The organism is Frigoribacterium endophyticum (assembly GCF_011759585.1).
In the GTDB taxonomy this organism is placed as follows: Bacteria; Actinomycetota; Actinomycetes; order Actinomycetales; family Microbacteriaceae; genus Frigoribacterium; species Frigoribacterium endophyticum.
Window position 1 is genome coordinate 1,544,157 of sequence record NZ_JAAOYV010000001.1, and the last position, 44,611, is coordinate 1,588,767.

The 44,611-nt window shown below is 69.3% G+C and carries 35 protein-coding genes, 1 tRNA gene and 2 pseudogenes (1 of these 38 running past the window's edge); 9 read left to right on the forward strand and 29 right to left on the reverse strand.

The genetic code is table 11. The features are described 5' to 3' along the window. From FHR77_RS07125 to FHR77_RS07140, 4 genes are all read right to left on the reverse strand, one after another. A protein-coding gene (locus tag FHR77_RS07125; protein WP_167259354.1) for an ABC transporter permease crosses the window boundary here: on the reverse strand, nucleotides 1-59 show its 5' end (the start). Its footprint begins 1,018 nt before the window's first position; only the first 59 of its 1,077 coding nucleotides appear in the window; its start codon is at nucleotides 57-59; the stop codon falls past the left edge of the window. Then, nucleotides 56-1,597: an ABC transporter substrate-binding protein gene (locus FHR77_RS07130; protein ID WP_341777258.1), complete on the reverse strand. Its 1,542-nt coding sequence runs from the start codon at nucleotides 1,595-1,597 to the stop codon at nucleotides 56-58. The genes FHR77_RS07125 and FHR77_RS07130 overlap by 4 nt, the downstream gene beginning before the upstream one ends. Nucleotides 1,598-2,057: 460 nt before the next feature. Then, the gene (locus tag FHR77_RS07135; protein WP_167259356.1) at nucleotides 2,058-2,405 is read right to left on the reverse strand and encodes a DUF4234 domain-containing protein; all 348 of its coding nucleotides are present in this window, start codon (nucleotides 2,403-2,405) and stop codon (nucleotides 2,058-2,060) included. Between the two features lie 113 nt (nucleotides 2,406-2,518). Further along, nucleotides 2,519-3,112: a G5 domain-containing protein gene (locus tag FHR77_RS07140; RefSeq protein WP_208380422.1), complete on the reverse strand. Its 594-nt coding sequence runs from the start codon at nucleotides 3,110-3,112 to the stop codon at nucleotides 2,519-2,521. A 377-nt stretch (nucleotides 3,113-3,489) separates the two neighbouring features. Between FHR77_RS07140 and FHR77_RS07145 the strand changes: the two genes are divergently transcribed. Continuing rightward, nucleotides 3,490-5,604 carry a nuclease-related domain-containing DEAD/DEAH box helicase gene (locus tag FHR77_RS07145; protein WP_167259357.1) on the forward strand — a complete coding sequence of 705 codons (2,115 nt, stop codon included), beginning with the start codon at nucleotides 3,490-3,492 and terminating at the stop codon, nucleotides 5,602-5,604. A gap of 24 nt (nucleotides 5,605-5,628) precedes the next feature. On the opposite strand, the gene FHR77_RS07150 is transcribed toward FHR77_RS07145, so the two are convergent. The 5 genes from FHR77_RS07150 to FHR77_RS07170 all read right to left on the reverse strand — a co-directional run bounded on the left by FHR77_RS07150 (nucleotide 5,629) and on the right by FHR77_RS07170 (nucleotide 12,246). Beyond that, nucleotides 5,629-7,404 (reverse strand): DUF2075 domain-containing protein, encoded by a 1,776-nt coding sequence (locus FHR77_RS07150; protein WP_167259358.1) that lies wholly within the window; start codon nucleotides 7,402-7,404, stop codon nucleotides 5,629-5,631. After that, a complete protein-coding gene (locus FHR77_RS07155; protein ID WP_341777259.1) occupies nucleotides 7,394-7,708 on the reverse strand; it encodes a nucleotide pyrophosphohydrolase in 315 nt (104 codons plus the stop codon). Before FHR77_RS07155 ends, FHR77_RS07150 begins: the two co-directional genes overlap by 11 nt. Nucleotides 7,709-8,360: 652 nt before the next feature. Continuing rightward, nucleotides 8,361-10,439, reverse strand: a complete 2,079-nt coding sequence (locus tag FHR77_RS07160) for an RNA-directed DNA polymerase (protein ID WP_341777260.1) — start codon at nucleotides 10,437-10,439, stop codon at nucleotides 8,361-8,363. Between the two features lie 11 nt (nucleotides 10,440-10,450). After that, on the reverse strand, nucleotides 10,451-11,707 hold the full coding sequence (locus FHR77_RS16745; RefSeq protein ID WP_167259361.1) for an RNA-directed DNA polymerase: 1,257 nt from the start codon (nucleotides 11,705-11,707) through the stop codon (nucleotides 10,451-10,453). 462 nt (nucleotides 11,708-12,169) lie between these two features. Next, nucleotides 12,170-12,246, reverse strand: a tRNA-Pro gene (locus FHR77_RS07170). 151 nt (nucleotides 12,247-12,397) lie between these two features. Here FHR77_RS07170 and FHR77_RS07175 point away from each other — a divergent pair. The 8 genes and pseudogenes from FHR77_RS07175 to FHR77_RS07215 all read left to right on the forward strand — a co-directional run bounded on the left by FHR77_RS07175 (nucleotide 12,398) and on the right by FHR77_RS07215 (nucleotide 23,026). Further along, entirely contained in the window at nucleotides 12,398-13,273 is an 876-nt protein-coding gene (locus FHR77_RS07175; RefSeq protein WP_167259362.1) for a hypothetical protein, read from the forward strand. Nucleotides 13,274-13,396: 123 nt separating this feature from the next. Further along, on the forward strand, nucleotides 13,397-14,215 hold the full coding sequence (locus tag FHR77_RS07180) for an ABC transporter ATP-binding protein (RefSeq protein ID WP_167259363.1): 819 nt from the start codon (nucleotides 13,397-13,399) through the stop codon (nucleotides 14,213-14,215). Nucleotides 14,216-14,295: 80 nt separating this feature from the next. After that, the gene (locus tag FHR77_RS07185; protein WP_167259364.1) at nucleotides 14,296-15,363 is read left to right on the forward strand and encodes an aliphatic sulfonate ABC transporter substrate-binding protein; all 1,068 of its coding nucleotides are present in this window, start codon (nucleotides 14,296-14,298) and stop codon (nucleotides 15,361-15,363) included. After that, nucleotides 15,360-16,274 carry an ABC transporter permease gene (locus tag FHR77_RS07190; protein WP_341777261.1) on the forward strand — a complete coding sequence of 305 codons (915 nt, stop codon included), beginning with the start codon at nucleotides 15,360-15,362 and terminating at the stop codon, nucleotides 16,272-16,274. The genes FHR77_RS07185 and FHR77_RS07190 overlap by 4 nt, the downstream gene beginning before the upstream one ends. 112 nt (nucleotides 16,275-16,386) lie before the next feature. Continuing rightward, nucleotides 16,387-17,878: pseudogene (locus FHR77_RS07200) on the forward strand (DUF3375 domain-containing protein). Next, nucleotides 17,875-18,525: a DUF4194 domain-containing protein gene (locus FHR77_RS07205; protein WP_243861378.1), complete on the forward strand. Its 651-nt coding sequence runs from the start codon at nucleotides 17,875-17,877 to the stop codon at nucleotides 18,523-18,525. Before FHR77_RS07200 ends, FHR77_RS07205 begins: the two are co-directional and overlap by 4 nt. Continuing rightward, complete coding sequence (locus FHR77_RS07210) at nucleotides 18,522-21,881, forward strand: ATP-binding protein (protein WP_167259367.1); 3,360 nt, start codon at nucleotides 18,522-18,524, stop codon at nucleotides 21,879-21,881. The genes FHR77_RS07205 and FHR77_RS07210 overlap by 4 nt, the downstream gene beginning before the upstream one ends. Nucleotides 21,882-21,895: 14 nt before the next feature. Then, a complete protein-coding gene (locus FHR77_RS07215; RefSeq protein ID WP_243861603.1) occupies nucleotides 21,896-23,026 on the forward strand; it encodes a Wadjet anti-phage system protein JetD domain-containing protein in 1,131 nt (376 codons plus the stop codon). A 264-nt stretch (nucleotides 23,027-23,290) separates the two neighbouring features. On the opposite strand, the gene FHR77_RS07220 is transcribed toward FHR77_RS07215, so the two are convergent. From FHR77_RS07220 to FHR77_RS15990, 20 genes and pseudogenes are all read right to left on the reverse strand, one after another. Beyond that, a complete protein-coding gene (locus FHR77_RS07220) occupies nucleotides 23,291-23,815 on the reverse strand; it encodes a hypothetical protein (RefSeq protein WP_424955680.1) in 525 nt (174 codons plus the stop codon). Nucleotides 23,816-23,922: 107 nt separating this feature from the next. Continuing rightward, nucleotides 23,923-24,381 carry a hypothetical protein gene (locus FHR77_RS07225; RefSeq protein ID WP_167259369.1) on the reverse strand — a complete coding sequence of 153 codons (459 nt, stop codon included), beginning with the start codon at nucleotides 24,379-24,381 and terminating at the stop codon, nucleotides 23,923-23,925. Between the two features lie 71 nt (nucleotides 24,382-24,452). Then, nucleotides 24,453-26,261, reverse strand: coding sequence for a hypothetical protein (locus FHR77_RS07230; protein WP_167259370.1), 1,809 nt, complete (start codon nucleotides 26,259-26,261; stop codon nucleotides 24,453-24,455). Then, nucleotides 26,258-26,644: a hypothetical protein gene (locus FHR77_RS07235; protein ID WP_167259371.1), complete on the reverse strand. Its 387-nt coding sequence runs from the start codon at nucleotides 26,642-26,644 to the stop codon at nucleotides 26,258-26,260. Before FHR77_RS07235 ends, FHR77_RS07230 begins: the two co-directional genes overlap by 4 nt. Before the next feature lie 106 nt (nucleotides 26,645-26,750). Then, nucleotides 26,751-28,259 carry a ribosome biogenesis GTPase Der gene (gene der / locus FHR77_RS07240; RefSeq protein WP_056055401.1) on the reverse strand — a complete coding sequence of 503 codons (1,509 nt, stop codon included), beginning with the start codon at nucleotides 28,257-28,259 and terminating at the stop codon, nucleotides 26,751-26,753. An 8-nt stretch (nucleotides 28,260-28,267) separates the two neighbouring features. Then, on the reverse strand, nucleotides 28,268-28,945 hold the full coding sequence (cmk, locus tag FHR77_RS07245; RefSeq protein WP_167259514.1) for a (d)CMP kinase: 678 nt from the start codon (nucleotides 28,943-28,945) through the stop codon (nucleotides 28,268-28,270). 152 nt (nucleotides 28,946-29,097) lie between these two features. After that, complete coding sequence (locus FHR77_RS07250) at nucleotides 29,098-30,210, reverse strand: prephenate dehydrogenase (RefSeq protein WP_167259515.1); 1,113 nt, start codon at nucleotides 30,208-30,210, stop codon at nucleotides 29,098-29,100. A 1,397-nt stretch (nucleotides 30,211-31,607) separates the two neighbouring features. Next, a pseudogene (locus tag FHR77_RS15985) lies at nucleotides 31,608-32,399 on the reverse strand (pseudouridine synthase); the annotation flags it as partial. Continuing rightward, a complete protein-coding gene (scpB, locus tag FHR77_RS07260) occupies nucleotides 32,389-32,979 on the reverse strand; it encodes an SMC-Scp complex subunit ScpB (protein ID WP_167259372.1) in 591 nt (196 codons plus the stop codon). The gene scpB and the pseudogene FHR77_RS15985, both read right to left, overlap by 11 nt. After that, a complete protein-coding gene (locus FHR77_RS07265; RefSeq protein WP_056056006.1) occupies nucleotides 32,969-33,763 on the reverse strand; it encodes a segregation and condensation protein A in 795 nt (264 codons plus the stop codon). The genes scpB and FHR77_RS07265 overlap by 11 nt, the downstream gene beginning before the upstream one ends. 85 nt (nucleotides 33,764-33,848) lie before the next feature. After that, entirely contained in the window at nucleotides 33,849-34,748 is a 900-nt protein-coding gene (locus FHR77_RS07270) for a ParA family protein (RefSeq protein WP_056056009.1), read from the reverse strand. 67 nt (nucleotides 34,749-34,815) lie between these two features. Next, nucleotides 34,816-35,751 carry a tyrosine recombinase gene (locus FHR77_RS07275; protein WP_167259373.1) on the reverse strand — a complete coding sequence of 312 codons (936 nt, stop codon included), beginning with the start codon at nucleotides 35,749-35,751 and terminating at the stop codon, nucleotides 34,816-34,818. A 22-nt stretch (nucleotides 35,752-35,773) separates the two neighbouring features. After that, nucleotides 35,774-36,343 (reverse strand): NUDIX domain-containing protein, encoded by a 570-nt coding sequence (locus FHR77_RS07280; RefSeq protein ID WP_167259374.1) that lies wholly within the window; start codon nucleotides 36,341-36,343, stop codon nucleotides 35,774-35,776. Continuing rightward, nucleotides 36,343-38,100 (reverse strand): CTP synthase, encoded by a 1,758-nt coding sequence (locus FHR77_RS07285; protein WP_167259516.1) that lies wholly within the window; start codon nucleotides 38,098-38,100, stop codon nucleotides 36,343-36,345. Before FHR77_RS07285 ends, FHR77_RS07280 begins: the two co-directional genes overlap by 1 nt. Before the next feature lie 89 nt (nucleotides 38,101-38,189). Then, complete coding sequence (recN, locus tag FHR77_RS07290) at nucleotides 38,190-39,896, reverse strand: DNA repair protein RecN (RefSeq protein WP_167259375.1); 1,707 nt, start codon at nucleotides 39,894-39,896, stop codon at nucleotides 38,190-38,192. Beyond that, on the reverse strand, nucleotides 39,893-40,855 hold the full coding sequence (locus tag FHR77_RS07295; protein WP_056055417.1) for an NAD kinase: 963 nt from the start codon (nucleotides 40,853-40,855) through the stop codon (nucleotides 39,893-39,895). The genes recN and FHR77_RS07295 overlap by 4 nt, the downstream gene beginning before the upstream one ends. Continuing rightward, nucleotides 40,819-41,631, reverse strand: coding sequence for a TlyA family rRNA (cytidine-2'-O)-methyltransferase (locus FHR77_RS07300; protein WP_167259517.1), 813 nt, complete (start codon nucleotides 41,629-41,631; stop codon nucleotides 40,819-40,821). The genes FHR77_RS07295 and FHR77_RS07300 overlap by 37 nt, the downstream gene beginning before the upstream one ends. A 74-nt stretch (nucleotides 41,632-41,705) precedes the next feature. Further along, nucleotides 41,706-41,915 (reverse strand): hypothetical protein, encoded by a 210-nt coding sequence (locus FHR77_RS07305; protein ID WP_167257823.1) that lies wholly within the window; start codon nucleotides 41,913-41,915, stop codon nucleotides 41,706-41,708. 13 nt (nucleotides 41,916-41,928) lie between these two features. After that, nucleotides 41,929-42,933, reverse strand: a complete 1,005-nt coding sequence (locus tag FHR77_RS07310; protein ID WP_341777263.1) for an HAD-IIA family hydrolase — start codon at nucleotides 42,931-42,933, stop codon at nucleotides 41,929-41,931. Next, the gene (locus FHR77_RS15990; protein ID WP_341777264.1) at nucleotides 42,926-43,840 is read right to left on the reverse strand and encodes a hypothetical protein; all 915 of its coding nucleotides are present in this window, start codon (nucleotides 43,838-43,840) and stop codon (nucleotides 42,926-42,928) included. The genes FHR77_RS07310 and FHR77_RS15990 overlap by 8 nt, the downstream gene beginning before the upstream one ends. Between the last annotated feature and the right edge of the window lie 771 nt (nucleotides 43,841-44,611).

Below are 44,611 nucleotides of genomic sequence, written 5' to 3' on the forward strand. Positions count from 1 at the left end.
CTCTCAGCGGGCGTGGCACCGGTGCCGGTCTTGTCGGTGCGGGTGTCGGAGGTGCTCATGCGCGGAGTCCGATCTGCAGGTAGTCGAACTCGAAGCCGAACTCGCGGTAGTTGACGACGTCGCGGCCGAGGCCGACGAGGCGGTCGCCGAACATGGGGGTCATGTCGGCGGAGTCGTCGACGATGACGCGCTGGGCGTCCTGGTAGAGCATGCGTCGACGGTCGTCGTTCATCTCGGCGCGGGCGGAGTCGAGCAGCCCGTCGAAGGTGGGGTTCGACCAGGCGCTCTCGTTGTACGACGAGCCGGTGCGGAAGATCTGGTTGAGCAGCTGGTCGATGGGGCGTCCGGTGAACCAGTAGCTGACCATGAGCGGCTCTTGCATCCAGATCTGCGTGTAGTACGAGTCGGAGGAGGCGTTGCGCACGACGAGGTCGATGCCTGCCTGCTTGACCTGGTCGCGGTAGGCGACGGCCATCGGGGTGAAGACCGACTCGTAGCTGGAGGTGTAGATCTCGGTGCGGAGCCCCTCGCGGCCGGCCTGCTTGAGCAGCGCCCTGGCCTTGTCGGGGTCGTAGGCGCGCTGGTCGTCGAGCCAGACCGCCTGGGTGGGAGGCACGGGGTTGTCCCAGCCGGGGCTGCCGGTCCCCTGCAGGGCCGTGTCGACGATGGCCTGGGGGTCGTAGGCGAGCTTCATGGCCTGGCGCACGAGGGGGTCGCTGAACTCGGCGGAGGTGTGGAGCATCGGGATCGTGTACCACTGCGCGTTCGCGGAGCGGGCGACGGTGGCGGTGCTGGAGGCGCTGACGACCTGGGCGGTGGCGAAGTCGAGGTTGGTCTGCGAGATGAGGTCGATCTGGCCGGCGAGGAGGGCGTTGACGCGGGCGGTGGTGTCCTGGATCGAGTAGAAGTCGATGCCGTCGAGCACGGGCCGTCCGGCGAAGTGGTCGTCGAAGGCTTCGACGCTGCCGGTGCCGGCGGGCTCGAAGCTGGAGAGGCGGAACGGGCCGGTGCCGATGCCGGTGGTGCCGATCTCGGCGGCGCTGCCCTCGGGGATGACGTAGCACTGGTACGCGGTCAGCAGCGAGGGGAACTCGGCGTTGGCGGTGAGCAGCTCGAAGCGCAGGGTGAGCGGGTCGGGGGCGCTCATGCTGCCCGGGCCGATCATGGCGGCGAGCACCTCGCCCTGGGGCGAGGCGGTCGCGGGGTCGAGGATGTGCTCGATCGAGTAGATGGCGTCGGCGGCGGTGAAGCGGCGGCCGTCGTGGAAGGTGACGCCCTGGCGCAGGCGGAAGGTCCAGGTGACGCCGTCGGGGGTGGCGGACCACTCCTCGGCGAGGTCGGGGACGGTGACGCCCTGCTCGTCGAGCTTGACGAGGCGGTTGTAGAGGGCGCCGAGGTACTCGTAGGCCGAGAGGGAGCTGGCGGAGTCGAGGGTCTCGGCGGCGCTCGCGGCCGGGCGTGCGATGCGGAGGCGTCCGCCGCTCTTCGCGATGCCCGTGGCGGCGGCCTCGGGGATGGTCGGGGTGCTGCGGGCCGGGGTGCACCCGGCGAGGGTGAGCAGGCCGAGCCCGGCGAGGCCGGCGGCGCCGGCGATCACGGAGCGCCGGCTGGGGCCGCGGGCGTCTCTGCTCTCGGGGTGGTGTTCGGGGACGATCGGTGTCATTCGGGATGGCCTTCCGTTTATCGTTCGGGTGAACGATAGGGGAAGGTCGAGCCGGCGGCGAGGCCGCAAGGTCGCAGGAGGCGCGGGTCGGCTGCGCACTCTGCACCCCGCGATCCCCGCAGGCACGGGCCTCCCGCGGGCCCCGACCCCTCCCCCTCCCGCCCCCGAAGCTTCACGCAGTCGTTACATGCGGGCTCGACACTGCCCGAACGGCCAGGAGATCCCCGACGCCGAGCGGCACCCAGCCAAGAACGACTGGCCGCTCTGTGGCAACTGCGCCCGCATGTAAAGGGAGGGGCGGGAGGTGATCTCGCTCACCTCCCGCCCCTCCATCGCGGTTCTGTCGCTCATGTCATGAGGACGATTCGCCACGCATGCTCGCTAGCTCGCTCGACTACACCGTCACGGGTGCGGAGGCGGCAGCTGACACCCCACGACTGGCACCGTTCATCCGGGCCTGCACGACGGTCTGGCCGATGCTGCCCAGCAGGAGGAGGAGCGCGTAGTTCCCGCCAGTCCCGAGTCCAGTAGCGACCTGGATTCCCTTGGCCAAGGACCACAGGTACCAGAACAGGCCCAGGGGGCACAGAATCCACCAGGTCGTCATGACCTTCGCGCCGCTCGCGTTCACCTCGCCACGAGTCTTGGCGTACCAGACGATGGAGTAGATACCGAAGGTGATGAGAGGAAGGAAGAAGACGGCAGCCGCGGAGCGACGCTGGAGATGAACATTGTTCGACATGCGCGAAAGGTACCGTCAATTCCTACTCTCCCTGGACCCCCTTTTCGGGGATCGGCAAGGCAACGGACGAGCAGTTGAGAGTCTGCGAGCACGGACCAGAACTCAATGTCGCCTCATCGGTCGCACGCGACGCCGTCTCCATCTCGGTCCAGGTCGTAGACGTCGCTGCCGACGATCGTCACCGGGCCCTGGACGTAGGCCGGTCCGTTTCCACTGCCGCCCGCGCAGTCGACGTCGGAGGCCACGGGCACACACGCTCCGGAGTAGTTGGCGTCGCAACCTGATGCGGCAGGCGCAGGGGCGGCGACGGGTGCCGGGGCGACGTAGGGAACACGTGTACCGACGCTCGTGACCTGCTGCACCGGCGCGACGACGGCGGACTGACCAACGAGGCTTCGTGACGTCTCCACGCCGTCCGTGTACGTCACGTCGTACGTGAGGACCATCGACCCGTTCTGGCCCGTGACGGTGACAGCATCCTGACCGATGTCGCGAGTCGCGTCGTCGACCGAGACGGCGTCGAACGGCACGACCTCGGTGACGTCCTCCTGCTCGATCGTGACGACGGGAGTCGGGGAGGGTGACGCCTGGACGACCGAGCCGGCCCGGGCGCTCTCAGCCTGTGCCGCATCGCCGCATCCCGTGAGCCCCAAGGCCAGCAAGAGCCCCACTGTCACAGCAGCACCCTGGACCGCGAGCTTCTCCATAGTGGTAGTCGTGCGGCGATGCGTCATGTAGGCCCCTGACCTGAGGGACGCCACCATGACGCCCCGAGCGATCCTCACTGACGTAGAGCGGAGGAGAGAACCCCCATTACGGGTCCGGTCACGAAGACCGTCACGTCTTCGTTCGACGGGCGCGGTGCAGCAAACACGAAGAGGGAACGGCATCCCGGCTCAGCCCTAAGTCTCGGCATCAAGCCCGAATTCGATGACCACCGAGAGCCTGTCCAGACGGCGCTGCGTCGAACACTGGTTCCCCCCTCAACTGGGTCCGTACGATCGACCAAGCCCTCGGCGCTCGCATGTGAGCATGGTTCCGAGGCGGACCCCGACCAGGTTCACCTCGAACATGGGGGAACGACATGGCCGCAGCAGGAGCATCCGCGCGAGAAGAAGCGCATCGTCAACAGGCTTTGGCCGAAGCGCACGAGCAAGCGGCGGCCGAAGCACGCGACGCCGCCGCCCGCTACGGCCTCGCCGGCATCACCGAGAGCCGCGTCGCCAGCGTCCTCGCCCCGCTCGCCGCCGTCGGCTACACGCTCCTCCCCGACCGCGCCTGGCCGGGGAGCCGTCGCAGCGGCGCCCAGGTCGATCTCATCGTCGTCGGCCCGTCCGGCGTGCACATCGTCGACACGAAGGCGTGGAAGGAGGTCTCGATCCGCGGCGGCCGCATCTTCCGAGGCCAGGCCGATGTGTCCGACGACCTCGCGAACATGGCCGACCTCGCCCACAACACCGAGGCGCTCCTCGCCGAGGTGGGCCTGGCCGCGACCGAGGTGCACGCCCTCGCCGTGCTGGCGGGCCACCGAGGCATCAGGGAGACGGTCGGTCCCGTGACCGTGATCGGCGAGCACGACGCCCTCCGTCACGTCACCTCGCCCGGCGCCCGCCTCACCTCGTTGCAGGTCGACACGGTGCTCCGTCGCGTCCTCGACCACTTCCCGGTGTTGCGGACGTCCTCCGCCATCGACGTCACCGTGCCCGAGCCGGTCCTCATTCGACCGACCGATCCCGTCGACAAGGCCGAGCTCATCACCGCCGAGGAGGTCAACGCAGCCCTCCTCGACGGGGTCCTCGAGGCTCCCATCGAGACGTGGATGTCGTTCCTCGACCCGGCACAGGCCAAGCTCGCCCGCCGCAGCTTCAACGGCCCAGCGCGCATCCGCGGGTCCGCCGGCACCGGCAAGACCGTCGTCGGCCTCCACCGCGCCGCCTACCTGGCCCGCGGAGGGCAAGGCAAGGTGCTCTTCACGACTTTCGTCAAGACGCTCCCCGTCGTGCTCGAGAACCTCTTCGCCAGGATGGCTCCCGAGGTCGCGCATCAGGTCGAGTTCACGAGCATCCACAAGTTGGCGCTCGGCATCCTCAGAGAACGCGGCACGTCTGTCCGCATCGACCCGAAGGCGGCTGATGCTGCGTTCGCCGAAGCGTGGGCAGGGAGAAGCGAAGGAGGCGCTCTCGGCTCCTCGAGGATGTCCTCCGACTACTGGCGAGACGAGATCACCTACGTCATCAAGGGCCGTGGCATCCGCACGTTCGAGCAGTACGCGGACCTGGCGCGCGTGGGACGCAGGCACCGCCTGACGGTCGATCAGCGCAGGAGCGTCTGGTCCCTCTACGAGCGCTACGACGCGGGACTCCGTCGACGGAAGGCGATCGACTTCGCTGACGTCATCCTGATGGCGCTCTCCAGCGTCAGAACCACGCCGATCACGGGGTACGGCGCTGTCCTCGTTGATGAGGCGCAGGACCTCACCTGCGCCATGGTCGCCTTCCTCCACAGCCTGGTCGGAAACCGGCCCGATGGTCTTACCCTCATCGGCGATGGCCAGCAGACCATCTACCCCGGGGGCTACACGCTCTCCGAGGTCGGGATCTCCCTGAGCGGTCGAGGAGTCGTCCTCGACGTGAACCACCGGAACACAGCGGAGATCCTCGCCTTCGCGAACGCCGCAGTGCTCGGTGACGAGTACGCGGACATCGAGGGAACGGGCCAGACCATCGACGGTGTCGAGACCGTCGCACGTACGGGCCCAGCGCCTGTTCTCTCCAGGCACGAGACCTGGGCCGAGCACGACGCTGCAGTCGTCGAGCGAGTCCGCGATGTGATGCACCTCGTCGGCGTGAGGCGCGGCGACATCGGCGTCCTGACCGCCACGACCTGGGACGCCACCACCATGAAGGCGTCACTGGTCGCCGCCGGCATCCCCGCCATCGATCTCCTCGACTACGACGGTCAGCACACGGACGCCGTCAAGGTCGGAACAGTGAAGCGAGCCAAGGGCCTCGAGTTCAAGCAGGTCCTGGTGGCGCGAGTCAAGCCGGAGCTGCTGGAGCACGACGCGCCTGCACCCTCCTCGGAGACGGAGCGAGAACGCCGCGAGCTCGACCGGCGGGAGCTGTACGTCGCGATGACCCGGGCCCGCGACGGCCTCTGGGTCGGTACGCGCACATCAGACGTGTTCCCGAGACCGTGAGAGCAAGCGGCCTCAGTGCCTCGCTCAGGTCGAGAAGTAACGCCTCACGTAGGCACGCATCCCTGCATCGACGGCATAGATGTACGTTCCCCTGATCCCCCGCGTGAGCAGCACTCCATAGATGTTGCTGATGAACTCACGCAGCTCACCGTCTGTGTAGGACCGCCCGAGTTGCTTGTTGTTCTCTGCACCCTTGGTGTCGAAATACGAAGCCCGCTCGATGAAGAGTTCGTCGCGGTCGATGTCGTACCGGAGGTCTCCGCCGATGACGACGCCGGCATAGTTCAGGTCGTAGCCCTGGACGGTGTGGATCGACCCGACCTCCTCCAGCGCTCCGCGCGAGGCGATCCAGTCCTTGGACGTGCCGTTCCACTTCAGGGCGACGCCGTCGAGCTCGATGTCGGCTGCCTCGGGGGCCTTCCTCGAAGCCCACCGCCAGGCGTAGCCCGCAACGAGTCGGGCCAGGCCGTGCTCAGCATCACGTGCTCGGATCTCCTCGTGCATCGTCGCCAGGTCGTCGAAGACCCGGAGGTCATAACCCTCGAAGCTCCTGGGCACGACGTCGCCCGCGGCGTGCCCCACACGAGGAATCCTGAGAACGTCCCGCACGTATCCCACGTAGTCAGCGCCGGCCTGGACGCGCATCTGCGTCGATAGCCGATAGTGCCGCCCACGGGCGTGCGCGTCGTCGAGAAGCTCGACGACGGACTCCTTCGACAGATCGGCCGGCCGCACGCTCTGGGCCTCGTCGACGAACAAGATCTGGTGACGGCTCTTGGCTCGGATCCAGTCGAGCTGCGTCTTCGAGAGGTCGTCCGCGCCGTAGAGGCGTTCGTTGATCAGCGGGAACTTCGCATTGAGCACGCCCGTCGACTGGTTCGCCCGCTGATTCAGACGATGGGCTTCATCGACCAGGAGCAGGTCCCAGTCACCGTCGGACTGACCGACCTCGAACGGCGTCAACACCATGGCTGGGTCGAGCCCAGGCGTCTTGCGGAACACTCGCTTGATCGACTCGCGGAGTGACTGCTGGGGCACGACCATGCCGACGCGCAGATCCGCCAACAGAGCCGGGTACTCACCCAAGAAGAAGTCGGCGAAGAGCGAGTCCCCGTCGAAGTCGTCCGAAGGAGGCGTAGAGCCGATGTCGACGAGCAGCTTGAGCAGGTAGATGGCGACGACGGTCTTGCCCGTGCCCGGGTGCCCCTGGATGACGATCGTGTCGCCCCGCGCTTCGCGGAGGTCGACGAAGAGGCCTTCGAGGATGTCCTCGAGAGCTGCGGCTTGGTCTTGCGTCAGAGCCTTGAACGGTGACAACTTGAAGAGATCGCTGTTCTCGATCTCTGGGATCGGCCGCGTGAAGACTCCCTCGGATCTGAGCTGCTGCACGACGGCCGTGAACACGCCTCGGTACCGCTCACGGTCGTAGTAGTTGGCCGAGGTGATGCCGTCGTTGCGGTTCAGCACGCTGTAGGCGCCATCGGCTGAGAACAACTGGATGAGCCTCGACTCCAGGTCCAGGCACGCAGACTTGTTGAAGGTCTCATCGACGACTACTCGGACTGTGTCGAGCTGGCGCTTGTCCGGGCTCGCGAGATGCTGCCTCATCCGACCCGCGCCGTTACGGGTCTCGCCCACGTAGATGTCTCTCAGCCGTTCGTGCGGGTGCCGGCTGGTCCGGTGGGGCCTGGACTGATCGAGGACGTAGACGACAGGCCAGTCCACGTTGCGCGCATCGGTCAGGGCCCAGAGGTCGATGGCCTCTCGGTCGAAGGGAACTCGGACGATCTCAGAGGGCATCGTATTTCGTGCTCCGACCCCGGGCTTTGTCCACAGGATATTTCTCCCGGGTGACGGCGAGTTTCTGCAGAACGATCTGCTCCGGGTCCACGCCGAGCTTGTCAGCGAGGAGCAAGCAATAAGTCAAAACGTCAGCGAGCTCGTCCTGCACACGGCCAGGATCGAACTCAACTCCCCACTGAAAGCACTGCAGCAGCTCGCCGGCCTCGATTGCGACGCTCTTTGCCAAATTCTCCTCGGAATGGAACTGCTCCCACTCCCGGTCGGCAGTTATTGCCTTGATAGCCTTCGTCGCTGAGCTCACGAGCATGCGCATAAAAGTATCAGTGGTAGTCGACCATGCACACTCCCAAGCCGAGTTGGCCGCGAAAGCCGGCATGTCCAGCTCGACCCAAATCGCGACGGTAGCCGGAAGCACCCTAGATCACTAGATGTCTTGCAAGGACAAGCCGAGTTCCTCCGCTGAAGTACCGCTACCCCCTTCAATACGAGGCCGAGACCCCAAGGCCACCACAGCAACTCACACAGGAACCGGCCTCGAAATGGCCAGATCTGCCGAATCTCCGAACAGTCACACAGCGACAAGTGGTCGGACCGGAATGCCCTTAGGCGAGAACCCTAAAGTTTCTCTTACAGAAATACGTGCAGATCACACTATTTCGATCCCGCCGGGCTCAAGGTGCAGACGGCCTCGCGCCCTGCAGAGCTGGAAGCTCGTTCGGCGATGCACCCTTTGATCACAGTCGACGCACCATGGGCTAATGAATCGCTCCGCGAGCTTAATGCAGTGAGCGCCTGGTGCCTTGAAACGAGGTGTACGGCCCAATTTAAAGGCATACCAGACGCCCGAGACTGACTGCGTCAGTCCCTATCTCATTGTGTGAGGCGCCGCAAGAAACACGGCAGCCGGACAACCGCCCGGCTCGATCGCAGCCAGGGCCACGATCGGCCTGGAGTTAGTATATGAATTGGGCTTGCTTCTCGTAAAGCAGTTTATCGAAGTGGGCGTCACTCCATTCGAAAACACGAGGAAGAGAGTCGACGTTGTCGGCTGGCGTTTCTGAGACTTCCTCAAGGCATCGCCTTAGAAACCGAGTTGAAGCCTTGGCGCCACCGTCGCGCGGATATAGGGCACGCTGCAGTAACTGCAACAACCAAGGTCTTTTTAGAATTTTCATCTTCTCATCCACGCTCAACCACACGCACGTCGTAATCGCCAGAACGATTAATTCCTGCGAAGCATGGCTCTGAATCTTTCCTGGTATAAAGCCTGAGCTCAGTAACTCGTCCGTTAACTGACTGAGGGAACTGATAAGCGTGGTTCGAATCCAGCTTGGCGTCTCGGGGTTGGCAAAAAAATACTTGGCGACGGCCAGCAGGAGAAAGACCAAACTCTGATTTGTTTTGGCGCGGGGAGCTGCAAGACCTGTACGCCGCAGAAGCGCGGCAACTAACTTCGACGAAGGCTCGAAACGGATACTACATGCTGCAGCCAAAGACAGAAAATGGCACATTTCTACGTCCGAGTTAGCTACGTCGACTAGGCGCTGGAGAGCCTTGTGTATCGCAAAGTTGACATTCTCCTCGACTCGAAACTGGGCAGCTGCCTGTTCATGCTCCGACAGGGTCAACAGAGTTGGGCTTAGGAAGTAGAACCGGAGAACACGAACGACCTTCATGGCGGATGCCACCGACGGATTTGACAAGTACTGGAACAACATGTCGTGCGCGAAGCCCCAGGCATAGCCCAAGGTTTCCTCGGCTTCTTCACGATTTACGCATTTCGGGAGCCTTTTTTCAAGGAAGCGCACCAGCATCTTTTCAACCTGCGTGAGAGACATCCCAACATTGGCTTCGTCGCTGTCTCCACCTACAATCAATGCTTTGGTCTGAATGCTAATCTCGCGTTCACTAATGACGGGAATAGCCCCTTCAACCGACAACGCGGTTCGAAGAAACGACTTTAAATTGGCCTTTTTCACCGAAATCGAGGTGGTAAACGGCGTCGTGTAGGTGCGGGTCTTATTCCGGTTCAGGGAAAACTTATGCTCCATAAGCACTGCCTCGACGATACCCGTGATTGTGTCTAGGGTTCGAGATTCGTCGGTAAATATAAAGTAGTCATCTACATAACGAAGAATTTCATACTCGGACGAGTCTATGCCCGCCGCAGCGACCCGGGCTCGCATTTCTAAACCAAGATGTTGGAACACAACTTCAGCAAATACGCGTGAGACTTCTGGACCAATGCAAATTCCATGCGTCTCGCCCCAGTTCGCGACTTGCATAATGGAGTCCATGGAATTTCCTAAGTCTTTCGACGGTCCGTTACCTAGGTTTTCCTTGCTAAAGAAGTCGGTTCCTGTGCTCCACGAGGCGGAGTGAGTGTATATACTTCGGAAGCAGTTGGCTACATCTAGTCTCGTGAGGTACGTCCACCTTGCCTCGAGAGCATGCCATTCATGAGAATCGTAGAACTGGCCGGCGAAAGCGTACTTGTCATATACGAAGTAGGAGTTGAACGTGCTCATACTTCGAGAAGCAAGTTCCACAGATGCGTGAGGGGACGTAGGAGCCCCCCTCAGCGCGTTGGCGGCATGCTTACCCAAAAGGTTTGCGCGGACTGGATGACGAAGGGACGTCGAATCCTTTGTAACGTAATGAAGAATAACATCTTTGTAGGCATAATACAAAAAAGCGACGTTCAACTGAGACCTACTAGACATTAGCTCCAGGTCGCGAGTCTTCGTACGGTCGCGGCGCACGCGAAATGTGGCGGGTGCGCGCCAGGCACTCGCGTAACTAGGAAGGTCTGCCTGGAGAGCGCTTCCGTGGCGAATATGCACGGGAAGGTCCACGTTTCCTATAATCGTTAATATAAGCAAATCGAGTCGGCCGGATACGCGAATTCGGAGTCGTTGAGGGTTCAAGGCAACCACGCGCGCTTCGAGCCAATCATAAAGCCAATGATCTGCCATCTCTAGGGGCAATTCGTACGGAGCACACTCCGTAATCAAGGCACGGAGAGAAGCCATCCTGCCAAAATTTAGTCCCACAATGTACTCCGTGCCCAGTCATGTATCTCGTCGTCCAGATGAGCGCCTGCTTTCGCGCGCATAATATTGTGCTCTGTGGCCCTTTGGACACCCATAGCAGCAATAACCTCAGCACGATGAATGCTATTGCCACAACACGCGCATGTAATGGGTATCCCTTGTTTTAGGCCTGCTATTTTGCCCCCCCACCGTGCACCTAGCTCCGCCCTGTAGGCCGCCATTAGCCGTTCAAAATTGGTGCGTTTCGGAAGGGGGCCCATGACAAATCGGGCACTGTATGCCAGTCCAGTCACGATGCGCACCCCATGTCCCGCATCGGCCGTAGCATGGGGATGGAAGAGATAAGAGTCCAACGCTATGTACCGATCAACGGCATTTACATTGGTCCAACACGCTATATTATCGGCATATTCTTTGAGGCGTCGCAGACCCTCCTCGTACCTTGCAACCTTGCTATCGGATATGTCGATGGCCAAGAGCCGAGAACTACCACTCGCGAATATGAATTTATAACCCAGGAACTCGAGGGCCGTGGAGGCTGCCTGAGGATGCAACAGCGAAGTAGACTTAGTGAGATTTCGTCTGAGATTTTCACGCCGAAGTAGAGTGTCAATGTGCTTGTTCAGAGATTCTATTCTCTCGGGCTCACACACAACAATCATGTCGTCTGCGTATCGCACAAACAGGGCCACATCAGGATGGTGACGCACCGCGAAGTCAAATCTCTCAAGGTATATTTCGGCCAGGGAAGCGGAAGATGGCACCCCGTCTGGCAATCCCCGTGTTAGCCCGGTTAGACGCTCATACGCCTCAAGAACTTGCTTGGTGTGTTCCTTTACGAATCGAGGGACGCCTGCATGACCAGTCACTTTCTTTCGCAAAACATCGTGGTCAATAGACTCGTAGAATTTTTCTATATCTAGCCGAATCAGGCCTTGTCTGACGGATTGTGCACGAGACGACATCAACAGCGAATTACGCACCACTCGCAAGGCCTGGTCTCTGCCGCCTGTATTTATTCGAAATGCACGCTTGAGGTGTAGCGCGACGAACCGATCGAAGAGCATAAGGGATGGCCGCGATTTATTAAACGTGATGACGTTACGGCCTTTCACAAGACCCCTACGCAATCGTATTGATTTGGGAGGATGCAAGACACGCAATTCCAATTGATCGCGCATCGACTCGAAGAGATCGGTTTCGTAGCGCTTCTTGACGTCGAGCAAGGCCGCGAGCTCGGAGCGCATAGCGAGTTCGTCCGCCCCGGAAGTCGGTTGCTCTAGCGCCCGGAACAGGGCCAATATTCGGAGGTTGTGCCTGGCCGTAAGCGTGGCATGACTGGGAATGATGTTCTTGCGACGCTGGGACCTGTATTCGATGGAACGAACATCGGCAATAGTGGGCAATGCATCTCTCAAATGCTGCAGCCTTCCCGGCAAGCGTGTCTATGGTCTCGAGATTCTCGCACACTAACCACACCGCAATAAGAGACATGCAATTAAGCTCGATGTTGGCCGGAGCTGACGACTCGCATCTAGGGTGTAATGGAAGTGGAAAGCAGAGCAGAGCGTCAGTTCTCGTTCGCTGCCCGCTCTATCTCAAAGAAGGTGGTGCGAGAAGTATCACTTAACCACTGCCCCCCTCGGACAGACTTAGGTGCACGCGATCTCGCGACGAGACCTTCTTCGCCGGCCATCTTTCCGGATATTTGGTCGGGCTGACAGGATTTGAACCTGCGACCCCTTGACCCCCAGTCAAGTGCGCTACCAAGCTGCGCCACAGCCCGAGAATTCGTTTCCGAAGAAGCGATTTCTTGGTGTTGCCCCGACCGAGGCAACCCGACAAGCATAGCGGATCGCGAGGGGTGCTGAGTACACCCCCACACTGACCCACGAGCGGGGACGTGAGTGATGCGCGAGATCCCGGATACAGGAGTCATGATCTTCTTCGTGGGGATCGCCGAGTGGACTCAGGGCGAGCATCAGCGACGCCTGACCCTGTGGAGCCAGCTTTCCGAGACCGGCACCGCCACCGGCCTCGAACCGTCCACGGTCCGTGCCCTCGGCCTCTACGCCGGCCAAGCGGGCATCTTCTTCGACGGCAGCGGCGACTGGACCACTGGCGGGCCAGGCCGCGTCGCTCTGACCCTGAAACACACCGGCCGCACGTACGCCGATGATCTCAGCGACGAACAGCTCGACTACCACTACCCGAGCACTGAACGGCCTGCCTCCTTCGACCGCAACGAGATCGATTCCGTCAAGCGCACCCAGTCGCTCGGCTTGCCCCTCTTCGTCGTGACACCGAACGCTCTTCGTGGGCGTCTCAAGGATGTTCGCCTCGGCTATGTCCACGGTTTTATCGACGACGAGGCCGTCTTCTTCGTCACCTTCGTCGAAGGGGTCCTGCCCCTTGCCCCAGCCCACGAGCTGCCCGACTCGAAACACGACGTCGACCTCTTCGGAGGACTCCCCGCGCAGACCCTTCGCCTCGTTCAGCAACGCACCCAGCAACGACGCTTCAAGATCGATGTGCTCAACCGCTACGGCACGACTTGCGCCCTCTGCGACATCGCCGTTCCTCGACTCATCCAGGGCGCGCACCTCATCCCCAAGAGCATCGGCGGCGCCGACGAAGCCGTGAACGGGCTCCCCTCTGCCTCAATCACCACATCGCCTTCGACGCCTTCCTCCTGCGGATCGAGCCAGACGGCAACCGGATCACCTACGCGCCGGACGTGTCGAAGCAAGCCCTTCAGGTCACCCGGGACGACCTCTCGCATCTCCCCGCTTCTCCCTCCCCCGCGGCCCTGAGGAAGTTCTACCGAACGGATGCGGCCCAGGCAGCCTTCGCAGAGTGGTCCTGATCAGGGACACATGTTGCGGCGGGTTACGCCGCCCTTAGGCACACACCCACCCCGCACCTACCGTCGTGACATGCCCACCTCGACGACCCGCGCCTCCTCGGCCCTGCCGATCCGTCTGCGCGGCGTCGGGCGGCGCTTCGGCGAGCGCCCCGTGCTCGACGCCCTCGACCTCGACGTGACCGCCGGCGAGATCATCGCCGTCGTCGGCCCGTCGGGCTGCGGCAAGTCGACGCTGCTGCGCCAGATCGGCGGGCTCGACCAGCCCGACGTCGGCACCGTGCACATCGCCGACGACGCCGCGCGAACGGCAGACCAGCGGTGCGCGGTCGCGTTCCAGGAGCCGCGCCTCCTGCCCTGGCGCACCCTCCGCGGCAACGTCGCCCTCGGCCTGCCCCGTCGACGGCCCGACGGGTCGTCGTTGAGCAAGGCAGCGAAGGAGGCGCGCCTCACCGAGCTCCTCGACCTCGTCCAGCTCGGAGCAGCGGGCGACCTCCGCCCCCGCGAGGTCAGCGGCGGCATGGCCCAGCGCGCCAGCCTCGCCCGGGCCCTCGCCCGCGAGCCCGCGGTGCTGCTGCTCGACGAGCCGTTCGGCGCCCTCGACGCCCTCACCCGCCTCCGCATGCAGGACCTGCTTCTCGACGTCCACGCCTCCCTGCCGACCACGGTCGTCCTCGTCACCCACGACGTCGACGAAGCGCTCTACCTCGCCGACCGCGTCGTGCTGCTCGCCGACCTCGCCGCGAGCGCCGGAGGCGCGACCAGCGTCCAGCGCATCGTGGCCGTCCCCGGCGCCCGCCCGCGCGACCGCGACGCCCCCGAGCTCGCCGCCCTCCGGCAGGAGCTGCTCGAGGGCCTCGGCGTCCACCGCGCCCACGCCCGGACCGCCTGACCGGCCACCCGCCCCGGCCTGCCGCCCACGACCACATCACCCCCACCACCAGCCCCGCCCCCGACAGCACGGAGACGACCATGACCCGCCACCGCACCTCCCCCTCGCGCCGCACCCGCGCCTCCTTCGCGGCCCTCGGCATGACGGCCGTCGCGGCGCTGGCCCTCACGGGCTGCGTCGCCGGTGAGGACTCCGACGGCGACGCCGCGGCCGCGGCCGGCGGCGACGCCAGCGCGAGCACCGCCGAGTGGAGCGCCGACACCCTCGACGTCGACTTCGCCACCTACAACCCGCTGAGCCTCATCGTGAAGGACCAGGGGTTCATCGAGGACGCCCTCGGCGACGACGTCACCGTCACCTGGACCCAGTCGGCCGGCTCCAACAAGGCCAACGAGCTGCTGCGCGCCGGGGCCGTCGACGTCGGCTCGACCGCCGGCTCGGCCGCGCTGCTCGCCCGCTCGAACGGCTCCCCCATCAAGACGATCGACATCTACTCGCAGCCCGAGTGGTCGGCGCTCGTCGTGCCCGGCGACAGCGCGATCACCGACGTCGCCGACCTCAAGGGCAAGACCGTCGCCGCGACGAAGGGCACCGACCCCTACTTCTTCCTGCTGCAGGCGCTCGAGGCGAACGGCCTCAGCCCGCAGGACGTCACGGTGCAGAACCTCCAGCACGCCGACGGCCGCGCCGCCCTCGAGAACGGCAGCGTCGACGCCTGGGCCGGGCTCGACCCGATCATGGCCGCCAGCGAGGCGGAGTCGGGCACCAAGCTGCTCTACCGCAACGTCGACTTCAACACCTACGGGTTCCTCAACGCGACCGAGTCGTTCCTCGACGAGTCGCCCGACCTCGCCCAGGTCGTCGTCGACGCCTACGAGGAGGCCCGCGCCTGGGCCGAGGAGAACCCGGAGCAGACCGCCGAGATCCTCGCCGGGGTCGCCAGCATCGACCCCGCCGTCGCGACGAGCGTGCTCCAGCGCACCCACTTCGACGTCGACCCGGTGCCCGGCGACGACCAGCGCGCCGTGCTCGAGAAGGTCGCGCCGATCCTCGTCGAGTCGGGCGACGTCGCCTCCGAGGGAGCCGTCGACGACGCCCTCGACTCCCTCTTCGACGACACCTACGCGAAGGCCGCGACGGCGTCGTGACCGACCAGTCGCTCCCGGTCGACGGCCGCCGGGCCGAGTCGCACGCCGTCGTCGAGGCCGCGGCCGCGGACGCGCGCGCCGGCGCTGCTGCCGGGTCCGGTGCCGGGGCCCGGTCGGGCTCGCAGGAGTCGCGGGCCGGCACCCCCGCACCGTCCCGCCCCCGGCGCCGCGGCCTGGCACTGCTCGGGGCGATCCTGCCCGTCGCCCTCGTGCTCGCGTGGGTGCTCGCCACCACGGTCGGCGACGTCCCGGCCTACAAGGTCCCCTCGCCGCTCGACGTCTGGACGGCGGGCGTGCAGCTCGCCGGCACCGGGCAGCTCGGCCAGTACGTCGCGATCTCGGTGCAGCGGGTGCTGATCGGCTTCGCGGTCGGCTCGGTCGTCGGCCTCGTGCTCGGCGCGGTGGTCGGGCTGTCGCGGGTCGGCGAGGCGCTGCTGGCGCCGTCGATCGCCGCGGTGCGCGCGGTGCCGTCGCTGGCCTGGGTGCCGCTGCTCATCCTCTACCTCGGCATCGGCGAGGACTCGAAGATCACCCTGATCGCGATCGGTGCGGCCTTCCCCGTGTTCACCACGGTCGCCGGCTCGCTCCGGCACGTCGACCCCCACCTCGTGGAGGCGGGCCGCGCCTACGGCCTCGGCTCCGTCTCGCTCTTCGCCCGGGTGCAGCTGCCGGCCGTGCTGCCCTCGCTCGTGTCGGGCCTGCGGCTGGCGCTGGCGCAGTCGTGGCTCTTCCTCGTGGCGGCCGAGCTGATCGCGTCGTCCATGGGCCTCGGGTTCCTGCTCAGCGACTCGCAGGCGAACGGGCGCGTCGACCGGATGTTCCTCGCGATCATCTTGCTCGCCGTGCTCGGCACCCTCACCGACGCGGTGCTGAACCTCCTGCAGAAGGTGCTGCTCCGCCGCTGGCGCTAGCCGCGCCTCCCGTGTTCCGCGCCCGCGCCTCCTGACCTTTCCCGGGCATCTATAGGATCAAGCGACCATCGACGACGACAGTCCAGGGGGACCACGTGGGATCAGTCGGCGCGTGAGCACGCTCAGCACCGCGCTCGCGTTGTCGCGCCTCCAGGCCGACAACGCTGCATGGAGTCTTTTGCGCTCAGACCGTGCCGCTGTCGCGATCGCCGTCCTCGACGCTCACCTCGGCGGCGCCCAGAGGCGGCTGACAGCCACGGACCTGTTCGAGCTGATCGATTCCGACCTCGATGACCTGCGTGATCACGGGTTCGACCTCCCGCGCAGCGGCCAGGCCTACTGCAGTGATTGGCGTGCCGCCGGCATCCTCATCCGCCGTCCCACGGACGAGACGCGGACCGAGACGTTCGAACTCTCGCCCGCCGCGTTCTCTGCGATCCGTTACGTGCGGCAGCTGATCGAACCCCGCTCCACCGTGACCCAGTCACGACTCGCGACGATCGCGTCCGGCCTGGCCGATCTCGCGCGCGACACAGATCCCGATGCGTCGAGTCGTCTGCGGTCGCTGCACGCGGAGCGCGCACGCCTCGATGCCGAGATCGCGAGCGTCAGCCGGGGGTGAAGTCTCCGTGGCAGCGCCCCGCGACGCCCGAGAGCGCGCTCGGGAGATCGTCGAGCTCGCACGGGAGCTGCCCGACGACTTCTCGCGGGTCCGTGCCGACCTCGAGTCGATGAACCGAGAGCTGCGGCTCCGCATCATCGAGGACGACGACGCCCAAGCCCACGTTCTCGACGAGATCTTCCGCGGAGTCGACCTCCTCCAGGAATCGGATGCGGGGCGCAGTTTCGAGGGCTTCTACTCGATGGTCCTCGACCCTGAAGTGGCTGACGCCTTTCAGGGAAGCATCGATGCCGTCCTGGCCCGGTCCTTCGCGAGCGAGCTCAGCCTGGAGGAGCGTCGCTTCCTCCGCGGCCTGCTTCGCACCCTGCAGGAACGCAGCGGCGAGGTGAACGGCGTCATGTCGTCCTTCGCACGGGGGCTGCGCCGGTTCGTTCAGAGCCAGGAGTACCAACGGGACCGAGTGATCCGGCGGCTGCTCCGTGAGTCGATCGCCGCGGCGGGGCAGATCTCGCACCATCTCAAGCCCTACGCGGACACAGGCCTGGAGCTGACGCGGACGTCCGTCGCTCTGAGGTCGATCAGCGCCCTCAGCCTGCACGACCCGTCGGCGCTCGAGACCACGGAGGCTGTCGTCGAGCACCGCGACGACGGTCCCGTCGTCGACCTAGCCATGCTGCGTCTCCTGGCGCGCGCGACCGAGATCGACCTCGACGAACTGCGGACGAACGTCGATGAGACCGTCGACGCTCTCGGCCCGTCGACGCTCGGTGCCGTGCTCGATCGCCACCCGGCGACGCAGGGCGTCGCGAGCGTCGTCGGTCTCGTGATCCTGGCTGAGCGCCACGGCACCCGACAGGTCGAGCCCGGTTCTGACCCCGGGGCTGTGGTCGAGGTCGTCGAGTGGCCGATGGCGAACGTCGACGACGAGCGCCGTCTCCGTGCCACTGTTCCCCTGTTCATCTTCACCGAGAGGATCCGATGAGCCACGAGATGCCGATCGAGCCACAGAGCGAGGTCGACGGCGAGGTCCAGACCGAGGCCGAAGGGCTCTGGGAAGACGACCTCGGCACCCTTCCCGACTCCTCCCGGCGCGCGCTCCTGCACTTGATCCGGGGCCCGTACCTCTCGTTCCGCCTGCACGCGCAACTCTGGTCGGCGCTGTTGCGGGACGAGACCGCGATCCGCACGCGGCTCAACGAGCTGTTCCTCGAGCTGATCGTGGACCTCGCCGGCGAGGTGGCGTTCGTGCGGAACGTCCAGATCGACGGAGAGGACAGCTTCCCCAAGACCGTCCGCAGTGCGCCTCTGACCTTTTTGGACACGGGGATGCTGCTGGTCCTGCGTCAGCTGCTGCTGGACGGTGACGGCTCGGAGCGCGTCATCATCGGCCGAGAAGACGTCGACGAACAGCTCGAGCCCTATCGTGACGCGGCGGCGTCCGACCCTGCCGCCTTCACCAGGAGACTGAACGCCTCGTGGACCAACATGAAGAAGTTCGGCGTGATCGTCGACGCTGAGTCGGAGGAGCGGGTCGAGATATCGCCCGTGCTTCGTTTGGTGTTCGGGCCAGAGGAGATCGCGGCTGTTCGTGACGAGTACCGCCGCATCGCCGAGAAGGGCCGCTCGTGACCGCCACCACCGACTCGTCATCGCTGCCGCCTCTGCTGCTCGACATCGACGACCCACACCCGGCCCAGTGGCGTCTGGCTCGGGTCGATGTCGTCAACTGGGGCACCTTCACCGGTCTGCACCGCGTGGCCATCGCGCGCAAGGGGCACTTGATCACCGGGCATTCCGGCTCGGGCAAGTCCTCGCTGCTCGACGCCATCTCCACCGTCATGACTCCTCCGAAGCTGCTCCGGTTCAACGCCGCCGCGCAAGAGGTCTCGGCGAAGTCGGAAGACAGGAGTGTGCTGAGCTACGTCCGAGGTGCCTGGAGTCGTCACACCGACGAGGAAACCGGCGACGGCGTCAGCCAGTTCCTCCGTTCCGGTGCGACGTGGAGCGGCGTCCTGCTCCGCTTCGAAGGCGGGGCGGATCGTCCCGCCGTCAACCTCCTCCGCCTGTTCCACGTCCGACGCGGCAGCACCGCGAACGCTGACGTCAAGCAGCTCAACGTCATCGTGCGTGGCGATGTGGAGCTCCTCGACTTCGAGGACCACGTCCGGAACGGCATCGAGACGCGCAAGATCAAGGCGGCATGGCAGGACGCCACCGTCACCGACCAGCACTCAGTCTTCGCGGCACGTTTCGCCAAGCTCCTGGGCATCGGCGACGGACGTGACACCGAGAACGCCCTGCAACTGCTGCACAAGACGCAGGCGGCCAAGAACCTCGGCAGCCTCGACAACCTGTTCCGCAGCTTCATGCTGGAGACGCCCGGCACGTTCGCACTCGCCGACACAGCCGTCGACCAGTTCGGCTCGCTCGCCGAGGCACACCGTCTCGTCGTCGAGGCGCGTCGCCAAGCTGACCACCTCCGACGACTGAGCGTCCCGGCCGAGCAGTACACCACGGCTAAGGAAGCGGCGAACTCAGCCGATGCACTGCTGGCCGTCATCGAAGACTTCCGAGACCGACGCCTCCTCGAGATTGACCGCGACGACAGGGAGCGCGTCCGGGTGGACCGGGTTCGTGCCGCAGCAGCCCTGCAGTCAGCGGACGAGGCCGCACAGCGAGCGCGGAACGAAGCCGACTCGGCCCGCCTCCGTGTCCGTCAGGCAGGAGGCGCGGATCTCGACGCGCAGACAGAGCGCGTCGCCCACGCCAGGGCAGCCGCAGAGCGCGTGGCCGACTTCCGGGGGCGGCAGTCGGCACTGCTCGCTGACGTCGGTGTCGAGATGCCGACGACCGCTGAGCAGTTCGAGCAGTTGCGGACGACGGCGAGACGCGACACGGACGCTCTCACGGCGGGGCAGTCGAGCCTCCGCGACACGGAGGTGGCTCTGCACGACGACCGCGCGGCGGCCAGCGGGAGACTCCGCGAGATAGATCTGGCGATCGATGCTGTCCGCGGGCGAAGCTCCAACATCGCGCATCCCCTCATCCGCGCGCGGACGGCGATCGCTTCCGCCATGGGCGTGCCGGAGGAGACGTTCCAGTTCGCCGGCGAGCTCCTCGACGTAGCCCCCCGGTACGCGGAGTGGACGGGCGCCATCGAGCGTGTACTCCGCCCCCTGGCCCCCACCCTCCTCGTTCGAGACGAGTACATGGACGACTTCGTCGCAGTCGTCGATGGGCTGCACCTGGGGACGCGTCTCGTCTACGAGAGCATCCCTGCCAGGTCCGAATCGCCTCGTGCGGTGCGGTCGCTCCGATCCCTCGTGAACCGCGTGCACGTCGTGGCGGGTCTCGACGAGGCCATGGCGGGCTGGCTCGCTCACCGCCTGGCCGACCGATTCGACTACGACTGCGTCGACGACGCCCACGAACTCCGCGCAACCCCCCGGGGCGTCACCCGCGCGGGCCAGGTCAAGCACGGCGCGCGGCGCTTCGAGAAGGATGACCGCCACCGGCTCGACGATCGCCGGGAGTGGATGCTCGGCTCGGACAACTCGGCGAAGCTCGACGCACTCTTAGCCGATCGCGGTGCAGAACAAGGGGCACTTGAACGCGCCAACGCTGCACTCGAGCGGCTGACCGTCGAGCGCCGCGCCACCGACCGGCGCATCGCGGCTCTGGCGGCCCTCGACGTTGTCCCGTGGTCGGCGCTCGACGTCGACGCCGCGAAGGCCGCGGCGGACGCCGAAGCGGCCCAGCTCAGCCGACTGGCTGAGGGAAACGCCGACCTGAGAGCGGCGCAGCGACTCGCCGACGAGGCGGCGGGACGCGAGGGTGCGGCATCGTCACACCTTCGTAGCGCGGCCGCCGCGGTCGACCGGCTCGACGATGCGCTCGGCACGCTCGAGGCGCACATCGCGAAACTCGCCCCGCTCGAGCAGCAGTGGACGATCGGCGATGCCGAGGCCGACGCCCTCGAGGAGAGGTTCCGTGCGCGGTCGCGGTCGCGAGGACGCGACCAGGTGTTCGAGAGCGCCGCGGCCGTTCAGAAGCAGCTCATCTCTGATCGCCGGGCGGCCGAGGACGAACTGCACCGAGCCTCCCGCGCCTTCGAGCACCTGGCTATGGAGTTCCGTCGCCTCTGGCCCGCGTTGGCGGCCGACGTCACCGAGTCGATCGCCGACAGAGAGGCCTACGCAGCCATCCATCAGCAGATCGTGTCGTCCGGGCTGCCGCGGCACGAGAGCCGGTTCTTCGACCTGCTCCGTCGGCAGAGTCAGCAGCTGACGGGCGAGCTCCTCAACGAGATCAGGACCGCACGCCAGGCTGTGGCGGCACGCATCGAGCCGATCAACGCGTCGCTCCTTCGGTCGGCCTTCGACACGGACAGGTTCCTGCAGATCCAGGTGCGCGACCGGAAGTCGGACGAGGTCAAGGAGTTCATGTCGGACCTCCAGGCCATCTCGGCCGGGACCTGGCAGGAGGACGACGCGCGCGGCGCGGAGAAACGCTTCGCGCTGTTGCAGAAGGTGATGGAGCGCCTCGGCACGGAAGCCGATCGCGGGTGGCGGCGGCGCTGCCTGGACACCCGCGAGCACGTGGTCTTCGTCGGCGTGGAGCAGGACCCCGACGGAGTCGAGACGAACCGTCACGATTCTGGCGCGGCTCTCTCCGGAGGCCAGCGACAGAAACTCGTGATCTTCTGCCTCGCCGCTGCGCTCCGCTACCAGCTGACCGACGCGGACGAGTTCGTCGCGCCCTACGGCACCATTGTGCTCGATGAGGCCTTCGACAAGGCCGACAGCGAATTCACCCGCATGGCCATGGACGTGTTCACCGAGTTCGGGTTCCACATGGTGCTCGCCACGCCCCTCAAGCTGCTGCAGACCCTCGAGCGCTACGTCGGTGGCTTGTCGCTCGTGTCTTGCCAGGACCACAAGGACTCTCGTGCGGCGACGCTCTCGTTCGACGAGGTGCCGTCGTGAGCGCCGCGCGGTCGATGCTGGGGCCGTCCGAGGTGCGCGCAGCCGCTGCGGCCAAGTACGCCCGTGAGGCCCGGACGTGGGCGTCGGACCCGACCGCGTCGCCTAGACTCGACGTGCTGCTTCACCCCCCGACGCAGGCGACGGCGCTGCGTGCGGGAGCCGAGGCGCCGGCCTGGGCTCGTTCGTGGCGGGATCCCGGCTTCGCCGCCGATGTGCTTTGGGAGCCACGGAGCTGGGCGAGCCTGGGACCTCAGCAGGTCCCCGTCAGGTGCGTGATCGATGGCGCCGAGGTGATCGCCGCAGCAGCCGGGAAGATCAGCGAGTGGCAGCTGCTGCGGGACCGTGCTGACACTCTCCGCGAGCGCTGGGCCGGACGCGGAGCCGACGATGCGCTGGCCTCTGTCATCCGCACCGAGGCACCCCGCCTGGTCGGCCTCACACCGCTCGACTTCGAGCTCCTGCTCGGCGTGCTCGAGTGGGTCGCGGCACATCCTGCGTCCGGCCTCTACCTCCGCCAGCTGCCCATCCACGGGATCCATACGAAGTGGATCGAATCGCACCGTCGCCTGGTGTTCGCCCTGGCTGAGGTCGTGACGGGCCAGAGGGGGCTGGGCCTGAATTCGAGCCCGTCCCTCATCCGACTCCGAGTACTCGACCCGCTCCTTCGCCCTTCCGGCATCAGCGACCTCGCCCTCCCCGCGGCTGACCTCGCGACCTGGGCACCCATGCCGACCACGGTCTTCGTCTTCGAGAACCTCGAGACAGTCCTGGCGATGCCCGACGTTCCCGGTGCGGTCGTCGTGCACGGCAGCGGCTACGCCGTCGACCGCCTCGCGTCGGTGCCGTGGATCAGGTCGTCTCGCATCGTGTACTGGGGCGACCTCGACAGTCACGGCTTCGCAATCCTCAACACGCTCAGAAGAGATTGCGGCAACGTCCAATCAGTTCTGATGGACGAGGCCACAATCGACGCCCACACGGATCTGATCGGTCACGAAGCGAGCCCCCACCGGGGGGCCTTGACCCGGTTGACCTCGAGTGAATCATCGGCCTTACGTCGGCTCGTCACCGGAGGCGATCTCAGGCTCGAACAGGAACGGGTCGATTGGACCTTCGCGATCGCCGCATTGCTGACTACGGTCTGACGACGTCGGTCCGATCAACGTCCTGCCTGGGGTTTCGCCCTGCGGACGCGCCTCCCGTATGTGTGTGCGTATGCCCGTCGAACCTAGCTTCGGACATTGAACCCCGGCACTCCCGGATGCTTTGTCCGGAACGAGGTTCATCGGCAGGGCACCCCGTCGCCCCACAGCCCTGGACCTCCCACAGCCGCGCCCCGCACCCCGCACCCCCAGCGCCGAACCAACCCCCGACTGATTGAACGACCACGTCTTGCAGTGGTTTACGGATCAGTCGGTGGTTGAACCCGCCCGAGACGCGCCACTCCCCCGCCGCCCGTTCTTCACCGGCCGCGGGAACGCCTCGCGCATGTGGTCGCTGGTCAGCAGGTCGCCGATCCCGATCATGATCAGCGAGAAGACGATCTGCTCGACGACCATCCAGAACGGGTACAGCCCGGGGATCGTCGCCACGACGAGCGTCACGATCGGGAAGATGCGGCTGAACAGCCTCAGCCGGGCGTAGGCCCACCACCAGCCGAGCTGCGCGCGCCAGGCGAAGACGTAGAGAGTCGCGGTGAGGAAGAGCACGACGGTCGACCGGAACCAGACCGCCCACGGCACGTGCTCCCCACGCGCCGTCAGCACGGCCGCGATGAAGATCGCGGTGAGGCCGACGACGGTCTCGGCGAGCAGCAGCCAGCGGATGCCCATGAACGCCCGCACCGTGCGCGGGTGCTCCCGCATGTCTTCGTGGATGACGTAGCTCGCCTGACGCCCGCCCGCGAGGCGGTCCAGCCGGAGGCGCCGCCACAGCTCGTCGGCCGCGTCGCTCAGCCGCGTGGTCGCCTCGGCACCCTCCCGGGGTCGCACCACGCCGTCTCGCACAAGTCGCACGCCCCCATCGTGCACCATCCCGCCCGCTACTCCGCCCGGATGTCCCACGCGTAGCCGTCGCGCTCGGGCACGAGCTCGAAGCAGGGCCCGAACGACATGATCTGGACGACGTCGCCCAGCATGCCGACCATGTAGCTCTGCGCCCCCGACCCCACGAGGTAGAAGCCGTCGCCGGCCTGGCGGGGGTCACCGACGACGACCGAGAACTCGGAGGCGCGCGCCCACGTCGCCCGGAGGCGCTCGGCCATCTCCTCGAAGTCAGGGGGCCGTGACACCCGCACCGTCGTGTGGCTCGCCCACGAGACGCCCCCGTTCGAGCAGTCCATGATGACGCCGCTCGTGTCGGGCTCGACGGCGAGCACCAGCTCGGCGGGCACGAACGAGGCCAGGTCGGCCTCGACGGCCTTGACGTCGACCTTGATCTCCGCCAGCGGCTGCCGCGAGATCGGCACCGGCGTCCGGTCGGCCCGGGGCCCTGTCAGCATGGAACATCCTCCCGTCGCCACCGCGACCACCGAGGCCACGGTGACGACCGCGACCGACCTGCGCAGCACCCTCATCGGGGCCACACGTCCTTGCGCTCGAGCTCCGCCAGCAGCTGACCGAGCACGAGCCTGTTCTCGACCTCGGTCGTCGCGACGAGGCCGTGGTTGGCCGTGAGCACCTCGAACCGCTCCGTGACGGGCGAACCGACATCGAGGGCCCGGTCGCCGTCGCTCTCGAACACCTGGTCCTCGAACACCACCATCGACTGGGGGTTCCTCCCCGCGTAGACGCCGCCGGTCGCCTGAGCGAGCCCGAGGGCGTCGCGGTAGCGCAGCGAGTCGTACTCGGTCGACGGGTCGGGCTGCCAGTCGTCGACGGCTCCCGCCCCCGCGAGCGACACCACGTGGTCGTACCGGGCCCCGGCCACCTCCGAGGCCAGCACGTCGGCGAGGCCCCAGCTGTGCCCGACGGCGACCTCGACGGGCGGCTCCGACCGGAAGAGCGGGTCGGCGTGCAGGCCCCGCTGGAAGGCGGCCAGGCGGTCTCCCGACTCGCGGGCGTAGCCCTGGTCGTTCGCCTCGAGCAGGCCGGGCACGAGGCCCATCGTCTCCGTCGGGACGACCACGCCGCCCCCTCCGGGGAAGCGGCCGTCCTTGTAGACGAATGCGACGCTGTCGAGGGAATCGGTCTCGACGAGCCAGGTGCCCACCGACTGGGTGCCCCCGCTCTCCGCCCAGAACCCCGTCATCTCCGAGAACGTGCCGGGCACGTACGTGTACACGCGCTGGGGCGGAGCCTCCCAGTCGCCGACCATCTCGACGATGCGGTCGCCCTCGCGGTCCCACGTGTAGAGCTGCACCGCCGGCGGCACCGCCGCGGCGCGCGACAGGTACTCGTTCTCCCGCCGCAGCGCCGTCACGAGCCCGTCCATCACGGCGCCTCGCTCCGGGTCGTCGAGCACCCCCGCGATCGTCCGCTCGTTCTCGGCGATCTGTCGACGCGCGGCGATCCCGTTGGCCCGGACGCGGGCGCCCGGCGGCAGGCCGTCCAGCGCGCCGAAGAGGCCGGGCGCCCCCGCCAGCAGCGCCCGCTGCGTCGCGGAGAAGCCGTCCTCGTCGAGCGCGACGTCGACGCCGAGCGACTCCCACCAGGCGCGCACCTCCTCGGGCGACGCCTGGCCGACGAGGACGCCCAGCAGCGGCACGTCGGCCAGCAGCGACGCCAGCTCGAACGGCGTCAGCCCCGTCACGACCCCCAGCGCACCCTCCGGGCTCGTGACGCCGCGGGCGGCGTCGGCGGCCTCGACGAGCGCTCCGACCGCTCCCCCGCCGTGCAGGGCCGAGAGGAGGCGGTGGTCGGCGGCCCGCCGCCGATCGACGAGCTCGGCCCACCGTCGCCCCACCACGCCGAGCTCGGCGACCGCGTCGACGATCCGCCGCTCGAGGGCCGACCGCTCGACGTGCCGGTGATCGGCGGGCGTCGAGACCCCGGGCAGATCGACCCGCAGCTCCGCCTCCGCCTCGAGGACGACCAGGGTGGCCGACGCGTCGTCCCGCGCCTCCTCCGCCCTCGCCCGCGCCTGCTCGAGCAGCCGCTGAGCGGCGGCGATGTCGACGAGCTCCCTCGCGTAGCCCTCGAGGGCGGCGCCGTGCTCGTCGACCGTCGACAGCAGCACGTCGAGCTCCCGCACGATCGCCTCGGCCTCCGCCACGAACGCACGGCCCGACTCGGCCTGCCACGAGGTCGCCGCCCACTCGCCACAGCGCACCGCGTGGTAGCGCCCGAGGTCGAGGTCGTCGACCTTCTCCCGCCGCCGGCGCGCGAGCCGCTCGACCTCGCCGGCGTCGCCCCGCCCGGGGTCGCCCTCGTGCTCGGTCACCGTCGACCGCCCCCTGCCGCGCCCGCCGTGCCTGCCACGCCCGCCGTGCCCGCCACGCCCGCCGTGCCCGCCGCCACGCCCGCCAGCGATTCGTCCGTCGCGCGCAGCTCCTCCGCGAAACGGCGCGGCAGCCGCGCCGCGTCCGTGATCGCCGCGACCAGGCGGTCGACCCGCCGCGCCAGGTGGCGGCTCACCTCCGCGAGGGCGGCCGCGACCTCGCCCGAGCCGAGCGCCGCCGTGCAGTCACCCGTCAGCTGGTGGGAGAAGGGCAGGTCGTCGCGCGCGTGCGCCATCACCTCGGCCATCTCGCCCAGCGCGTCGAGATCGACGCTCACCCCTGTCGTCATGCCGCAGCCCTCCACATCGCCGTCGATATACGTCATGTGACGTACGGACGACCCTAGCAACACGAACGCCCGGCGTGGACGGGGTCCACACCGGGCGTCATGCTCCAGCGGCTGTGAGGGGAACGGCCCGGAGGCCGCCCGGTCAGGGGCGCTTGCGCTTCTCGCGCACCCGCATGTTCACCGTGATGGGCGTGCCCTCGAAGCCGAAGATCTCGCGCAGGCGACGCGTGATGAAGCGACGGTACTGCGGGTCGAGGAAGCCGGTCGTGAACAGCACGAAGGTCGGCGGACGGTTGGCCGCCTGCGTGCCGAACAGGATGCGCGGCTGCTTGCCCGAGCGCAGCGGGTGCGGGTGCTCCGCGACCAGCTCGGCGAGCAGGGCGTTGAACTTGCCGGTGGGGATGCGGGTGTCCCACGAGTCGAGCGCGAGCTCGAGGGCGGGCACGAGCTTCTCGAGGTGGCGGCCGGTCCGGGCCGAGATGTTGACGCGGGGCGCCCACGACACGTGGTCCAGGTCTTGCTCGATCTCGCGCTCGAGGTAGCGGCGGCGGTCGTCGTCGAGGAGGTCCCACTTGTTGAAGGCGAGCACGAGCGCGCGGCCCGACTCGAGCACCAGGTCGATGATGCGGAGGTCCTGCGTCGAGATCTGCTCGGTGACGTCGATGACCACGACGGCGACCTCGGCCTTCTCGAGCGCCGCCGACGTGCGGAGCGACGCGTAGAAGTCGGCGCCCTGCTGCAGGTGGACGCGCTTGCGGATGCCGGCGGTGTCGACGAAGGTCCACACGCGGCCGGCGATCTCGACCTGCTCGTCGACCGGGTCACGGGTGGTGCCGGCCAGCTCGTTGACGACGACCCGCTCCTCCCCCGCGGCCTTGTTCAGCAGCGAGCTCTTGCCGACGTTCGGGCGCCCGAGGATGGCGACACGGCGGGGGCCGCCGATCTCCTCCTTCGCGACGGTCGAGACGGCGGGGAGCTTGGTCATGACCAGGTCGAGCAGGTCGGCCACGTTGCGGCCGTGCAGCGCCGACGCGGGGAAGGGCTCGCCGAGGCCGAGCGACCAGAGCGCGGCCGCCTCCAGGTCCTTCCGGGCGTCGTCGCTCTTGTTGGCGACGAGGATGACGGGCTTGTGCGAGGCGCGCAGCATCCGCACGACGGCCTCGTCGGTGGCGGTCGCCCCGACGTTGACGTCGACGACGAAGAGCACGGCGTCGGCCAGGTCGACGGCGATCTCGGCCTGGAGGGCCACGGACCGGTCGATGCCGATCGCGCCGGGCTCCCACCCGCCGGTGTCGACGAGGGTGAAGCGGCGCCCGCCCCACTCGGCCTTGTACGAGACGCGGTCACGGGTCACGCCGGGCTTGTCCTCGACGACGGCCTCGCGGCGGCCGAGGATGCGGTTGACCATCTGGCTCTTGCCGACGTTGGGGCGGCCGACGATCGCCAGCACCGGCAGGGCCGGCGCGTAGGTGAGCGCGTTCGGGTCCCACTCGCCGCCGTCGAGCACGTCGAGGTCGGTGTCGTCGAGCTCGTAGTCGGCGAGGCCGGCGCGGAGGGCGCGGGCGCGCTGCTCGGCGTCCTCGTCGGGGATCGTCTGGATCCGCTCGACCATCGAGTCGTCGAGCGCGGGGTACTTGTCGTCGTCTGCCATGGAGGCTCCTAGGAAGTGGGGGTGCTCGTCTGCACGAGCTCGACCACGGCCTGCACGGTCTGGTCGAAGTCGAGGTGGGTGGAGTCGACCGTCGAGACGCCGGGGGCGGCGGTCATGAAGTCGACGACCTTGCTGTCGAGCCGGTCGCGGGTCGAGAGCTGCCGAGCGGTCTCCTCGGCGCTCTGCCCGGTGACCTCGGCTGAACGCCTGGCCATCCTAGCTTCTTCGCTCGCCGTCAGCAGGATCCGCACCTGGGCGTCCGGCGCGACCACGGTCGTGATGTCCCGGCCCTCGGTGACGATGCCGGCCTTGTCGGTCGAGGCGATCACGCGACGGAACAGGTCGACCATGTAGCGCCGCACCTCCGGCACCTTCGCGACGTGGCTGACGGCGCCGGTGACGCGGGGCGTGCGGATCTCGTCGGTCACGTCGACGCCGTCGACGGTCACCGAGGAGGCGCGGTGCGGGTCGATCTCGATCGCGTACCGGAACGAGGGCAGCGCCCCCACGATCGCGTCCGCGTCGTCGAGGTCGACGGCCGTCTGCAGGGCGTGCAGGGCGAAGGCCCGGTAGGCGGCGCCGGTGTCCTGGTAGTCGAAGCCGAGGGCGATCGCCGAGGCGCGGCTGACGCTCGACTTGCCGCTGCCGGCGGGGCCGTCGACGGCGACGACGACGTGGCTGTGCACGGCCTCGGCGGTCTCGTCGCGCAGCTCGGCGGTGTGCGCCTCGCCGGCGGGGCCGCCGACGCCGTGCTCACCCGGCGAGCGCTCCACCCCGAGGTCGGCACCGGTGAGGTCGGCACCGGCGGGGTCCGCGGCGGCGGCGCCGTCCGCGGCGCTCACGCGACACCTCCGACGACGGTCCAGCCGCGCTGCTGCAGCTCGGCGACGAGCCGGTCTTCTTGTTCGGGCACGATGGACACCTCCGCGAGTCCGACCAGCGCGCCGGGCGAGTGCTCCAGGCGCAGGTCTTCCAGGTTGACGCCGATCTCACCGATCTCGGTGAGCAGGCGGGCGAGCTGGCCCGGCGTGTCGTCGACCATGACGACCACCGAGCGGAACTGGGTCGACTGGCCGTGCTTGCCGGGCAGCCGTGAGACGCCGGCGTTGCCGGCTCCGATGAGGTCGGCCACGGCACGGCGTGCGCCGGGGGCCGAGGGGACGTCGAGCGCCGTGACGACGCCGTCGAGGTCGTCGCGCAGCTCGCGGAGCACCGCGGCGACGCGCGGCGCGTTCGCCCCGAGGATCTGCACCCACAGGGCCGGGTCGCTGCTCGCGATGCGGGTGACGTCGCGCACCCCGCCGCCGGCCAGGGCGAGGGAGGCGTCGGGCGCGTCGCGCAGACGCGCCGCTGTGAGGCTCGCCACGACCTGCGGCACGTGGCTGACGAGGGCGACGCCGGCGTCGTGCTCCTCCGGCGTCATCTCGATCGGGGTCGCCCCGAGGTCGAGCGCGAGGTCCTCGACGAGGGCCGCGCGCCGGTAGCTGATGTCGTCGTGCCCGGCGATGACCCACGGGCGGCCGACGAACAGGTCGGCGCGGGCCGAGACGGCCCCGCCGCGCTCGCGCCCGGCCATGGGGTGCGAGCCGATGTAGCGCGAGACGTCGGCGCCGAGCGCGACGAGCTCGTCGAGGGGCAGGCCCTTGACCGACGCGACGTCGGTGACCAGCGCCTCCGGGTGGGCCTGCAGCTCGCGGTGCACGATCTCGGCGGTGACGTCGGGCGGCACCGCGACGACGACGAGCACGGGGGCGTCGTCGGCGGCGGGCACGCGGCCGGCGCCGTAGTCGACGGCGAGCGCGCGCGCCGACGGCGAGACGTCGTCGAGCACGACGTCCACCCCGTGTTGGCGCAGGCGCAGGCCGATGCTGGTGCCGAGCAGGCCCGCGCCCACGACGCGCACCTGGCCGGCGAGGCGGCGGCTGCCGTCGACGAGGTCGCCGACGGTCACCGCCGTCGCCGGCTCAGGCAGCGTCGAGGAGTCGCGGGTCGGGTCGGTCACGACCGGCCGCCTCCCCGGGGCCCACGGCCGTCGCCGTCGGGGCGGCCGCGGTACGGACGGTCGCCGCCGCGGTCGTCGCGCCGGTCGTCACGGCCGCCACGGTCGTCGCGGCCCTGGTAGCCGCCGCGCGAGGGTCCGCCACGGTCGTCACGACCCTGGTACCCACCACGCGAGGGTCCGCCACGGTCGTCACGGCCCTGGTAGCCGCCACGGTCGCCCGAGCGGTCGTCGCGGCCCTGGTAGCCACCGCGTGAGGGCCCGCCACGGTCGTCGCGACCCTGGTACCCGCCGCGGGACGGCGCGCCACGGTCACCCGAGCGGTCGTCACGACCCTGGTAGCCACCACGCGAAGGCGCACCACGGTCGCTCGACCGGTCGTCGCGACCCTGGTACCCGCCGCGCGAGGGGCCGCCACGGTCGTCGCGACCCTGGTACCCACCCCGCGACGGCGCACCACGGTCACCCGAGCGGTCGTCACGACCCTGGTACCCGCCGCGATCGCCCGTGCGGTCGTCGCGGACGGGGTACTCGCGGCCTCCGCGGCCGGCGCCGGGGCCACCGGCGCGGACGCCGGAGGGACGGCCCGTGCGCGGATCGCGGTTCGCGTCGCGGTTCGGGTAGCCCGCCGCGCGCTCCTCGCCTGCGCTCAGCGGACGGTCGCCGCCCCGCGACGCACCGCCACGGTCGTCGCGGGAGACGAAGCCCCCGCGCTCAGGACGCGAGCCACGGTCGTCGCGCGACACGAAGCCGCCACGGTCGGGCCGCGCGCCGCGGTCGTCGCGACCCTGGTAGCCACCACGGTCGGGCCGCCCGCCACGGTCGTCGCGACCCTGGTAGCCGCCACGCTCGGGGCGTCCGCCCCGGTCGTCGCGACCCTGGTAGCCACCACGCTCGTCACGGGCCGGACGCCCACCACGATCGTCGCGGCCCTGGTACCCGCCACGCTCGTCGCGCGCGGCCGGACGCCCACCGCGGTCGTCGCGGCCCTGGTACCCGCCACGCTCGTCGCGCGCGGCCGGACGGCCACCGCGGTCGTCGCGACCCTGGTACCCGCCACGCTCGTCGCGCGTCGGGCGTGCACCGCGCTCGTCGCGGGGCTCGCGGCGGCCGGCCTGCTGGCGGCGCACCTCGGCCCGGCGCGACGGAGCGGCCGCGGCGTCGCCCTTGAAGCCGGACGGCCCGCGGCGGCGCTTCGCGTCGCGGGCGTCGGTCTCGGGGTCGAACTCCTCGTCGTCCTCGTCGTAGTACTCCTTCTCGACCTCGGCCTCGTCGAGGGGCACCTCTACGACGTCGGCCTCGTCGACCGGCGCGTCGGCGCTCTCGGTGACGGGCATCGCGTCGACGCGGGGCGACGGGGCGGCGTCGCGCGAGATGGTGAGGATCGCCCCGAGCTCCGCCTTGTTCAGCGAGCGCATGTGGCCGACCTTGAGCGTGCCGAGGTGCAGCGGCCCGAACGAGCGGCGCACGAGGTCGATGACCGGGTGCCCGACCGCCTCGAGCATGCGGCGGACGACGCGGTTGCGCCCCGAGTGCAGGGTGATCTCGATGAGCGACGAGTCGGCGGAGCGCGACAGCCCCGCGCCTCCCCCGACCACCGCGGCCTTGTCGGCCGCGATCGGACCGTCGTCGAGCTCGACGCCCGAGAGCAGCTCGGCGATGACGGCCGGGGTCACGAGGCCCTTGACCTTGGCGATGTAGGTCTTGGTCACGCCGAACGACGGGTGGGCCAGCACGTGCGCGAGCTCGCCGTCGTTCGTCAGCAGCAGCAGTCCGCTGGTCTCGACGTCGAGGCGGCCGACGTTGAACAGGCGCTCCTCGTAGTCGCTGGTGAACTGCGTCAGGTCGGGGCGGCCGTTCTCGTCGCTCAGGGTGCTGACGACGCCGACCGGCTTGTTCAGCATCACGTAGCGGCGCGTCGAGTCCAGCTGCACGGCCGTGCCGTCGACGACGACCTTGTCGGTCGCGGGGTCGATGCGGCGACCGGCCTCGGTCACGACCTTGCCGTTGACCGTGACGCGGCCGGCGGCGATCAGGTCTTCGGAGACGCGGCGCGAGGCGACGCCGGCGGCGGCCATGACCTTCTGGAGGCGCTCGCCCGAGGGCAGGTCGTCAGAGGTGGGGGTGGTGTCAGTGGGCATCGTCGAATCCTCCGGATCCGTCGGAGAGGAGCGGGGAGATCAGCGGGAGCTCGTCGAGCGAGCTGATGCCGAGGTGGGTCAACAGGAGTTCCGTCGTTTCGTAGGTGGTGGCGCCCGTCTCGGGATCGGTGGACGATTCCGTGACCAGGCCTCGACCCAGCAGCGTGCGGACGACCGAGTCGACGTTCACCGCGCGGATCTGCGCGATGCTGCTGCGGGTGATGGGTTGCTTGTAGGCGATGACCGCCAGCGTCTCGAGAGCCGCCTGCGACAGTCTGGACGGGTTCTGCGTCATCACGAAATCCCTGACGACGGGGTCGTGCTCCTCGCGGACGTAGAACCGCCAGCCGACGCCGACCTCGCGCAGCTCGAAACCGCGCCGCACGCCGCCGTCCACGCCGTCGAAGTCGGCGACCAGCGCCTCCACCGCCCGGCGCACGACAGGGACGGGCTCACCGACCGCGGTGGCGAGGTCGACGAGCGACTGCGGCTCGTCGGCGACCATCAGCAGCGCCTCCAGGCGTCGCTCGACGGCCACGGCGCCGGCGACCGCGACGGTCGTCACGGAGTCAGCCGTCATAGTCGGCCCCCAGCGCGGCGAGGCTCTCGTCCGTCCAGGTCTCGGCGACCCAGCGCACGCTGAGCTCCCCCAGCGGCTCGATCTGCTCGAACGACACCGACCCGTGCCGGTAGAGCTCGAGCAGCGCGAGGAAGCGGGCGACGACGACGCCCTTGACGTCGACCCCCGAGACGAGCTCGCGGAAGGTCAGCAGCCCGCGCCCGCGCAGCAGCGCGACGACGACGGCGGCCTGCTCGCGGATGCTGACGAGCGGCGCGTGCAGGTGGTCGAGTCCGATGGTCGGCACCTCGGCGGGGGTCAGCGCGAGCGTGGCGAGGGCGGCGAAGTCGTCGGGGCTGAGGGTCCAGACGAGCTCCGGCGTCGTGACCCGGTACTTCTCCTCGAGGCGCACCGACCGCGCGTGCCGCGCGGCCTCGGCGACCGACCGCTCGGCGAACCACTCGGCGGCGAGCTTGAACGCGCGGTACTGCAGCAGGCGGGCGAAGAGCAGGTCGCGGGCCTCGAGCAGGGCCACGTCTTCCGCGTCGACCAGCTCGCCCTGGGGCAGCAGCCCGGCGACCTTGAGGTCGAGCAGGGTCGCGGCGACGACGATGAAGCCGCTGGCCTGGTCGAGGTCGGCGTCGGTGTCGAGCCGGCGGAGGTGGGCGAGGAACTCGTCGGTGACGGCGCTCAGCGCGACCTCGGTGACGTCCATCTCGCGCTTGCTGATCAGCGTCAGCAGCAGGTCGAACGGGCCGGTGAAGTTGTCGAGGGCCACGGCGAAGCCGGGCACCTCCGGCGGCACGGGCGCGTCACCCCGTGTCGAGGCACCGCCGTGCGCGACGTCGCTCCGCCCGGGAGCGACGTCGACCGTCACCGTCGTGGCCGGCTCAGGCTGCGGCACCACGCGCGATCAGCTCTCGGGCCAGCTGGCGGTACGCCTGGGCCGCGGGGTGCTCGGGCGCGAACTTCGTGATCGGGGTCCCGGCGACGGAGGCGTCGGGGAACTTGACGGTGCGGCCGATGACGGTCTCGAGCACCTCGTCGCCGAACGCCTCGACGACGCGCTCGAGCACCTCACGGCTGTGCAGCGTGCGCGAGTCGAACATCGTCGGCAGGATGCCGTCGAGCTCGATGGCGGGGTTGAGCCGGTCGCGCACCTTCTCGATCGTCTCGACGAGCAGCGCGACGCCGCGGAGGGCGAAGAACTCGCACTCGAGCGGGATGAGCACGCCGTGCGCCGCGGTGAGGGCGTTGACGGTCAGCAGCCCCAGCGAGGGCTGGCAGTCGATCAGGATGACGTCGTACTCGGCGCTGACCTGGCGGAGGATGCGCGCGAGGATCTGCTCGCGGGCGACCTCGTTGACGAGGTGCACCTCGGCGGCGGAGAGGTCGATGTTGGCCGGCATGACGTCGAGGCCCTCGACGCGGGTCGGCACGATGACGTCGTGCGCGTCGCGGACGGCGCCGATCATGAGGTCGTAGATCGTCGACTGGTCGTGCGACTGCACGCCGAGGCCGGCGGTGAGGGCGCCCTGCGGGTCGAAGTCGATGGCGAGCACGCGGCGGCCGTACTCGGCGAACGCGGCGCCCAGGTTGATGGTCGTCGTGGTCTTGCCCACGCCGCCCTTCTGGTTGCAGAGCGTGATGATGCGCGCGGGGCCGTGGCTCGCCAGCACGTCGGGCGTCGGGAACTCGGTGCGGGGGCGCCCCGTCGGGCCGTTCGCGGGGACGGCCGCCGGAGCGCTCTCGAAGAGGGCGGGTGTGCTCGGGGTCGGCTTGGTGCTCACGGGCTCCATAGTACGAGCGCCCCCGAGCGGGGCGCGGCTGCCGCGCCCGGCCCGTGCACAGGAAGCCTCATGCGGCAGGTGAAGGTCTGACGGCCTTCCGGGCCCGGGGGTGGGCGGTCGAGTACATGTCGCGGAGGGCGTCCGCCGTGACCAGCGTGTAGATCTGCGTCGTGGCCACCGACGAGTGCCCGAGCAGCTCCTGCACGACGCGCACGTCGGCCCCGCCCTCGAGCAGGTGGGTGGCGAACGAGTGGCGCAGCGTGTGCGGCGACACGTCGAGGCCCAGCTCGGCCCGGTCGGCCGCGCCGCTGATCACCAGCCAGGCGTTCTGCCGCGAGAGCCGGGCGCCCCGCGCGCCGAGGAAGAGCGCGGGGGTCGCGTCGCCCCGGGCCGAGAACTCGGGCCGGCCGCGCACCAGCCAGGCGTCGAGCGCCCGCCGGGCGTAGCTGCCGAGCGGCACGAGCCGCTGCTTGCCGCCCTTGCCGAACAGCCGCACGACGTCGCCCTCGACCACGTCGTCGACGTTCAGCGACACCGCCTCGCTGACCCGGGCACCGGTCGCGTAGAGCAGCTCGAGCAGCGCCTTGTCGCGCACGCGCGCGGGCTCGTCGCCGTCGGTCGCGGCGAGCAGCGCCTCGACCTGGGCGACCGAGATCGCCTTGGGCAGCCGCGACGGCAGCTTGGGCGGCCGGGTCGTGGCGGCCGGGTCGACCTCGAGCAGCCCCTCCTCGACCAGGAACCTGTGCAGGCCCCTCACCGACGACAGCACCCGTGCCACGCTGGAGGCGCCGAGCGGCTTCTCCGGCCGGGTCGCCAGCGCGACGGGGAACGACGCCACGTCGCCTGGCTCGACCTCGTCGACCGAGGCCCGACCGAGCGCCGCCAGGTGCGCCTGCCAGAGCACGAGGTCGCGGCGGTAGGCCGCGGTCGTGTTCGGGGAGAGGCCGCGCTCGACGGTGACGTGGCGCAGGTACCGGGCCACCGCCTCCTCGACGGTCGTCACGGCCTGCCGCCCCGTCGGGCCGTCAGCGGGCCGCGACCGCGGCGAGCGCCGCGATGCTGAGGATGGAGTTGTGCAGCCGGCCGGCGAGCACGCCCTCCACGACCTCGTCGAGGCTGACCCAGCGCGTCACGATGTCGGCCTCCTCGTCGGAGCGGTCGAACGCCCCCTCGGTCGCGCTGACGCCCGTGGCCCGGTAGACCGTGACCATCTCGTCGTTGCCGCCGGGCGAGGTGTGGAACGAGACCAGCTCGTGCCACGTGGTCGCCCGGAGGTCGGCCTCCTCCATCAGCTCGCGCTTCGCGGCGTCGAGCTTGCTCTCGCCCTCGGCGTCGAGCAGCCCCGCGGGCAGCTCCCAGTCGCGCGAGCGGATGGGGTGGCGGTACTGCTGGATGACCAGCACGCGGTCCTGGTCGTCGACCGCCAGGACGGCGACGGCGCCCGTGTGCGCGACGTACTCGCGCACCATCGGCGAGCCGTTGTAGTCGACGGTGTCGCGGACGACGTTCCAGACCGCGCCCTCGAACACCGTCTCCGAGCTCATCACCTCGAGCGCGGCGGGCTCGTCGCGCAGCAGCTCGCCCTCGGCGCCCATCAGGCCACGACCTCGGCGGCGTCCGTCACGCCGGGCGTGGCGCCGTCCGCGTCGTCGGCGAAGAGCTTGCTCGAGTTCTGACGCTCGAGCGACGCCTCGACCAGGCCGCTGAAGAGCGGGTGGGCGTGGTTCGGGCGCGAGCGCAGCTCGGGGTGCGCCTGCGTGCCGATGTAGAACGGGTGCACGGCGCGGTCGAGCTCGACGTACTCGACGAGGGTGCCGTCGGGCGACGTGCCGGAGAAGACCAGGCCGGCGTCGGCGATCTGCTGGCGGTACTGGTTGCTGACCTCGTAGCGGTGGCGGTGGCGCTCCTCCACCAGCTCCGAGCCGTAGAGCTCGGCGGCGAGCGAGCCCGTCTGCAGCGCGGCCGGGTAGAGGCCGAGGCGCATGGTGCCGCCGAGGTCGCCGCCCGCGATGATGTCGACCTGCTCGGCCATCGTCGCGACGACGGGGAACTCGGTCTCGGGGTCGAACTCGGACGAGGAGGCGCCGGTCAGGCCCGCCTCGTTGCGCGCGTACTCGATGACCATGCACTGCAGCCCGAGGCAGAGGCCGAGCGCGGGCACGCCGTTCTCGCGGGCGAACTTCAGCGCGCCGAGCTTGCCCTCGATGCCGCGGATGCCGAAGCCGCCGGGCACGCAGATGCCGTCGACCTGGCTGAGCGCCTTCGCGGCGCCCTCCGGGGTCTCGCAGTCGTCGGAGGGGATCCACACGAGCTTGGCCTTCGCCTGGTGCGCGAAGGCGCCGGCCCGGAGCGCCTCGGTGACGGAGAGGTAGGCGTCGGGCAGGTCGATGTACTTGCCGACGAGGCCGATGGTGACCTCGTGCTTCGGCTGGTGCACCGCGTCGAGCACGGTCTGCCAGCCCGACCAGTCGACCTCGCCGGCCTTCTCGGCGAGGCCGAGGTGGCGGATGATGTAGCTGTCGAGGCCCTGGTCGTTGAGCATCGACGGGATGTCGTAGATGCTCGCGACGTCCTTCGCGTTGACCACGGCGTCCTCGTCGACGTCGCACATCAGCGCGATCTTGCGCTTGTTGGCGTCGCTGACGGGACGGTCGCTGCGGAGCACGAGAGCGTCGGGCTGGATGCCGATCGAGCGGAGCGCGGCGACGGAGTGCTGGGTGGGCTTGGTCTTCTGCTCGCCCGAGGCGCCCATGTAGGGCACCAGCGAGACGTGCACGAAGAAGACGTTCGACCGGCCGAGCTCGTGGCGCACCTGGCGGGCCGACTCGATGAACGGCTGGCTCTCGATGTCGCCGACGGTGCCGCCGACCTCGGTGATGATGACGTCCGGCTTCAGCTCGCCCTCGGCCTGCTGCCGCATGCGGCGCTTGATCTCGTCGGTGATGTGCGGGATCACCTGGACCGTGTCGCCGAGGTACTCGCCGCGGCGCTCCTTGGCGATGACGGTCGAGTAGATCTGGCCGGTGGTGACGTTGGCGGCCTGGTCGAGGTTGATGTCGAGGAACCGCTCGTAGTGACCGATGTCGAGGTCGGTCTCGGCGCCGTCGTCGGTCACGAAGACCTCGCCGTGCTGGAAGGGGTTCATCGTGCCCGGGTCGACGTTGAGGTACGGGTCGAGCTTCTGCATCACGACGCGGAGGCCGCGGGCGGTCAGCAGGTTGCCGAGGCTGGCGGCCGTGAGGCCCTTGCCGAGCGACGAGACCACGCCGCCGGTGACGAAGATGTGCTTCGTGACGGCCGCGGGAGCAGCTGCCGTGGACGAGGGGACCTCAGAAGGGCCACCCCCGTCGATCGAGGAGGAATCAAGGCCCGAGTTCTGTTCGTTCACCACGGGGTTCCATCCTATGTCACGCGGGGGCCCGTCGGCACCCCGCTGTCGGGTCACGGGCGCCGATCGGCGCCGGCGGAGGCCAGCTGGAGGAGCTCGCGGGCGTGGTCGAGCCCGCTCGCGCTGTCGGGCAGGCCCGAGAGCAGGCGTGCCATCTCGGCCACGCGCTCGTCGCCGTCGAGCTGCTGGACGCTGCTCGCGGTGACCTCGCCCGAGGCGTCCTTGACGACGCGGAGGTGGTTCGTGGCGAAGGCGGCGACCTGCGCGAGGTGCGTCACGACGATCACCTGGGCCCGTTCGGCGAGAGCCGCGAGGCGGCGGCCGATCTCGATGGCCGCGGCGCCGCCGACGCCGGCGTCGACCTCGTCGAAGACGAACGTCGGCACCTCGCTCGACCCGGCCATGACGACCTCGAGGGCGAGCATGACGCGCGAGAGCTCGCCGCCCGAGGCGCCCTTGCCGAGCGGGCGCGGCTCGCTGCCCGGGTGCGGGCGCAGCAGGAGCGCCACGGCGTCGGCCCCGGACGCGCCCAGCTCGCCGCGGGGCGAGACCTCGACGACGATCTCGGCCCCCGCCATCGCCAGCGCGCGGAGCTCCGCGCTGACCCGGCTCGACAGGTCGGCTCCGGAGGCGCGGCGCAGGTCGGTGAGGACGCTCGCCCTGGTCTCCGCCTCCGCCCGGAACTGCTCGACCTCGTCGTCGAGCTGCGCGAGGCGGTCGTCGTCGCTGTCGAGCTCGACGAGACGGCGGCTGCCCTCGTCGAGCAGGCGCAGCGCGTCGTCGACGGTCGGGCCGTGCTTGCGGAGCAGCGAGCCGATCTCGGCCCGCCGCGTCTGGACGACCTCCAGGTCGCCGGCCGCGTCGGCGTCGAGGCTGCCGAGGTAGCTGGAGAGCCGCGACGACGATTCGCTGACCTGGACGCTGACCTCGGCGAGCAGGTCGGCGATCGGCTGCAGCGCGGCGTCGTGCGGGGCCACCCGCTCGACCTGGCGCCGTGCCTCCTCGACGAGCGAGAGGACGTCGCGGGTGCCGTCGACCGCGTCGGTGGACAGGATCTCGTGGGCGAGCCCGGCGGCGAGCCGCAGGTCTTCGGAGTTGCTGAGCCGCTCGGCCGTGGCGTCGAGCTCGTCGAGCTCGCCCGCGACGGGCGAGACCGCCTCGATCTCGTCGATCGCCTCGCGCAGCGCCTCGGCCTCGGCCCGGCGGGCGTCGCGGTCGCGGGTGATCTCGTCGAGCTCCGCCCGGGCCGCTTGCCAGGCGTCGTAGGCCGACCGGTACGACGTGGCCGCCTCGGCGAGCGGGGCGCCGCCGTGGGCGTCGACGGCGGCGCGCTGCGCCTGCGCCGACTTCAGCCGGATCTGCTCGCTCTGACCGTGCACCACGACGAGGTGGTCAGCGAGGTCGCCCAGGACGCCGATCGGGGCGGTGCGCCCGCCCACGACGGCCCGGCTGCGGCCCTCCGCCGAGACGACGCGGCTGAGGAACAGCTCGCCGTCGTCGACGTCTCCCCCGGCGTCGCGCACGCGCGAGACCACCGAGCCCTCCTCGGGCACGACCCAGCGGCCGTCGACGACCGCCTGGGCGCTGCCGGAGCGGACGATGCCGCTCTCGGCCCGCTGGCCGAGCAGGAGGCCGAGGGCGGTCACGACCATGGTCTTGCCCGCGCCGGTCTCGCCGGTGACGGCCGTGAACCCGGGGCCGAGGGGCAGGGTCGCCCGCCCGATGACGCCGAGGTCGCGGATCGCGATCTCCTCGATCACTCGGCGGCCGCCTGGTCGGGCCCGCGCCAGCCGGTGACCGGGAGGTGGAACTTCGCCACGAGGCGGTCGGTGAACGGCCCCTGGCGGAGGCGCGCCAGCAGCACCGGCTGCGTCGAGCGGGTGCACTCCACCCGGGCCCCGGGCGGCAGGTCGTGCTCGCGTCGGCCGTCGCACCAGAGGATGCCCTTGGCGTCGGTGCGGTTCATCACCTCGACGGCGAGGGTGGAGTCGGGGCCCACCACGAGCGGGCGGGCGAAGAGCGCGTGGGCGCTCAGCGGCACGAGGAGCAGCGCCTGCACCTCGGGCCAGACCACGGGGCCGCCGGCCGAGAAGGAGTAAGCGGTCGAGCCGGTCGGGGTCGACATGACGACGCCGTCGCAGCCGAAGGAGGAGAGCGGCCGCCCGTCGACCTCGATGACGACCTCGAGCATCCGCTCGCGGGAGGCCTTCTCGACCGTCGCCTCGTTCATCGCCCAGGTGCGGTAGACGACCTCGCAGTCGGTGGTGACCGTGACGTCGAGGGCGAACCGCTCCTCCACGTCGTAGTCGGCGGCGAGCACGCGCTGCACCGTCTCGGTCATCTCGTCGCGCTCGCTCTCGGCGAGGAACCCGACGTGGCCGAGGTTGACGCCGATGATGGGCGACCGGGTGCCGCGCACGAGCTCGGCCGCGCGGAGGATGGTGCCGTCGCCGCCGAGCACGATGACGCACTCGAGCTGGTCGGCCACGACGTCGTCGCCGAGGATGTGGACCTCGCCGACCTCGGGGGCCGCGACCCGGATGTCGTTCCACTCGTCAAGGGGCAGCACGGGCACGACACCGGCCGCGCGCAGGAGTCCGCAGACCTCCAGCGCCGCCCCGATGGAGTCCGGTCGCCCCGTGTGCGAGACGACGAGGATGTGTCGTGTCGAAGTGATCTCTCTCACGCTCCCGTCGTGGTGTCTGCCGTGCTCAGCCATTCTGTCGGATTCGTCCCGGTCGAGGCCGAGAAGTGCACCACGTACTCCTTGTTGCCCGCCGTGCCGACGATCGGTGAGGGGATGAGCCCCGCCGTGCCGAGGCCGAGGTCGTGGGCAGCCCAGAGCACGGTCGTCACGGCCTCGGCGCGCAGCGCCGGGTCGTGCACGATGCCCTCGCGGACGCCCTGGCGGCCGACCTCGAACTGCGGCTTGACGAGGAGGACGAAGTCGGCGCCGGTGCCGAGCGACGCGGTGAGCGCGGGGAGGACCATCGTCAGCGAGATGAACGAGAGGTCGGCCACGACGAGGTCGACGTCGTCGGCCCGGTCGGTGAGGCCGCGCAGCTGCTCGGCGGTGAGGTAGCGGGCGTTGACGCCCTCGATGACGGAGACGCGGCGGTCCGATCGCACCGACGGCGACAGCTGCCCGTGGCCCACGTCGAGGGCGACGACGTGCTCGGCGCCACGCTCGAGCAGCACCTGGGTGAAGCCGCCGGTCGAGGCGCCGACGTCGAGGGCGGTGCGACCGGCAGGGTCGACGCCGAACGCGTCCAGGGCGCCGACGAGCTTGTGGGCGGCTCGGCTGACGTAGTGGTCGAGGCCGGCGACCTCGACGCGGTCGGTGACCGAGACACGGGCGGAGGCCTTGACGGCGCCCGTGCCGTTGACGGTCACGAGGCCGTCGGCGAGCAGCCGGGCGGCGTGGGTGCGGGACCGCGCGAGGCCCCGGCGGGCGAGCGCGGCGTCGAGGCGCTCGTCGACGGCCTCGGCCGCGATCGGCTCCTCGGCCGTGGGCTCGGGCGCCGAGGTGCCGCGTCCGGAGCGGAGGGGCTTCCCCGAGGCGTCGACCGTCACCGGGGGCCCGCCGCGCCGTCGGCCGCCGTGCCCTCGAGCACGCCTCGGAGCTCGTCGTGGAGGGCGGCGAACGAGTCGGCCCGGGACTCCAACGGTGACTCCTCGACCTGGCGGAGGCGCGCCTCCAGGCCCGGCACCGCCGGCGGACGGTCATCCGTGCGCTGGCGCTCGGAACGCTCGTGCCCGGGGTCGTCGATCTGCTGCATGGTGGCGTCCACCCTAACCGTCGGGGTGGAGGGCGGGGTCGATGTCGAGGCCGTAGATCGCGCGGCCCGTGCCCCACACGGCGGCGGCGCCGGCCCGGAGGAGGTCGACGGGGTCGGGGCCGGGCGTCATGACCCGGACCGTGCCGCCGCGCACGGCGACGCTCGCGCCCCGGACGGTGACGACGTGCACGTCTCCCTCGTCGTGCTCGACGAGCTGGGGGTAGGGCTGCGAGAGCTCGCGGAGGTCGCCGAGCACGAAGTCCGGCCGAGACCGCGCGTCGGCGGCGAGGAGCTGCTTCGCCCCGTCGATGCCGGTGAGCACCAGCACCGAGACGAGGCCGGCCTCGTTCGCGCCGACGACGTCGGTGTCGAGGCGGTCGCCGATGAACAGCGCCTTCGTGGCGCCGAAGCGCTCGACGGCGGCGTGGTAGATCGGGGTCTCGGGCTTGCCCGCGGTGACCGGCAGGCGGCCGACGGCCGTGTGCACGGCCGACACGAGGGTGCCGTTGCCGGGAGCGGTGCCGCGCTCCTGCGGGATGGTCCAGTCGGTGTTCGTGGCGATCCACGGGATGTCGGCGGCCAGGGCGTACGACGCCTCGGCGAGGTCGGCCCAGCCCACGTCGGGGCTGAAGCCCTGCACGACGGCCGCGGGGTGGTCGTCGGCCGACCGCGCGACGACGAAGCCCTCCTGCTCGAGCACGGAGGTCAGGCCGACCCCGCCCACGACGAGGACGGTCGAGCCGGCCGGCACGGCGTCCGCGAGGAGGCGCACGGCCGCCTGCGGGGAGGTCACCACGTCGTCCTCCCCCACCGTCAGCCCGTAGCCGGAGAGCTGCTCGGCCACCGTGGCCGCGGTGCGCGACGCATTGTTGGTGATGTAGCCGACACGGTGGGTGCGGGAGGCGGCGGTCAGGGCCTCGACAGCGTGCGGCACGGCAGCGCGGCCCCTGTACACGACGCCGTCGAGGTCGGCGAGGACGGTGTCGACGCCGTCGAGCGGCGACGGACCGTCAGCCACGGTCGTCGGCCTGCTCGTCGTGGGGCTGCTCGTCGTGGGGCGGCTCGCCGTCGCCGTGCTCGTCGCCGCCGTGGTCGTCCTCAGCGTCCTCGTCGTCCGCAGCGTCCTCGTCGTCCGAAGGCGAGTCGACGACGTCGTCCGTCGCCTGCTCGTCCCCGGCAGAGCCATCCGCGTCCACGGGGTCCTCGTCGTCGGCGGTGACCTCGGCGGTCACGCCCTCGACGTCGATCCACTCGTCGTCGAGGTCGACCTCGAGCTCCTCCTCGACGATCTCGACGGTCTCGAGGTCGTCTCCGCCGGCGAGAGCGTCGAGAGCAGCGGACGCGCGCTCGGAGAGGACACGCCACTCGTCGCCCTCGGACTTCCGACCGAGGTCGTCGAGCACCGTCGCGTACGCGTCGAACAGCGCAGGGCTGTACGAGAAGGCCTTCTTGCGGTCGAGCTGGGGGATCTCGAGCTCACGCAGGGCGGCGTCGGGCTGACCGAGATCGAGGCGCGCGCCCGACATCGCGATGGCGAGCTGCACGCGGACGGGAACGTCGAGCGTGGCCACGTCGACCGAGCGGCCCAGCTCGAGGGCGCGCTCCGGACGCTCGAGGCCCCGCTCGCTGTCGACCATCAGGGGCAGGTGGTCGTCACGACCGGAGATCCGACGGTACGTGCGCAGCTCGCGGAGGGCCATGGCGTAGTCACCGACGGTGTAGGCCGTGATGGCGATCGTCTCGCGCACGACGCCGATGCGGCCGGCACGACGACCGGCCGAGAGGGCGTGCTTGTGGGCCTCCTCGGGGTCTTCGTCGATGAGGCGGCCCGCCATCACGAGGTGCTTGGCGACCCAGTCGGCGTTCTCCTTGCTCAGCGTCTTGAGCTCGCCACGAGCGACCTTGTCGAGGTCGCGGGGCTCCACGTCGTCAGGGACGTGGGCGACCTCCTGGGCCGGCCGGACGGACTTCAGGCCGTACGGGTCGCGCTCTTCCGGGGTCTGGCGATCCCGCGAGTTGAAGGAGTCGCGGCCACCACCACGACCGCCCGCTGCGGCCCCGCGGCCGGGCGCGCCCCGTCGGTCGCCCCCGCCCGGACGGTCGGACCGTTGGGGGCGGTCGCCGTAGGACGGACGATCCGAGCGCTGCGGTCGATCACCCGACGGGCGGTCGGACCGCTGCGGACGGTCACCGTACGACGGGCGATCTGACCGCTGCGGTCGATCACCCGACGGGCGGTCGGGCCGCTGCGGACGGTCACCGTACGACGGACGGTCAGAACGCTGCGGTCGGTCGCTGGACGGACGATCGAACCTCTGAGGCCGATCTCCCTGACGGGGGCCTGTACCCGACCGGCGGTCAGCCGAGCCGCGCTGCCCATCGGGGCTGCCCTGTGCCGGGCCTCGCGCGTCACGGCGTCCGCCGTCACGACCGCTGCCGGAGCCTGTGGAGCCGCCAGAGGAAGGGGAACGTCGGGGCCGGTCGTCTCGGTCGTCGTCGCGGTCGCTCACAGAGGTTCTCCTCGGGTCTTCTGGCTGCTGTTGTGTTGTGGCGCCCCGACTCTATCTCAGGGCCTTCGCCCGGGAAGGGCGGACAAACACAAAAGGCCCCTCCTGTGGAGGGGCCTTTCGGTGTGCCAGTCATGCTGTGCACTAAAGGAAGTCCGGCGGTGTCCTACTCTCCCACAAGGTCCCCCT

Excerpts from the sequence above, each read along its gene's own strand:
- FHR77_RS07180 (WP_167259363.1), top strand. The coding sequence starts at position 13,397 with ATGCCCACCTCGACGACCCGCGCCTCCTCGGCCCTGCCGATCCGTCTG.
- FHR77_RS07160 (WP_341777260.1), bottom strand. The coding sequence starts at position 10,439 with ATGGCTTCTCTCCGTGCCTTGATTACGGAGTGTGCTCCGTACGAATTG.
- FHR77_RS07140 (WP_208380422.1), bottom strand. The coding sequence starts at position 3,112 with ATGGAGAAGCTCGCGGTCCAGGGTGCTGCTGTGACAGTGGGGCTCTTG.
- scpB (WP_167259372.1), bottom strand. The coding sequence starts at position 32,979 with ATGACGGCTGACTCCGTGACGACCGTCGCGGTCGCCGGCGCCGTGGCC.
- FHR77_RS07225 (WP_167259369.1), bottom strand. The coding sequence starts at position 24,381 with ATGCTGACAGGGCCCCGGGCCGACCGGACGCCGGTGCCGATCTCGCGG.
- FHR77_RS07205 (WP_243861378.1), top strand. The coding sequence starts at position 17,875 with ATGAGCCACGAGATGCCGATCGAGCCACAGAGCGAGGTCGACGGCGAG.
- FHR77_RS07235 (WP_167259371.1), bottom strand. The coding sequence starts at position 26,644 with ATGACGTATATCGACGGCGATGTGGAGGGCTGCGGCATGACGACAGGG.
- der (WP_056055401.1), bottom strand. The coding sequence starts at position 28,259 with ATGGCAGACGACGACAAGTACCCCGCGCTCGACGACTCGATGGTCGAG.
- FHR77_RS07280 (WP_167259374.1), bottom strand. The coding sequence starts at position 36,343 with ATGGGCGCCGAGGGCGAGCTGCTGCGCGACGAGCCCGCCGCGCTCGAG.
- FHR77_RS07185 (WP_167259364.1), top strand. The coding sequence starts at position 14,296 with ATGACCCGCCACCGCACCTCCCCCTCGCGCCGCACCCGCGCCTCCTTC.
- FHR77_RS07305 (WP_167257823.1), bottom strand. The coding sequence starts at position 41,915 with ATGCAGCAGATCGACGACCCCGGGCACGAGCGTTCCGAGCGCCAGCGC.
- FHR77_RS07145 (WP_167259357.1), top strand. The coding sequence starts at position 3,490 with ATGGCCGCAGCAGGAGCATCCGCGCGAGAAGAAGCGCATCGTCAACAG.
- FHR77_RS07295 (WP_056055417.1), bottom strand. The coding sequence starts at position 40,855 with ATGGCTGAGCACGGCAGACACCACGACGGGAGCGTGAGAGAGATCACT.
- FHR77_RS07150 (WP_167259358.1), bottom strand. The coding sequence starts at position 7,404 with ATGCCCTCTGAGATCGTCCGAGTTCCCTTCGACCGAGAGGCCATCGAC.
- FHR77_RS07135 (WP_167259356.1), bottom strand. The coding sequence starts at position 2,405 with ATGTCGAACAATGTTCATCTCCAGCGTCGCTCCGCGGCTGCCGTCTTC.
- FHR77_RS07215 (WP_243861603.1), top strand. The coding sequence starts at position 21,896 with ATGCTGGGGCCGTCCGAGGTGCGCGCAGCCGCTGCGGCCAAGTACGCC.
- FHR77_RS16745 (WP_167259361.1), bottom strand. The coding sequence starts at position 11,707 with ATGCGCTCCGAGCTCGCGGCCTTGCTCGACGTCAAGAAGCGCTACGAA.
- FHR77_RS07175 (WP_167259362.1), top strand. The coding sequence starts at position 12,398 with ATGATCTTCTTCGTGGGGATCGCCGAGTGGACTCAGGGCGAGCATCAG.